The organism is Pseudomonas fragi, assembly GCF_002269505.1.
In the GTDB taxonomy this organism is placed as follows: domain Bacteria; phylum Pseudomonadota; class Gammaproteobacteria; order Pseudomonadales; family Pseudomonadaceae; genus Aquipseudomonas; species Aquipseudomonas fragi_D.
Map to the genome: position 1 here is coordinate 113,727 of NZ_NQKQ01000010.1, position 57,671 is coordinate 171,397.

Sequence of the window (57,671 nt, forward strand, 5' to 3'; positions counted from 1 at the left end):
CCAGACCACCGTCAGCCAGACCGCGCCGGTGAATTCGATTTCAGCGTATTCCTTGGTGGTGGTGTAGCCCAGGGGCAGGGTGACCAGCATGATCACGATAACCGACTGCCAGCCCCAAAAAGTGAACGCTGCGAGCTTGTCCGAGAACAGTCGCACCCCGCAGGTGCGTTGTACGGCGTAGTAACTGGCGGCAAATTGCGCGCTGCCGGCAAAGCCGAAAATCACCAGGCTGGTGTGCAGCGGTCGCAGGCGGCCGAAGGTGGTCCAGGGCAGGTCGAGGTTCATCTGCGGCCAGGCCAGTTGTGAGGCGATCCATACGCCCATGGCCATGCCGACAACGCCCCACACCACGGTCATGATGGCGAATTGGCGGACGACCTTATAGTTATAGGCCTGCCCGTTTAGTGTTGTGCTCATGCTCAAGTCTTCCACGGTTCAAAGTCCTGCCAGGCCTCGTGGTCTGGCGCAGGTTGAACTTTAGGAAGCCTGGCAAAAACAAAACAGATTCAGAAAACGAGAATTTATACGGAGCACAGTTTGTCGATGTTTCAGGTCGCTATATGCAAATCTGATCTGCTTTTTAGAGTTATTTTTGGATACTAAAACCAACTGATCTGTTATGGCCTGGCACCTGTGTATTGCGTGCTTGTTCACAATCATCGCCGGATAAACCCGGGTTGTGCGGTGATTTTTCAGGGCTTGGCTATACCTATATCTGCGCGTTCCTACGGTTGCGCCCCTACAGGAGTTGCAGAATGAAGCTTGGCTTAATGATCGGTACGTTGTGCATTGCATCAATCGGGATGGTCGGTTGTGCGAGCAAGGTCCAGCAACCGGATGAATATTCTGGTTTTTTAAAGGATTACAGCCGCCTTAAAGAGGCCAAGTCGCCATCGGGTGCTGAGGTGATGCGTTGGGTGGATCCCAAACTGAAGCCTGGTCAATACACCAGCGTTTATATCGAGCCGACGCAGTTGTACCCGGCGCCAAAACCGACAGAAAAAATCCCGCAAAGCACGCTCAATGGGATCACCCAGTACTACGATCAGGCGCTTAAACGGGAGCTGAGCAAATCATTGCCATTGGCCAGTGCCCCGGGGCCGGGCGTGATTGTGGTGCGTGCAGCCATCACTGCCGTAAGCAGCGAGACCGAGAGCCTGGCGCCGTATGAGTACATTCCGGTAGCGCTGGTAGCGGCGGCAGTGAGCACGGCGTCGGGTATCCGCGATCAGGAAACCCAACTGGCCACCGAAGCCGTGTTTATCGACGGGAAAAGCCAGGACGTAGTGGCCCAGGTAGTGCGCAAGGGCACAGGCAAGCCACTGGCAAATGCCAGCCAGGCGATGAAGGCCGATGACGTGAAAAACGTGATTGATACCTGGGCTTCGGACTTGCATCAGTCGTACTTGAAACTCAACAAATAAGCGAAACGTGGGCGAATGCCTGCGCAAATTGTAGTCGCTGCCGCAGGCTGCGAAGGGTTGCGAAGCAACCCGTTTCCCCGAAGCCTGCGCGATCCCGATCCCGATCCCGATCCCGATCCCGATCCCGATCCCGATCGCAGCCTTCGGCAGCGACTACAGAATCCTCTCCCTACTTGCCGAAGGTGACATTGATCCCGGCAAACAGGGTGAACTGCGGCAGGTCGTCACCCTTGCGTTCCACTGTCCATTGCGGTTCAACAAAGGCGTTGAGGATGTTGCTGCCGGCTTTCCAGGCCTTGCCCACGCCCAGCCCGATCGGGATGTAATGGGTGTTGTTTTTCAGGTCGTACGTCCAGGTGCCCGTGGAGCGCAAATACCAGCCCTTGGGCAGGTTGTGGATGATGAACGGCTGAAAGGTCGCGCTCTCGACATGCTGGCGGTCGCTGTCCCCGGCAAACGAACTCTGATACTGCACCAGCGCGCCCAGCAGGCCGCGTGGGGATGCGTCGATAGCAACCGCGGCGAGGCCGGCCTGCCACTTGCCGGTCCCCAGTTCGTCATGTTCGGCAGTGGGCGCAGTGATTTGCGGGCCGATCCCCAACTGCACGCCTTCGGTTTTGAGCAGGAAAATATCGAACAGATTAAGGTCGCCAATCCCCGTGCTGTAGCCGCTGTGCGGGTCAGGGCGGGTGCTGATCGGCAATGTGGCGCGCAGCAGTTGCGGCACGCCGATAAAGTCATTGGCGGCCACGGGCAACGTGCCGCGCAACAGGGCGTCGTTGGTGTGGATGTTGCTGTCGTAGACCTGCGGCGTGTAGTAGTCCTGCAGGTTGAGCCCGGGAGCCAGATTCAGCGGGTTGTTGCTCTTGTTGGCGGTCTCGGCGTTGTCCGCCAGCGCATCCGTGACGGGGTAAAGGGCGAGGGTGAGCAGAAGACCTGAGGCAAGGCGGGTGATTGGCATGACGGTCCTGTTCCTTGGGCGCTAGCTGTTCACGCTAGCAGTTGGCCCGGAGTTGGCCCGTACGCCCGCGTGGTTTCTGATGTATTTGCGCACCGGTACACAGAAAACGGGCCGCGCAGAGTTCTCCGTTCATGCCGATTGCCTGTGGCGACCAGTAGGAACAGTCATTTTGTCATGGCATACATGAGAATTTATGTTCAGGCCGTAGGTCGCCCGCCTGATTCATGTTTAACTTCGGCCTCTTCAAAAACTGTTAAGAAGGACATCGTTCATGGCTCAAGTGACGCTTAAAGGCAACCCTGTTCAAGTCAACGGCGAACTGCCTGCAGTAGGTTCCAAGGCGCCAGCGTTTTCGCTGGTTGCAGGTAATTTGTCCGACGCAACACTGGCGAGCTTTGCCGGCAAGCGCAAAGTGCTGAACATCTTCCCAAGCGTTGATACGCCAACCTGCGCTACTTCGGTACGCAAGTTCAACGCCGAAGCCAATGCGCTGCCGAACACCGTTGTACTGAACATCTCGGCTGACCTGCCATTTGCGCAGGCCCGTTTCTGTGGCGCTGAAGGCCTGGAAAACGTACAAAACCTGTCGACCCTGCGTGGCCGCGAGTTTATCGAGAACTACGGCGTGGCAATCGCCGATGGCCCGCTGGCCGGCCTGACTGCCCGTGCGGTTGTGGTACTGGACGAAAACGACAATGTGCTGCACAGCGAACTGGTCAAAGAAATCGCTGAAGAGCCTAACTACGAAGCAGCCCTGGCTGTTTTGAAGTAAGTCGAACTGCAAGCCCGAAGCGGCCCGGTACTTGAAAGTGCCGGGCCGCTTTTTTTTGCGCTCCATTCTGTTATCCCACAATTGCTGTCATCTTTTGCTCATGACCCCTCTATAACGTAAATAGCGGGTAAAGAACCTTTTCATAACGGTCTGCACTGCTTATCGTTCCACTTCCTGAAAATTCTCGCTCGCGCTAATGGTTGATCACTCCATGCAATCCTCTGTTTCCCACAAATCTCGTCGCTGGCTGGTTGCTCTGCTGGTCTTGCTGATAGTCCTTGGCCTGTGCTGGTGGCTATGGCCGTCTGCCGCAAAAAAGGCTGCGACCGATCAGCCCGCCGGGCACGCCGGTCGCTCGGGCATGATGCGCCCTGGCTTTGGTGGCTCGACCCAGCCCGTGCCGGTGCGGGTGTCGGAAGTCAAACAGGGTGATTTTCCGATTTATTACAAGGCGCTCGGTACCGTGACCGCATTGAACACCATCAATGTGCGCAGTCGCGTAGCCGGTGAGTTGGTCAAGGTCTACTTCAAGGAAGGGCAAATGGTCAAAGCTGGCGAGTTGCTGGCTGAAATCGACCCGCGCAGCTATCAAAATGCGCTGCTGCAAGCCGAAGGCACGTTGCTGCAGAATCAGGCCCAGCTGAAAAACGCCCAGGTCGATGTGCAGCGCTATCGCGGGCTCTACGCCGAGGACAGTATTGCCAAGCAGACCCTGGACACCGCCGAAGCGCTGGTCAGCCAGTATCAGGGTACGGTCAAGACCAATCAGGCTGCGGTCAATGACGCCAAACTCAACCTGGATTTTACCAAGATTCGCGCACCGATCAGTGGCCGTGTGGGCTTGCGCCAGCTGGACGTCGGCAACCTGGTAGCGGCCAACGATGCCACGGCGCTGGTGGTGATCACCCAGACCGAGCCGATAGTGGTCAGTTTCACCTTGCCCGAGAACAACCTCGCGCTGGTGCTTGAGCGTTATCGCAGTGGCGCGAAAATGCCGGTGCAGGCCTGGAACCGTGGCGATACCAAAGAGCTGGCAGTCGGTGTGTTGAGCAGCATCGACAATCAGATTGATATCACCACCGGCACCCTGAAATTCAAGGCGTTGTTCGAGAACCGCGATCAGGCGCTGTTCCCCAATCAATTCGTCAATGTTCACCTGCTGGCCGATACATTGAAAAACGTGGTGCTGGCACCGACTGCGGCGATTCAGTACGGCACCAACGGCTCGTTCGTGTATGCGATGGATGGCGACAACAAGGTCAAGATTCGCAGCATTAAAGTGGGCGCCACCGATGGCGACGTGAGCGTGATCGAAGAAGGCCTCAAGCCCGGTGATCGTGTGGTGCTCGAAGGTACCGACCGTCTGCGTGATGGTGGTGCTGTAGAGGTGGTCAACGACAGTGCCGAAGTACCGCAAACGGCTGCCGGGCAACTGCTCGATGGCGGTGCTGACACCGATACCGCGCCGGCCGCGGACACAACCAAGTCCAAGGCCCGCGAATGAACCTGTCGCGCCTGTTTATCCTGCGCCCGGTTGCAACCACGCTGTGCATGCTGGCCATCGTGTTGTCCGGGATCATCGCCTATCGCTTGCTGCCGGTATCGGCCTTGCCTCAGGTGGACTACCCGACCATCCGGGTGATGACCCTGTACCCCGGCGCCAGCCCGGATGTGATGACCAGTGCGGTGACGGCGCCGCTTGAGCGTCAGTTCGGGCAAATGCCGGGTCTGACGCAAATGGCCTCCACCAGTTCCGGCGGTGCTTCGGTGCTGACCCTGCGCTTCAACCTCGATATCAATATGGATGTCGCCGAGCAACAGGTGCAGGCCGCGATCAACGCCGCCAGCAACCTGCTGCCCAAGGATTTGCCGGCACCGCCGGTGTACAACAAGGTCAACCCGGCGGATACCCCGGTGCTGACCCTGGCCATCAGTTCCAAAACCATGCAGTTGCCCAAGCTCAATGACCTGGTCGACACGCGCATGGCGCAAAAAATCGCCCAGATCAGCGGCGTGGGTATGGTCAGCATTGCCGGCGGTCAACGCCAGGCGGTGCGGATCAAGGTCAACCCCGAAGCGCTGGCTGCCAACGGCCTGAACCTGGCGGATGTGCGCACCCTGATCGGTGCGTCCAACGTCAACCAGCCCAAGGGTAACTTCGACGGCCCGACCCGGGTGTCGATGCTGGACGCCAATGACCAGCTGAAAACCCCGCAGGAATACGCCGAGCTGATCCTTGCCTACAACAACGGTGCGCCGTTGCGGCTCAAGGACGTGGCCGAGATTGTCGACGGTGCCGAGAACGAACGCCTCGCGGCATGGGCCAACGAAAACCAGGCGGTGCTGCTCAATATCCAGCGCCAGCCCGGTGCCAACGTGATTGAAGTGGTGGACCGGATCAAGGCCCTGCTGCCGAGCATCACCGATAACCTGCCCGCCGGTATCGATGTCACGGTGCTCACCGATCGAACGCAAACCATCCGTGCCTCGGTGCGTGATGTGCAACACGAATTGCTGATCGCCATTGCCCTGGTGGTGATGGTGACCTTCCTGTTTCTGCGCCGCGCCAGCGCTACCATCATCCCGTCGATTGCCGTGCCGCTGTCGCTGGTCGGGACCTTCGGTGTGATGTACTTGGCCGGGTTCTCGATCAATAACCTGACGCTGATGGCCCTGACCATCGCCACTGGTTTTGTGGTCGATGATGCCATCGTCATGCTGGAAAACATCTCGCGCTATATCGAGGAGGGCGACAGCCCGATGCAGGCGGCGCTCAAGGGCGCCAAACAGATTGGCTTTACCCTGATCTCGCTGACCCTGTCGTTGATCGCGGTATTGATCCCGCTGCTGTTTATGGCGGATGTGGTCGGGCGACTGTTCCGTGAGTTCGCCATCACCCTGGCGGTGGCGATCCTGATCTCGCTGGTGGTCTCGCTGACCCTGACCCCGATGATGTGCGCGCGCCTGCTCAAGGCCGAACCCAAGCCTGAAGAGCAGGGGCGCTTTTACCGTGCCAGCGGCGCGTTTATCGACTGGATGATCGCCGAGTACGGGCGCATGTTGCAGTGGGTGCTCAAGCACCAGCCGCTGACCCTGCTGGTGGCCATCGGTACACTAGCCTTGACCGTGTTCCTGTATATGGTGGTGCCCAAGGGCTTTTTCCCGGTGCAGGACACCGGGGTGATCCAGGGCATTTCCGAGGCGCCGCAGTCAATTTCGTTCAGCGCCATGAGCCAGCGTCAGCAGGAGCTGGGCAAGATCATCCTGCAAGACCCGGATGTCGAGAGCCTGTCGTCTTACATCGGTGTGGACGGGGATAACCCGACGCTCAACAGCGGCCGTATGCTGATCAACCTCAAGCCCCACAGCGAGCGCAGCGACAGCGCCACCGAGGTGATTGCACGGCTGCAGCCGCAACTGGACAAGCTGTCGGGTATCCGCCTGTTTATGCAGCCGGTGCAGGACCTGACCATCGAAGACCGCGTCAGCCGTACCCAGTACCAGTTCAGCCTGTCGTCCCCGGATGCCGACCTGCTCAGTACCTGGACGCAAAAGCTGGTCACCGCGCTGTCCAATCAGCCTGAACTGGCCGATGTGGCCAGCGACCTGCAGGACAAGGGCTTGCAGGTGTACCTGGTGATCGACCGCGATGCGGCTTCACGCCTCGGCGTGTCGGTGGCCAATATCACCGATGCCTTGTATGACGCCTTCGGCCAGCGGCAGATTTCGACCATTTACACCCAGGCCAGCCAGTACCGGGTGGTCCTGCAGGCCAAGGACGGCGAGAAAATCGGCCCGCAGGCACTGGATCAGATTCACGTCAAAACCACTGACGGCGGCCAGGTGCGGCTGTCGAGCCTGGCCCGGGTCGAGGAGCGTCAGGCGCAACTGGCCATTTCCCATATCGGTCAGTTCCCTTCGGTGATGGTCTCGTTCAACCTCGCGCCCGGCGTAGCGTTGGGCGAAGCGGTCGAACTGATCGACCAGGTGCAGAAGGACATCGGCATGCCGGTGGGGGTCAAGACCGAGTTCCAGGGCGCCGCACAAGCCTTCCAGGCTTCGCTGTCGAGCACCTTGCTGCTGATTCTGGCGGCGGTGGTGACCATGTATATCGTGCTGGGCGTGCTCTACGAGAGCTATATCCACCCGATCACCATTCTCTCGACCCTGCCGTCGGCGGCGGTGGGTGCCTTGCTGGCGTTGATCCTCAGCGGCAATGACCTGGGCATGATTGCGATTATCGGCATCATCCTGCTGATCGGTATCGTCAAGAAAAACGCGATCATGATGATCGACTTCGCCCTCGACGCCGAGCGCAACCAGGGCATGGCGCCCGAGCAGGCGATCTATCAGGCGGCACTGCTGCGCTTCCGGCCCATTCTGATGACCACCCTGGCGGCGCTGTTCGGTGCGGTGCCGCTGATGCTGGCCACCGGCTCCGGTGCTGAATTGCGCCAGCCGCTGGGTCTGGTGATGGTCGGTGGTTTGCTGGTGAGTCAGGTATTGACCCTGTTTACCACGCCGGTGATCTATCTGTACTTCGATCGTTTGGGCCGTCGCTGGCGCGGCAATGCGACCCGGGCTGAGCAGGCGTCGGTATGAACCTGTCCGGCCCGTTTATCAAACGCCCGGTAGCGACCATGCTGCTGAGCCTGGCAATCATGTTGCTGGGCGGGGTGAGCTTTGGCTTGCTGCCGGTGTCGCCGTTGCCGCAAATGGATTTCCCGGTGATCGTGGTGTCGGCCAGTTTGCCCGGGGCCAGCCCCGAGGTGATGGCATCGACCGTGGCAACGCCGCTGGAGCGGGCCTTCGGTGCGATTGCCGGGGTCAATACCATGAGCAGCAATTCGAGCCAGGGCTCGACCCGAGTGATTTTGCAGTTCGATCAGGACCGCGACATCAACGGCGCGGCGCGGGAGGTGCAGGCGGCAATCAACGCCTCGCGCAACCTGCTGCCCAGCGGCATGAAAAGCATGCCGACCTACAAGAAGATCAACCCCTCGCAAGCACCGATCATGGTGCTGTCGCTGACCTCCGAGGTCTTGTCCAAGGGCCAGCTCTACGATCTGGCCTCGACCATTCTTTCGCAGAGCCTGTCCCAGGTGCCGGGTGTGGGCGAGGTGCAGATTGGCGGCAGCTCGCTGCCTGCCGTGCGTATCGAGCTGGAACCGCAACTGCTTAACCAGTACGGCGTCTCGCTGGATGACGTGCGTAACACCATTGCCAGTGCCAACGTGCGCCGGCCCAAGGGCGCTGTGTCCGACGGCGAGCGCAACTGGCAGATCCAGGCCAACGACCAGCTGGAAAAAGCCAAGGACTACGAGCCGCTGATCATCCGCTACCAGGATGGTGCGGCGCTGCGCCTGAGCCATGTGGCCAAGGTCAAGGACAGTGTTGAAGACCGTTACAACAGCGGGTTTTTCAATAACGACGCGGCGGTTTTGCTGGTGGTCAACCGCCAGGCCGGGGCCAACATCATCGAGACCGTGAACGCGATCAAGGCCCAGTTGCCGGCGCTGCAGGCAGTGCTGCCGGCCAGTGTGCAGTTGAACGTGGCCATGGACCGCTCGCCGGTGATCAAGGCCACATTGCATGAAGCGGAAATGACCCTGCTGATCGCCGTGGCGCTGGTGATTCTGGTGGTGTTCCTGTTCCTCGGCAATTTCCGTGCGTCGCTGATTCCGACGCTGGCGGTGCCTGTGTCGTTGGTGGGCACCTTCGCCATCATGTACCTCTACGGCTTCTCGCTGAACAACCTGTCGCTGATGGCGCTGATTCTGGCCACCGGATTGGTGGTGGACGATGCCATCGTAGTGCTGGAGAACATCTCGCGGCATATCGATGCCGGTGTGGCACCCATGAAAGCGGCCATGCTGGGGGCCAAGGAAGTCGGTTTTACCTTGCTGTCGATGAACGTGTCGCTGGTGGCGGTGTTCCTCTCCATCCTGTTTATGGGCGGGATTGTCGAGAGCCTGTTCCGCGAGTTTTCCATCACCCTGGCGGCCTCGATTATCGTATCGCTGGTGGTGTCCCTGACCCTCACGCCAATGCTCTGCGCACGCTGGCTCAAACCCCATGTGCCGGGCACGGAAAACGCCATGCAGCGTTGGAGCATCCGCCTTAACCAGCGCATGGTCAGCGGCTACGCGCGCAGCCTGGACTGGGTGCTGCGGCACAAGCGCCTGACATTGCTCAGCCTGCTGGTGACCATTGGCGTTAACGTGGCGCTGTATGTGGTGGTACCGAAAACCTTTATGCCGCAACAGGACACCGGGCAACTGATCGGCTTTGTGCGCGGAGACGACGGTCTGTCGTTCAGCGTGATGCAGCCGAAGATGGAAATCTTCCGCAAGGCGGTGCTGGCCGACCCTGCGGTAGAGAGCGTCGCCGGGTTTATTGGCGGTAATGGCGGCACCAACAACGCCTTTATGATCGTACGCTTGAAGCCGATCTCGGAGCGCAAGGTGTCGGCGCAAAAGGTCATCGAACGGCTGCGCGAGAGCATGCCCAAAGTGCCAGGCGGGCGCCTGATGCTGATGGCCGACCAGGACCTGCAGTTTGGTGGCGGGCGTGACCAGACCAGCTCGCAATACTCCTACATCCTGCAAAGCGGCGATCTGGGCGAGTTGCGCACCTGGTACCCGAAAGTGGTGGCTGCGTTCAAGGCGCTGCCGGAGCTGACCGCCATCGATGCCCGGGAAGGCCGCGGCGCCCAGCAGGTGACACTGGTGGTTGATCGCGACCAGGCCAAACGCCTGGGGGTGGACATGGACATGGTGACCGCCGTGCTCAACAACGCCTACAGCCAGCGGCAGATTTCCACCATCTACGACAGCCTGAACCAGTATCAGGTGGTGATGGAGGTCAACCCCAAGTACGCCCAGGACCCCGAAACCCTGAATCAGGTGCAGGTGATTACCGCCGATGGCCAGCGCATTCCGCTGTCGGCCATTGCCCACTATGAGAACAGCCTGCAAAACGACCGTGTTTCCCACGAGGGCCAGTTCGCTTCGGAGAGCATTGCGTTTGATCTGGCCCCCGGTGTCACCCTGGAGCAGGGTACGGCAGCCATTGAACGGGCGGTGGCCAAGCTCGGCCTGCCGGAAGAAGTGATCGTGAAAATGGCCGGCACGGGCGACGCCTTTTCCGCCACGCAAAAAAGCCAGCCCTTCATGATTCTCGGGGCGCTGGTGGCGGTGTACCTGGTGCTGGGGATTCTCTATGAGAGCTATATCCACCCGTTGACCATTCTCTCGACCTTGCCGTCGGCCGGGGTTGGCGCGTTGTTGAGCATTTACCTCACGGGCGGGGAGTTCAGCCTGATTTCACTGCTGGGGCTGTTCTTGCTGATTGGCGTGGTGAAGAAAAACGCGATTTTGATGATCGATCTGGCCCTGCAACTGGAACGGCATTCGGGCCTCGACCCGCAAGCGTCGATCCGCAGTGCCTGCCTGCAGCGTTTAAGGCCGATCCTGATGACCACCCTGGCAGCCATTCTCGGCGCCTTGCCACTGATGCTGAGCAGCGCCGAAGGCGCGGAAATGCGCCAGCCCCTGGGCCTGACCATCATCGGCGGGCTGATCTTCAGCCAGATCCTGACCCTTTACACCACTCCGGTGGTTTACCTCTATCTCGACCGCCTGCGCCATCGTTTCAACAAATGGCGCGGCGTGCGCACTGATGCTGCTCTGGAAACTCCGCTATGACCTCTCGTTTGTTTCTCCTTGCCCCAGCGTTGTCCGTTGCGCTGCTCAGCGCCTGTGCAATCGGCCCGGACTACCAGCGCCCGCAAACGGCGGCGCCCCTTGAGTTCAAACAGGCGGCCGGCTGGACCCAGGCCAACCCGAGCGACTCCCTGGCCCGTGGTGCCTGGTGGGAGTTGTACGGTGATCAGCAGCTCAACGGGCTGGTTGAAAAACTCAACAGCGCCAACCAGAGCGTTGCGCAGTCTGAAGCCCAGTTCCGTCAGGCCCGGGCCCTGGTGCGCAGTGCGCGTGGAGCGTTCTTGCCCAGCGCCGACCTGAGCGTGGGCAAGACCCGCTCCAGCCAGGGCACCGGCAGTTCCAACTCCAGCCTGACCAGCTCCAGCAGCGGCATTCGTGACACCTTGAATGCCCAGGTAGGGGTGAGCTGGGAAGCCGATGTGTGGGGCAAATTGCGCCGCGGCCTTGAAGCCAACGAAGCGAGTGCCGAAGCCAGCCTGGCTGATCTCGCGGCCATGCGTCTGAGCCAGCAGTCGGAGCTGGTGCAGAACTACCTGCAATTGCGAGTTATCGATGAGCAGAAGCGCTTGCTCGAAGCCACGGTCGAGGCCTATCAGCGCTCGCTGAAGATGAGCGAAAACCAGTACCGGGCGGGGATTTCCGGAAAGGATGCGGTGGCCCAGGCGCAAACCCAGTTACGCAATACCCAGGCCAGCCTGATCGATCTGATCTGGCAGCGGGCGCAATTTGAAAACGCGATAGCGGTGCTCACCGGGCAGGCGCCAGCGGGTTTCAACCTGGCGGAAATTAAAAACGTACCCAAACTGCCGCAGATCCCGGTCAGCCTGCCGTCGCAACTGCTGGAGCGGCGCCCCGACATTGCTTCGGCGGAGCGCTCAGTGATTGCGGCCAACGCCAATATCGGCGTGGCCAAGGCGGCTTACTACCCCGATTTCAGTTTGAGCCTGTCGGGTGGCTACAGCAGTAGTCAGTATCAGGACTGGATCAGCGTGCCCAACCGCTTCTGGTCGGTGGGGCCAAAAATCTCCCTGCCGTTGTTCGATGGTGGCCAGCGTTCGGCGGAAGTCGATCGTAACGAAGCTGCTTATGACCAGACCGTGGCCAAGTACCGCCAGACCGTGCTCGACGGACTGCGGGAAGTGGAAAACTACATGGTGCAGCTCAAGGTGCTGGGCGATGAGTCGGTGGTACAGGAGCAGGCTCTGGAGTCGGCCCGCGAGTCGTTGCGCCTGACCACCAACCAGTACAAGGCCGGTTTGATTGCTTACCTGGACGTGGTTTCGGTACAAACCACTGCTCTGAGTACCGAGCGCAGTGTGCTGAACCTGCTGCAAAGCCGGTTGATCGCCAGCGTGCAACTGATCGCGGCGCTGGGTGGTGGCTGGGATGGCAAGACCGAGTTGAGCGACTGACGCAGCCCCCCTCACCCCAACCCTCTTCCGGCGGGAGAGGGCTAGGGTGAGGGGCTTTTGATCCGGCTCAATACGGCCAGCTCGCCGCAATACTCTATATCCCCCGATCTGCCAGCCTCTCACGAATAAAACGTAAACCTGTCCTTGCCGCCATGCTTGGAGCCGTACAGCGCCTTGTCGGCCTTGGCCAGGGCCTGGTTGAGGGTGTCATCCTCTTCGACCCGGGCCAGGCCGATGCTGATGGTTACGGGGTGCGCGTCGGGATCTTCGCGTACCCGGCGACACAGGCTTTCCATCAGGGCTTCGACGTCTTCACGGCGTACGGCTGACAGGTAGACGGCAAACTCTTCGCCACCCAGCCGCGCGTATGCAAAATCAGTCATCACCGCCTTGATGCTGGCCGCGGTGCGCTTGAGCACTTCATCGCCAATATCATGGCCGTACTGGTCGTTGACCTTCTTGAAATTGTCGATGTCGATCATCGCCAGATAGTGGTCGCGCTCCCGGGGGATAGCTAACAGTTCATGCCCGGCCTGAAGCATGAAGGAGCGCCGGTTGGGGATCTCGGTCAGGGCATCAATGTAGGCCTGGGCCACCAGCAGTTTGGACATGGTGTAGTTGTGCAGCTTGACCCGGCGCAGCTTGAAAAAACTGTAGGTGGTCAGGCTGCACAGAAAGGTGAAGTAACACAGGATCAGCAAGCCGCGCAGGTCCATGACTGAAACATCGGTCATCAGGAAGGGGTTGAGCATGACACAGCTGATGGCGGCCACCGCCACGAACGCCCAGCGGCTGAGTGGCAGCACCGATGCGCTGTAGAGAATGCTTGAGGTGGCGAGTGCCAGCCAGATCGGCTGCGTCTCGGGGGGCAGGCCGAAAATGATCAGGCGCAAGCCGAGTGTGATGATGGCAACAAAGATCGTGTTGAGTACATCGAAGTGCCGGTAATTACCGACAAAGCCCAGAATGATGGTCAGCCCCACCATGACGCTGATAAACAGCAGGGACAAGCCGGTAAAGCCCTGGCCGCCCTTGGTGCTGACAATCAGGTTGAACAGCAACCAGATGGCAATGCTGGTGATGTAGGTCAGGCTGCAAAAATTGCGCAGTTTCTCAAAGTCATGTTGGGCAAATTCAGCTTGCAAGGCGGGCGGGGCGGCCTGTTTCGAGATCTCATTTTCAATGGTTTTGAGCATTGCGAGCCTTGATCACTGTCGGATGACGGAATCCGGGCGATCAAGCACTCAAGCAAGTCTGACGCCCGGGTTACGCAGATAACCCTAGCAGGAGTTGGCCGCTCATCGAAACCGGGCGTGCTGATCTTGGCGCGTTGTTCAGGTCAGGCATTTTGGCTGAAAGTTTCACCGATGCTGCGTCGGCGCGCGTGCTGTTCGCTGGCCCGGATCAGCTCTTCGAGATCTTCGGGGGTTACGTCGATAAATGCGTCCATTTGCTGCAATGCATGGTGCAAGTCTTCGGCGGTAATGCTCGGGTCGATCGATGCAGGCTGTGTAATGGTGGCAGGGCTCGGCTCGGCCGGCTTTTTCGGGTAACGCACGCGGGTCAGGTTGTTATAGGCCAGCGCTGCGAGCAGCATGCATACCGAGCTGAGCATTACCGGTGCCAGCATGCCCCAGCCAAGGCTGGCGCTGTCGGGGTCGGCCAGTACCACCAGCAGCGCCAGAGCCCCGGCAGGCGGGTGCAGGCAGCGCAGCAGGCACATGCACAGCAGCGCCAGGCCTACGGCCAGGCACGCACTGTCGAGGTTGCGGCCAAGAAAATGCACCACCCCCAGCGACACGACCGTGGCGCACAGATAGCCGCCAACAATCGACCAGGGTTGCGCCAGTGCACCGGAAGACACTGCAAACAGCAAAATGGCTGAAGCGCCCAATGGGCCGATCAGATGCATGGCCACGGGCAAGCCATAGAACAGGCTGCAGAACCACACACTGAACAGCGTGCCGAGGGACACACCAATGGCGGCACGGCTCCATTCAGTGGGGCGGGTGTTCGTAGCCGCAGGCAATAGGCGGCTGATCCAGCGGGTTTGCATGGTCAGGAAAATCCGGTTTTGTGGAGCGCGAAGGTAAAAAAAGGGCCTGGCGGGTTTACCGGCAAGCCCTTGAAAATGTTCCTTCATCTGGGGGAGGAACGCGTGCAGTCTGCCCCGTCGTTAACTAGTACGCAAATGCATAATAATGATGCTTAAGTGCATTTATTTTGATGTTTTGTGTGATGGAGCATTGCCCGGGCGAGCGGCCTGTTGAGCATCGACCAATACGCGCTCATGCCCCATTGCTCATTAAGCGTCGCTCGATCTGGTTGCATACGGCAGGGCCAGAGGTCTTTTCAGTTTGAGCAGGCCATCCTTATCCATGTACCCCCCTGTGATGACTTAGCACCTGGTGTGTGCATTTTCAGCCTGAGCATTGAATTTCTTGCTATAAACGCACTCCATTAGCCCCGCTGAGCACGTTTTTCGTCACTTTCCAGGTTTTGCTGGACAAATAGGTGTCTTTTCAGTTGCTGAGTCGATAACTCGGCCTTAGACTGCCGCCCCTCGTAAATTGAGTGCCGGGTGGCGCTTGAAATAGATGGCACCTAACTGGTTGGGATGAAGATCGGTCAGAACGCTCCCTAATTCGCCTTAATGCACGTATTTTTTATAGAGAAATCAATGACAAAGGATAAGTTGCTGGCCATGCCGGCGGATGACTACATGAATGCCGAGCAACATGCTTTTTTCAGCGAGCTGCTGCAGAACATGAAAGTCGAAACCCACGAGCGCATCGAGCAGAACCGCATAGCGATCGAGAGCCTGGACACTCCGGCTGATCCGGCTGACGCTGCTTCGGTTGAAGAAGAGCGCACCTGGCTGGTGAACGCCATCGACCGTGATCAGCGCATGCTGCCTCAGCTCGAGCAGGCGCTGGAACGTATCAAGGATGACAGCTTCGGCTGGTGTGATGACAGTGGCGATGCAATCGGCCTCAAGCGCCTGCTGATCAGCCCTACCACCAAGTACTGCATCGAAGCTCAAGAGCGTCACGAGCAAATCGACAAGCATCAGCGTCAAGCCTGAGGGCTTGACCTTGCCGGAGCCGTGCCCTGCGGTTCCGGTAGCTTGGGTTTCGCAGCCGTCCGCGCTGCATTCCCGGCCTCTGTTTTAACTCCCCGTAAAAATTTAATCCTGACGTTGAGCTGAGTGTCCTGGTGATGCCCCTTTAAATTTGGTACGGCGTTTCCACGCGACGCTGAAAAGAACGAGGACCAGCGTCATGAGCCACTCAAGCAATACGGGGTATGTATTGCGTGTCGGTATTTTTTTCGATGGCACGGCCAATAACCAGTTCAATCTCCTGTCCGGCCGCGAGCGCGAGGCCCGGGGCATCAAGGTCGACCCCGGCAGCAGTTATGCCGGTGTACCCACCAATATCGCCCGCCTGCATCGGCATTACCCTGTGCAAACGACGTTCAAGGATGCACAAGCGCTGACTTCACTCTACGTTGGCGGTATTGGCACAACCACAGGGGCCGTTGATACCTCCTTTCCGGGCCTGACCTATGGCCGTGGGCGCACCGGGGTGCTGGGCAAGGCCGATGAGGCTCTGGTACAACTGAGCCAATGCCTGGAGCACTTTGTACGTCTTGCTCCCGCCAATGCCCTGAGCCGTTTGCAACTGGACCTTTTTGGCTTCAGCCGCGGCGCGGCTGCAGCCCGCCACTTCGCTAACCAGGTGCATGCCACGGCCTTCGCGCAGCAGATTGCGCTGGCTTCTGACTTCCAGTGCAGCATCGAGTTTATCGGGCTGTTCGATACCGTCGCAGCGATGGGCGGGCTCCAGGATCTGGGCGATGTGGGTGATGACATCAACCCCGGGCTCAATTTGTATTTGGGGCCTGACTGTGCGCAACAGGTGGTTCAGCTGTGCGCACGGGATGAGCACCGACGCAATTTTTCCCTGACCCGCATTGCCCCGCAATGGCCGCTGGACATATCCCTGCCCGGTGCCCATGCCGATCTTGGCGGCGGTTATCCGCTCGAGATGCAAGAGCAGGTGCAGTTGACCCGCTGGCAGAGCAATCTGGTTAGCCCGTCCACGCCCATCAGGCTAACCAGTGCCTGGAAGCTGGCCCAGGCGCAGTTGCTGGAATGGCAAGCCAGGGACTTGATTGATCCGCTTGCTGCGCAAGACTCCGTGCAGGTACGCACCGAAGAGCAGATGGCCGGCAGCCGCCAGGACCCGATGAAGCGCGTGCAGGCCGCAGTCTTTATGCAGCGTCAGGTGCTTGGCCATCTTTCCCGCGTGTATTTGCGCATCATGCACTCGCTGGCCTGCAAGCAGGGTGTGCCCTTTACGGCTTTGGACAGTGTCCAGGATGCCTTGCCTGATGAGCTGTTGCCCATCGCTGCCAGGCTGGAGGGGCAGGTGCTGAAAGGCACCCTCAAGCTCACCGCTGCGCAGGAGCGTTTGTTGCGTCAGCGCTACGTTCATCAATCGGCCAATTTCAATGCCAACGTGGGCCAGGGCCTGGGGGTGCTCGACAAAGCGTTTTTCAATATTGCGCAAGAGGGTGGGCGCGCTGTGTACGGTCAAAAACCGCCGGTTTGAGCCTGCACCCAGGGGTAATTGTTACCGCTGATGCAATGCAGCTATGCAGGTCATAGCTTTTTCCAGCGACCTTAACGCTTTAATATGACCAACATCGTTAGGTAACTAACTAAATGGCGGGAGTAACCCTCATGTCCAATCGGGTTGATGTAGCCGTGATGATCGGCACGGGCGTGCCTCAAGGCTTGCGTGCCACGGGCCAAAAGGTCTGCTGGGTTGTGCTGGTCAACGGTGAGCAGCGCGGTACGGCGTTTTCTAACCGTATTGAAGCTGAAGAGTGTCGCGCTGCCTGGCTGGCGCAGCTGAGCGCCAACGCGTGCGCAATGCAGGTTCGGGCTCAGCGTGCTTGAAAGGGGGCGTCAGGATGCGTTCAGAGCGCCAGCGTCCACTGCCAGCTTCAGTTCCTGTGCCGAACCCTTGGCGGCAATTTCAGCCTGCTCGGCTGTCTTGAACCAACGGTCTTTCTCGACCTGGTGGTAAGTCACGGTTTTCAACGGTGGCTTGGCGCGCATCACAATCACGGCCTGAAACTCACCATCGACTTCTTTGGACTCGCCGCGGATAAAAAATTCGCCAATATCAAATTCCGTCACGTGTCGCTTTCCCTTCGAGGTAATGAAGCCGGACAACCCGGCGGCATGGGCCAGGCTGATTTTTTGGCCAGTATGGCAGTTGTTGACAGCCAGCGGCGCAGTTAACGACGAAAGCCCTGTAGAACCGGGCCCTAACCCAGAAATAATTGCCGATTCCCTGACTGAGTAGTGGATGTGTATACCCAACTTCGGGTATGAGCCGGTAGAATAGCGGTCCTGTCGTATTTTTAGTCTTGATGTCACATGCCACTCCTTGCCCCATCAGCCAGGAGATTTTGCTGTACCCGGTTTTTTAATAAGTGGGCTGAGGCCTTTTATCTGCTGCCTGTTATTTGTTCTGGTAGCGCCACTTCACGTTTTCGAGGGTTTTTCGTTGGCAGTCAGCAATCTGGAAATGCATGCGTTGTTTGTTCTGGGTGATTTGCGGGCACGTTTGGTCAAACTGTTCCAGTCCCGCTTTGTTTACGTTACCGAGCAGAACGCTGAAGGTATTTACATCGCTGAAATCGATACTGAATCAGCGCTGGTGGTAGATGACAAGCCGGGTCTGGGGCTTAAGGTCGGTGATCATTTTCGTGCAGCAGTCTTGCCCAGCCGCGAAGGTGGGAAGTTTGAAATCAAATTTCGCGACATCAAAATGACTATCTACGGCATCGGTGACTACGCCTATGTCAGCTCGCCCTTGGGCGAAGGCATCGTGTTCAAGGAAGGTCAGACCGTGATGCTGATCTTCGCTGCCCAGGAGCAGCTCAAGGAAGGCCTGAGCAAGACACTCAAGGCCGTTACCGCCAAAGCGGCCAAATGGCCCAAGGGCGAGTTGGCGTTCAAAGCCAGCAAAGAGTGACACGGCGCGCGCGCCCCATCCCTCAAACAGCCTAACCCTTACGGACGATGTTCAAGGCCCGGCCCCGTCTGATTATCGCGATCACTTTCAACCAGTGTGCGAGGGACCGCGAGCATGGGCGCTTTTGTCTTGTCATCGGCTGTGCAGCGCTGCGCCGAGCAATTAATGGCCCGGCGCAAAGTGTTGCTCGGCTTTTTTATGCTGGTGACCCTGGCCCTTGGTTACAGCGCCACCCATGTTCGGCTGGACCCCGGGTTCAACAAGCAGATCCCGGTGCGTCATGCCTACATGCTCAACTTCCTGGATTTCAGTCGCATTTTTACCGGTGCCAACCGCTTGCTGGTCAGCGTGCACTGGAAAGGCGAGGGGGATATCTATAACCCCGAATTCCTCGAAACCCTGCAACACGTCACCGACGATGTGTTCTATATCTCCGGGGTCAGTCGCCCCAGCGTAACGTCGCTGTTTACGCCCAACGTGCGCTATATCGAAATTACCGAAGACGGCTATGTCGGTGATCTGGTGGTGCCGCCGCAATACGCCGCCACGCCCGCCGACCTGCAACAGGTGCGCAGCAATGCCGCTCGCTCCGGGCAGATCGGCCGTTTGCTGGCCAATGACCTGAAGTCAGCGCTGGTGCGCGCCGACCTGCAGGACATCGATCCCAAAACCGGGCAACCGGTGAGTTACGTGCAAATCGCCCAGCGCCTGGAAGATATCCGCGCCAAATACAGCAGTGCCAACATCGAAATCAACATCGTCGGCTTTGCCAAGCTGGTCGGTGACGTGGTCGAAGGGCTGAACACAGTGATGGGCTTTTTTGCCATTGCCTTCCTGATTACCGGCGCGTTGCTGTGGCTGTATTCACGCTCGTTGCGCCTGACGCTGGTGGCGCTGTTTGTCGCCTTGCTGCCCGTCGTGTGGTTACTCGGCCTGTTGCCATTGCTGGGCCTGGGTATCGACCCGATGTCGATTCTGGTGCCGTTCCTGATCTTCTCCATCGGTGTGTCCCATGCCGTGCAAATGACCAACGCCTGGAAGCAGGAAGTACTGGCCGGGAGTGATTCGGTGAGTGCGGCCAAGGCGGCGTTCAGCAAGATTTTTATCCCCGGCGCGCTGGCGCTGCTGATGAACGCCCTGGGCTTCGGGGTGATCATGCTGATTGATATCCCCATCGTGCATGAGTTGGGTGTCACGGCCTGCATCGGTGTGATGCTGATGATCATCACCAACAAAATCATGCTGCCGCTGATCATCGCCCACCTGACGCTGGAGCCGCGCTTGCTGACGGCTCAGGCGCGCATTGCCAGTTCACGCCACCCGCTGTGGTGGCGGCTGTCGGCGCTGGCCACGCCCGGCCCGGCACTTTGGGTATTTGCCTTGAGCCTGTTGCTGCTGGTGGCCGGCGCGTACAAGGCCCGTGAACTGGCGACTGGTGATATCGGCTCAGGTGCGCCGGAGTTGCGCGCCGACTCACGCTATAACCAGGACAACCAGAAAATCATCAGCAATTACGCCATTGGCCTGGATGTGCTGTCGGTGTTCCTGACCATCCGCGATCGCAGTGAGGCCTGCCTGGACCCGGCCGTGATGCGGGCCGTGGAAACCTTCGATTTCAAGATGCGCGAAGTGCCCGGTGTGCAGTCGGTACAAAGCGTGGCGGGGATGAGCAAGCAAGTGATTGCCGGCAACAACGAAGGCAACCCGCGCTGGGCGGCCATCCCCGGTTCCGCCCAGGGTTTGCAGCAGGGCGCCTACGCCTATTCGCCGGACTCGGGGCTGGTCACTGATGGCTGCCAACAGATGCAGATTCTGGTGTTTCTGAGCGATCACGAAGGCGCCACCGTGGCCCATGTGCTGGCTGAGGCCAAGCGCATCATCGCCGGCATCCATGTGCCCGGTGTGGAATTCAAATTGGCGGGCGGCAATATCGGCGTCATGGCGGCCTCCAACGAAGCGGTCAAGCATGCCGAAGTGGTGATGCTGGCGGCGCTGTTCTTCTCGGTGGCGCTGTTCTGCCTGCTGACCTTTCGTTCGGTGCGCGCGGTGCTGTGCATTCTGGTGCCCTTGGCAATTGTCGCGGTGCTGTGCAATGCGCTGATGGCCCTGCTGGGCATTGGCCTCAAGGTCGCCACCCTGCCGGTAATGGCCTTGGGTGTGGGGGTAGGGGTGGACTACGGCATCTATCTGTACGAGCGCATCGAGCATGAGATGGCCGCGGGGCATGACCTGCGCGAAGCCTTCTACCGCGCCATGTGCCAGCGCGGTACGGCGGCGGTATTCACCGCGCTGACCATGTCATTGGGGGTGTGCACCTGGGTGTTTGCGCCGCTCAAGTTTCAGGCCGACATGGGTGTGCTGCTGGCCTTCATGTTTATGGTCAACGTGCTGGGGGCAATCTTCCTGCTGCCGGCACTGGCTGCGTGGTTCAACCTGGGCAAGCCGCTGGTGGGCAAACATCATCAGCCTGCACAACAACCTGTACTCGCTGCCGCAGGCTGCGATCGGACGCGCAGCGTTCGCGAAGTTTGAATCCAAAAACAACAAGGAGAACTCCATGGGACGCATCACCCACATGGGCGGCTGGCTGTCAGTCGCCCTGGCATTGCAGGGTTACAGCGCTCTGGCGCTGGCCCAGGCCCCTGCCGATCAAATCGCCCGGCTGGGCAAGGACCTGACCTGCGTCGGCGCTGAAAAGGCGGGCAATGCCGCAGGCACCATCCCTGCTTTTGGCGGCCAATGGCTGGGCGCGGCCCCGGGGATGAAATTCGAGGGCACGGGCAAACACCCGATCGACCCTTATCCCAATGAAAAGCCGCTGTTTGTGATCACCGCGCAAAACCTCAGTCAGTACGACGGGCACTTGTCCGAGGGGCAAAAAGCCCTGTTCAAACTCTACCCGCAAACATTCCGCATGCCGGTTTACCCTTCGCACCGTGACTTTCGTTTTTCTGACACGGTATGCAAGGCCACTCTGGAAAACGCCTCGGTCGCCAAGCTGGTCGATGATGGCGAAGGCGTGGTGGCCCGCACTGGCGGCGTGGCATTTCCCATTCCGCAAAACGGTATCGAGCTGCTGAAAAATGCCTCGCTGTTTACCGTGCGTGCCTGGACCGAGGAATACACCTCGGACAACGCTTATGTGCTCAAGGACGGCAATATCAACTGGGGCCGCGTGCACTCGCGCAACATGGCGCCGGGGCTGGAGCCGGGCAAGATCGGCGACACGGCGGGCAACTCGTCTTTCTACCTCAACGAAACCCTGCTGCCACAGCGCGACAAGGGTGAAATCAACACCGGTACCGAGTACTGGAACGACAAGACCGAACCGCGCCAGAGCTGGCGCTACGACCCGGGTACGCGGCGTGTGCGGCAGTCACCGGGTTACGGTTTCGACATGGCCTTCCCGGGCTCCGGCGGTTCGATCACCGTCGACGAAGTGCGCATCTTCAACGGCTCGGCCCAGCGCTACAACTGGAACATTGTCGGTAAAAAAGAGCTGTATATCCCCTACAACACAGCCCGCCTGCACGCTAATGACCTCAAGTACGCGAGCATGCTCACCCCCGGGCATATCAACCCTGACGACATGCGTTACGAGCTGCATCGCGTGTGGGTGCTTGAAGGTGTGCTCAAGCCGGGCAACCGCCATCTATATGGCAAGCGCACGCTGTATATCGACGAAGACAGCTGGTTCCCGATCATGGGCGACAACTACGACAACCGTGGTGAGTTGTGGCGCACCTCGATGGTCAATTACTTCTACGCCCCCGAAACCCAAACCTGGCAGGCCGGTGTTGGCCTTTACCACGACTTGAATGCCGGCAGTTACCTGGCCTTTAACCTGATCAACGAACAACGCAACGGCTATGTACTGAACAAGGGCGGTTTTGCTGCAGGCGACTTCGGCCCTGAAGCGGCACGCCGTGCCGGCAAGTAACGCCCTGACTCCATCCTGCTGTCTGCCACGGGCCCTGCCTGTGCGCAGGTGGCCGGGCGGGGCAAAACAACAAGAACAAGGAGCAAGGCATGTTCAAGCACTACACGCGTGTTGTCGGGACCGGTTTGTTGTCGGGGCTGAGCGGCCTGGCCCTGGCGGCGCCTACCCTCGAGCTGGGTGAAAACACCACCCTGGACTCGTCGCTGACCGTCAACTACACGGCCTCGATGCGTACCGAAAAACCGGATCACGAATACCTCAACAACATCAACTACGACGATGCGACGCGCAACTTCAAGCGCGGCTCACTGATCAACAATCGGGTCAGCGTATTTGGTGAATTGATGCTCAAGCACGACAACCTCGGTGCGGTGATGCGCGCCAGCCATTTCTATGACGAGGTCTACCACCAGCGCAACGACAACGACTCGCCGGACACGGTGAACAAGACCGGGCGCTACAACGACTTCAGCCGGGACACGCGCAAACTCAGCGGCAGCAAGGCGCGGTTGCTGGATGCTTATGTGTATGGCGATTTTACCGTCAACGATGACCAGTACCTGTCACTCAAGGCCGGGCGGCATCTGGTGGCGTGGGGCGAGAGCCTGTTCTGGCCCAACATCAGCCAGGGCCAGGCGCCGGTGGACGCGACCAAGTTCAACGTGCCCGGCACTGAGGCCAAGGATGCCTATTTGCCGGTGGGGCAGATCTCGGGTTCGTGGTCGGTCAACGAGGACCTGGCCCTGCTCGGGTTCTACCAGTACAAATGGGAAGAAACCCAACTCAACCCCGTGGGTGACTACTTTGGCAGCGACACCTTTGGCCCGGGGGCGGAATTTTTCCGGTTGGCGCCGGGCATCGTCGACAATCTGCCCAACGGCGCAGCAGTCGGCTACGGCGGTTCAGTCAAGCCGGGCGACAGCGGTGAGTGGGGCGTTGGCACGCGCTACCGGCTGACGCAAAACACCGAGATCGGCCTGTTCCACTACCGTTACCACGACCGAGTGCCGGCGCTGTTTTTCGACTTTACCGGGCAGACCCACTATTCCTCGCTGAACAAGGCGGGGGGCAGCGGCAATGGCCCGAGCTACCAGCTGGGCTACTTTGACAACATCAAACTCACGGGCGTGAGCTTTACCACCAAGGCGGGTGATTCGGTGCAGTTTGCCGGTGATCTGAGCTACCGCGACGGCGCGGCGGTGTACCTGAGCAACGGTGCCCCGGCGCGCGGGCAGGTGTGGCAGGGCAACTTGAATGCTGTGTACATGATCGGCCCGACATTTATGGCGCAGCAGACCACCTTGATGACCGAAGTGGTGCACCAGCGTATCCAGGGTGTGGATGACCTGACCATTACCGGTGGCGGGGCGGGTACGGACGGGACGTTCAACAAGTATGTGTATGACGGTCAAACCCGTGGTTCAAGCCTGCTGGGCATCGGTGCGTATTTCGATCATCCCAATGTGTTCAACGGCTGGGACTTGACCACCAAGGCGACCTGGACCCAGAACATCGACGGTAGCGCTTATTCGGGGCTGGGTCGTGCTGAAAAGCGCCTGACATTGGGCGGTGATTTCAAGTACCTGGGCAACTTCCAGATGGGGCTGACCTATGTGGCGTACCTGAGCTCGGCCGATATTGCCCAGGGACGGACAATGGCGGATCGGGATTACCTGTCGTTCAATGGCAAGTACACTTTTTGATCCATGCCCTCACCCCAACCCTCTCCCGAAGGGAGAGGGGGCTGACCGAGTTGATTCTGGATTCAACTCAATCCTGTCAGCCTGCCGAAACCCTTGAAGTTCCCCCAATCAGCTCCCTCTCCCTCCGGGAGAGGGTTGGGGTGAGGGGGCTCTTGATTGAAGGCACTTTTAACGCGCTTCCCGCGGCATCCCCAGCGCCCGCTCGGCAATGATATTGCGCTGAATCTCGCTGCTGCCGCCGTAGATAGTATCCGCCCGGGTGTACAGGAACAGTGCCTGTAAACGGGTCAGTTCATAAGGCCCTCCAGCCAGCAGTTCAGCTTCGGGGCCCAGCACGTCCATCGCCAGCTTGCCCAGCTCGACATGCCAGCTTGACCACGCCAGCTTGTAGATTGTCGCTTCGGGTCGCAGGCTGCCATCCTGTACCCCGGACAACATGCGCAACGAGTTGTAGCGCAACACCCGCAAGCCGCTCCAGGCCTGGGCAATGCGCTGGCGCAACAGGGGGTCTTGCGCCGCGCCATTGCTCTTGGCAATAAGTACCACCTCATCCAGTTCGTTCTGGAACTGCATCTGCTGGCCCAGGGTCGAAACCCCGCGCTCGAACCCCAGCAGCGCCATGGCGATTTTCCAGCCATCGCCCGGCTGACCAATCAGGTTGTCGGCACTGGTTGTGGCCTGATCGAAAAATACTTCGTTGAACTCGCACGAGCCAGTCAGTTGCCGGATCGGCTGCACCTTGATGCCACTCTGTTGCATTGGCACTAATAAAAACGACAATCCGCGGTGACCCACGCTGCCCGTTTCGGTGCGGGCCAGCACAAAACACCAGTCCGCTTCATGGGCCAGTGAAGTCCAGACCTTCTGCCCGCTGATCAGCCACTGCCCGCTGTCGCTGTCCAGACGGGCACGGGTCTTGATATTGCTCAGATCCGAGCCGGCACCCGGTTCCGAATACCCCTGGCACCAGAAATCCTGCCCGGCCAGTATCGGTGGCAAAAACCGCTGCTGCTGGTCTGACGTGCCAAACACTGCAAGCGTTGGCCCCACCAACCCTTCGCCAATATGGCCCATGCGCCCCGGACCGCCAGCGCGGGCGTACTCTTCAAAAAAGATCACCTGGCGGTTGATGCTCAAGCCCCTGCCTCCGTGCTCCTGAGCCCAGCCCGCGCCAATCCAGCCGCCCTTGGCCAGTTCCTGTTCCCAGGCTTTGCGCAAGGCCGGTGCAAAGTCTTCATCACCCGGCCCGCCGCGAAAACGCAGTGGCGCGAAATCGCCGCTCAGGTGCTGTTGCATCCACTGGGCCACCTGCTGGCGGAATTGTTCATCAGCCGCACTGAAACCAATGTTCATGACAGTTCTCCGAAGATCTGCTTGGCCAATTGCTCACGGTGAAAAGCGGGGGAGCCCAGTAGTTGCTCGCTGGCACGGGCCCGTTTGAAATACAGGTGCGGGTCATATTCCCAGGTAAACCCCACGCCGCCATGCATCTGGATCGATTCGGCAGCACAGTGAAAAAAACCTTCGCTGGCGTGAATCTTGGCCGTGGCAGCGGCTTCACCCAGTTGCTGTTGCGCAGCCGGGTCGCCATCAATATTCAGGCATTGATCGGCAATGCAGGCAGCGTAGTAACTGGCCGACCTGGCGCATTCAATTTCCAGCATCAGGTCGGCACAGCGGTGCTTGATGGCCTGGAAGCTGGCGATGCGCCGGCCAAACTGCTCACGGCCGTTGATGTAGTCCAGAGTCATGTTCAGGGACTGTTGCGCACCACCGGTTTGTTCGGCGGCCAGTCCGATACAGGCAATGCGCAGCACGTCGCGCAGCATCGGCCAGCCCTGACCGGGTTCGCTGAGCAGGTGTACATCCTGCAGTTGCACATCCGTAAGGGTCACAGTGGCAATGCGCCGGGTCTGGTCGAGTGTGGGTTGACAGTGACGGGCCAGACCGGGGGTGTCGGCGGAAATGGCAAACAACCGGATCCCCGCTTCGCCGACACTGCCCGGTGTGCGGGCAGCGATAATCAGCAAGTCGCAGTCAGCGCCATCGATGACGTGCAGGTACTGGCCGTTGAGTCGATAACCGCCCGTGCAGCTTTGTGCATACACCTGCACGGCGGTGTCATCCCAGCGTGAGGCGCTGGCGTAGGCCAGGCTGGCCGTGACTTCACCGGCGGCAATCAATGGCAGCCAGTGAGCCTTGAGGGGTTCATTGCGGCTCATCAGCAGCGCAGGCAAGGCCAGGCAACAGGTGGCGTAGAACGCCGAGGGCAGCAAGCGCCGGCCCAATTGCTCCTGCAACAGGCAGACTTCGACAAAGCCCAGCCCCAGGCCGCCATAGGCCTCGGGGATGGCCAGGGCAGGCCAGTACAGCTCGCCTGCGATACGCGCCCAGGTAACCGGGTTGTAACCCTGTTCGCTGGCCATGGCCGCACGCACTTCGGCGGAACTGGCCACCTGGGCCAAAAAGCGTTCGGCAGATGATTGAATCATTTGCTGCTCGTCAGACAGGGCAAGCTCCATGGGGCGGCTCTCATCGTGGAAATACAGGATATGCCGCAAGCATGCGAGCGCGCTGAGCGGGTGCAATCCCTGAATTGGACTAGTCCTTTTGGGCAGAGGTCAGCACCCAGCAACGCCACCCACGTTAGTCTCAACGGACGATGATTCGCCACTGCGCCGTTCCCATACTCCCCCCATGCCTTTGCCAACCCGGGAGCACCTGTGAACAGCGCAACTCATACCGCATTTCACACCAGCATCGACGCAGGCGTCGCTGAGCTGGTGATCGACCGGCCACCGGTCAATGCCCTCGACAGCCAGGAATGGCTGGACCTGGCGCATACCCTCGAAGCCCTGGGCCAGAACCCGCAAGTGCGCGTCATCGTGATCCGCTCCGAGGGGCGTGGTTTTTGTGCCGGGGTCGATATCAAGGAGCTGGACGCCCACCCCGAGCGCATCGTGACTGTCAACGCCGGCAACTACGCCACCTTCAAGGCGGTGCATCGCAACCCGGTGCCGGTGATTGTTGCGGTACATGGTTTTGTACTGGGCGGCGGGATCGGCATTACCGGCGCTGCGGACATCGTCGTCGCCTCCGATTGCGCCACGTTTGCACTGCCTGAAGTGGATCGCGGGGCGATGGGCGGCGGAGCGCACTTGCAGCGTTTGTTCCCGGTGCAAAAAGTCCGTTACCTGTTCCTGACCGGCGACAAAATCAGCGCCGTCGACGCCCAGCAGTACGGCTTTATCGAGCGCGTGGTGCCCCGCGAGCAACTGCGCGAAACCGCCCTGGAAATCGCCCGCAAGATCGCCAGTAAAAGCCCGGAGATGATCCGTATCGCCAAGGAGGCGCTCAACGGTATCGAAGACGGCAATCTGGAAGACAAATATCGCTGGGAGCAGGGTTTTACGCTGCAGGCCTACAACTGCGCGGACTCCGCTGAAACCCGTCGCGCGTTCGTTGAAAAACGCGACGCCACGTTCTGAGGAGCTGAAGATGGATCTGACTTACTCCCCCAAGCAGAAAGCTTTCCGTCAGGAGGTGCGCCAATGGCTGGCGGACAACCTGCCGGCCACCCCGCTGGCCAGTTACGACACCCGTGAAGGTTTCGAGCAGCACCGCCAGTGGGAAGCCAAGCTGTTCGAAAGCCGGCTGTCGATGGTCATGTGGCCTACCGAGCTGGGCGGGCGCGGCTGCGATTTGATCGAGTGGCTGATTTTTGAAGAAGAGTATTACGGTGCCGGCGCGCCGATGCGGATCAATCAGAACGGCCAGTTGTTGCTGGGGCCGACGCTGATGGAGTTCGGTACCGAGGCGCAGAAAAAACGTTTCCTGCCACGCATGGCGGCCAGTGCCGATATGTGGGCCCAGGGCTGGTCGGAACCCAACGCCGGTTCCGATATGGCGGCAATCACCAGCAAGGCCAGCCGTGACGGTGACAGCTACGTGCTTAACGGCCAGAAAACCTGGTCGACGCGGGCGATTTTTGCCGACTGGCTGTTCGGTCTGTTTCGCAGCGATCCCGGCTCAAGCCGTCACCACGGCCTGTCCTTTGTGATGGTGCCGCTCAACGCGCCGGGGGTCACGGTACGTCCGATCAAGGCCTTGAACGGCAAGGATGCGTTTGCCGAAGTGTTCTTCGACGACGTGCGCATACCGCTGGAAAACCGTATCGGTGACGAAGGGCAGGGCTGGCATGTAGCAATGGCCACTGCCGGTTTCGAACGCGGTTTGCTGCTGCGCTCGCCGGCGCGCTTTCAGTACACGGCGCGCAAGCTGGTGGAGCTGTATCAGGCCAACCGCGCCAGCGCGGACCGCGACCCGAGCCTGGGCGATGCGGTGTGCAAGGCCTGGATGGATGCGCAGGCGTACACCCTGTCTTCCTACCACACCGTGGGGCGTTTGAGTCAGGGCGCGCAGATTGGCGCCGAGTCGAGCACCAACAAGATTTTCTGGTCGGAGCTGGATTTGCGCATGCACGAAACCGCCATGCGCATTCTCGGCGCCAGTGGCGAACTGACCGGTAAATCGGCGGATGGTCACGACTGGCTGGAGGGCTTTCTGTTTGCCCAGGCCGGGCCCATCTACGCCGGCACCAACGAGATCCAGCGCAATATCATTGCCGAGCGCATGCTCGGTCTGCCGAAGTGAGGCCGGGCATGGACTTTACCTTTACCGAAGACCAGATCACCTTCCGCGAGGCCATCAGCCGTTTTCTGATGACCGAAGCCGCCCCCGAGATGCTCCGTGAAATCTGGGAAACCGATGTCGGCCGCTCCCCGGATCTGCGCAACAAGATTGCCGAGCAGGGCCTCACCGCGCTGTCGATCCCCGAGGCCTTTGGCGGCCTGGGCATGGACGATGTGGCCTGGGCGCTGATGACACAGGAATTGGGTTACTACGCCATTCCGGACTCGCTGGCTGACACCGCGTATGTGGCCAGCGCGCTGATTGCCGGGCTGGATGAGCGTGTTGCCCGGCGCGGCGAATGGCTGGAACGTATAGCCGATGGCAGCCTGCGGGTTGCCATCGGTCACCCGGTCAACCCGCTGGTGGCTGACGCGGCCCACGCCGACTTGCTGCTGCTGGCCCATGGCGATGAAGTCCACGCCGTGCCGCGCAGCCAGGTGGATGTGCAAAATCACGCCAGCATCGATGCCTCGCGACGCCTGGCGCAGGTCAGCTGGCAACCTGCCGCTGCCACCCTGGTGGCGCAAGGCGAGCACGGTCGTGAACTGTGGTCGCAAGCCCTCAACCGCGGCGCGCTGTCGGTGGCCGGGCAGTTGCTTGGGCTGGCCCAGCGCATGCTGGATTTGTCGGTGGACTACGCCGCGCAGCGCAAACAATTTGGCAAGCCCATCGGCAGTTTCCAGGCGGTCAAACATCACCTGGCCGACGTGGCCACGGCGCTGGAGTTCGCCAAGCCGGTGCTGTACCGCGCTGCATACGCCCTGGCCAACAACGAGCCGAATGCCGCGGTATGGGTGTCCCAGGCGCGTCTTGCCAGTTGTGAAGCCAGCTGGCTGGCGGCCCGCCACGGCATTCAGGTGCACGGCGCGATGGGTTACACCTGGGAAGTCGACCTGCAAATGTTCATGAAACGCGCCTGGGCGCTGGACAACGCCTGGGGCGACCGCGCGCTGCACAAGACCCGTGTGGCCGAGTATGTATTAAGTGGCGCGGCGCCTTTGGGCTGCGGTCACACGTTCGAGGATTGATCGATGCCTGAAGCCTATATTGTTGATGCCCTACGCAGCCCCACCGGCAAACGCAAGGGCGGGCTGGCCCACGTCCATGCCATCGACCTCGGCGCCCATGTGCTCAAGGCACTGGTGGAGCGCAACGCAATTGCGGCCGATGAATATGACGACGTGATTTTTGGCTGTGTCGACACCATCGGCTCCCAGGCCGGTGATATCGCCCGCACCAGCTGGCTGGCCGCCGGTTTGCCGCTGAACGTGCCGGGCACCACCATCGACCGCCAGTGCGGCTCATCACAACAGGCGCTGCACTTCGCCGCACAGGCGGTGATGAGTGGCACTCAGGATGTGATTGCTGTGGGTGGCGTGCAGACCATGACCCAGATTCCGATTTCCTCGGCGATGCTGGCCGGTCAGCCGCTGGGTTTTGCCGATCCGTTTTCTGGCAGCAAGGGCTGGAAAGCGCGTTTTGGCGAGCAACCGGTCAACCAGTTCTACGCCGCTCAGCGTATCGCCGACCACTGGAACATCAGCCGCCAGGACATGGAAGCCTATGCTCTGGAGAGCCATCGCCGGGCGCTGGCCGCCATGGCCGCCGGCCGTTTCGTCAACGAAATCGTGCCCTGTGAAGGGGTAAGGGACGACGAAACACCGCGCCATACCAGCCTGGCCAAAATGGCCGAACTGGAGCCGGTGTTTGCCGAGTTTGCGTCGATCACCGCTGCGGTATCCAGCCAGACCTGCGATGCCTCGGCCGCCTTGCTGGTGGTCTCCGAGGCGGCGCTCAAACGCTACAACCTCACGCCACGGGCGCGGATCCATCACCTCTCGGTGCTGGGCGACGACCCGATCTGGCACCTCAGAGCACCGATCGCAGCGACCCGCGCGGCGCTGAAAAAGGCCGGCATGCGTATGCAGGACATTGACCTGGTTGAAATCAACGAAGCCTTCGCCTCGGTGGTCATGGCCTGGGCCAAGGAGCTGGATTTCGACCCTGCCAGAACCAACGCCAATGGCGGCGCAATTGCCCTCGGCCATCCGCTGGGGGCCAGCGGCGCGCGGTTGATGACCAGCCTGCTCAACCAGCTTGAGCACAGCGGTGGCCGCTATGGCCTGCAAACCATGTGCGAAGGCGGCGGGCAAGCCAACGTGACGATTATTGAGCGCCTCTAGGAGCAACGACATGGCAATTTGTGCAGAACGTACCGTCATCATTACCGGCGCGGGCGGCGGTTTGGGCCGCGCCTATGCGCTGGCATTCGCTGAGCAGGGTGCCAATGTGGTGGTCAACGACATTCGTCGCGAAGCCGCAGAAGAGGTGGTGGCCGAAATACGCGAGGCAGGCGGACAGGCCATCGCCAATGCCGATGACATCACCACCCTCGCCACGGCGCAGCACATCGTCGACGCTGCGCTGGCGGCGTTTGGCGAAGTGCATGTGCTGGTCAACAACGCCGGGATCCTGCGCGACCGCATGTTTATCAGCCTGGGTGAAGATGACTGGGATGCGGTGATGCGCGTGCACCTGAAGGGGCATTTTTGCCTGGCCAATATTCTTGGCAAGCGCTGGCGCGACCTGGCCAAGGCGGGTAAGCCGGTGGCGGCGCGCATCATCAATACCAGTTCCGGCGCGGGCCTGCAGGGTTCGGTGGGGCAGTCCAACTACAGTGCGGCCAAAGGCGGGATTGCCGCACTGACCCTGGTCCAGGCAGCCGAGCTGGCGCGCTACGGTGTGACCGCCAATGCCCTGGCCCCAGCGGCACGTACCTCGATGACTGAAAACGCGATGCCGGACATGGTGAAAAAACCTGAAGACGGTGGCTTTGATTCATGGGCCCCGGAAAACGTCGCGCCGCTGGTGGTATGGCTGGGCAGTGAGCTGTCGGGGGAGGTTACCGGGCAGATCATCGAAAGCCAGGGCGGGAGATTGTCCCTGGGCGATGGCTGGCGCACCGGGGTGACCCGCGACAAGGGCGCGCAATGGCAGCCCGAAGAAGTGGGCGTTGCCCTGGGCCAGATTCTGGCCGAAGCACCTGCGCCGCAGCGGGTGTGGGGTAGCTGATAGCGCAGGCCCTCACCCCGACCATGGATCAGCTTTTGCCTTTAGTCCCCTCTCCCTCCGGGAGAGGGCCAGGGTGAGGGGCTTTTGATTTGCCGCATAACAAGAGAATTCAACCATGAGACAAGCCCCCCCTTATGTCCTCGGCCACCAGCTACTGGCTGGCAAGTCGATTTTGATCACGGCCGCAGCCGGCGCCGGTATCGGTTATGCCGCGGCCAAACGCTGTGCCGAAGAGGGCTGCCGCGCCCTGATGATTTCCGATATCCACCCGCGCCGCCTCGAAGAAGCCGTCGAACGGCTCAAGGCTGAAACCGGCTTGCAGGCGGTCTACGGGCAGTTGTGCAACGTTACCGTCGAAGCCGACGTGCAGGCCCTGGTCGCCGCAGCCGAAGAGGCCCTGGGCGGTGTCGATGTGCTGATCAACAACGCCGGGCTTGGCGGGCAGGTGCGCCTGACCGAAATGACGGATGAGCAGTGGTCCTCGGTGCTGGATATCACTCTGACCGGCACCATGCGCATGACCCGCGCCATGCTCCCGCACATGGAACGTCGTGGTGCCGGGGCCATCGTCAACAACGCCTCGGTACTGGGCTGGCGTGCGCAAAAGGAACAGGCCCATTACGCCGCCGCCAAGGCCGGGGTCATGGCCCTGACCCGTTGCAGCGCCCTGGAAGCTGCCGAAAGCGGTGTACGGATCAACGCCGTAGCGCCGTCGATTGCCCTGCATGACTTCCTGAAAAAAGCCGCCAGCAGCGAATTGCTCGACCAGCTCACCAGCCGCGAAGCCTTTGGCCGCGCCGCCGAAGTCTGGGAAGTGGCCAATGTCATGGTGTTTCTGGCCAGTGACTACGCCTCGTATATGGTCGGCGAAGTGCTGCCTGTCAGCTCGCAACAAGCGTGAGGCACAGAGTATGAGCACAATTTTCAGCAGCGCCGGGCAGTTGCTGGCGGCCGAGGGCCTGGATCTGGGGCGCACCGACTGGCTGTTGCTGACCCAGGAACGGATCAACCTGTTTGCCGAGGCCACCGGTGATCACCAGTGGATCCACGTCGACCCTGAGCGTGCCGCCCATGGCCCGTTTGGTGCCTGCATCGCCCACGGCTACCTGACTCTGGCTCTGGCCAACCTGTTTATGCCGCAACTGATGCAGTTCGAAAACCTGGCCATGGGCGTCAACTGTGGCACTGACCGGCTGCGCTTCCCGGCAGCGGTCAAGGTCGGTTCGCGAATCCGCGGCCATGGCCAGGTGGTGCGGGTGGAGGTGCTGGGTCAGGCCGTGCAGGCAGTGGTGCGCATGAGCGTCGAAATCGAAGGCAGCGAACGCCCCGGCTGTGTGGTGGACACCATCAGCCGCTACACCTTCAACCCTCTTGAACAGTGAGCCTTGAACATGAATTTGAATGACGTTGTGATCGTATCCACCGCCCGCACGGCCCTGACCAAATCCTTCCGTGGCTCGTTCAACGATACCGAGGCGCCAGTGCTGGGCGGCCATGTGGTGCGTGCCGTCGTCGAGCGCGCAGGTATCGAGCCGGGTTCGGTGGAAGACGTGATCATGGGCGCCGCCGCCCAGCAGGGTACCCAGAGCTACAATATCGGGCGCCTGTGTGCGTACACCGGTGGCTTGCCCGATACCGTGCCGGGCATGGCGCTCGATCGCATGTGCGCCTCGGGCCTGATGAGTATCGGCGTGGCGGCCAACGGCATTATGACCGGCGAAATGAAGATTGCCGTGGCCGGTGGCGTGGAGTCGTTGTCGCTGACCCAGAACAAGTACAAGAACACCTACCGCGCCCAGTCCGAGGCCGTGCTTGAGTGCATGCCGACGGCGTATATCCCGATGCTTGAAACCGCCGAAATCGTCTCCCGGCGCTACAACATCAGCCGCGAAGTACAGGACCAGTATGCCCTGCAGAGCCAGCAGCGCACCGCCGCGGCCCAGGCTGAAGGCCTGTTTGCCGATGAGATCGTGCCATTGGCAGCGCGCAAGCTGTGCTTTGACAAGGAAGGCAAGCCCAGCGGCCATCAAGACGTGATCGCGGACCGTGACGAGTGCAATCGTCCCTCCACCACCCTCGAAGACCTGTCGAGCCTCAAGCCGGTGTGGAAAGACGGCAAGTGGATTGAACAGGGTGAGTTCATTACGGCAGGCAACGCCTCGCAGTTTTCCGATGGTGCCGCTGCGGTCTTGCTGATGAGCCGTGCCGAAGCCAGACAACGTGGAATCGAAGCCCTGGGCGTGTATCGCGGGATTGCCGTGAGCGGCTGTGCGCCGGAAGAAATGGGCATTGGTCCGGTGTATGCGATTCCAAAGTTGCTCAAGCGTTTTGGCCTGAGCGTTGCGGACATTGACCTGTGGGAAATCAACGAAGCGTTCGCCTGCCAGGTGGTGCATTGCCGTGACTTTCTGCAGATTCCCAATGACCGTCTGAACGTCAATGGCGGGGCGATTGCCATTGGTCACCCGTTTGGCATGTCAGGTGCGCGGATGGTGGGGCACAGTCTGCTCGAGGGGCGTCGCCGTGGTGCGCGGTATGTCGTGGTTGCCATGTGCATCGGTGGCGGGATGGGGGCGGCGGGGTTGTTTGAGCTGAGCTGAAGGCAGGGGGACAGTTTCTTTGTGGGAGCGGGCTTGCCCGCGATTCAGGCAATGCGGTCAGGCAGGCATACTGCGGCGCGGCCATCGCGGGCAAGCCCGGCTTCCACAGGGAGGGCAGGGGGGTGTAGGAATTAGTCGTGTGGATAGGTGCGTTCGGGCAGGGAAGCAGTACAATTGCGCTTTTTTACCGGGCATGGACGCTGTTCGGCATCTGTTCACGAGAAGGCCCATGGTTTCCGCTAGTTACTCCCCCGCGCTGGTTCTGATTTCCTTGTGTGTCGCCATTCTGGCTTCGTACACCGCCCTTGATCTGAGTGGTCGCATCGCCACGGCGCGAGGCCGGGCCGTGTACCTGTGGATCGCCGGCGGCGCACTGGCCATGGGTTTTGGCGTGTGGTCGATGCATTTTATCGGCATGCTCGCGCTGGAGTTGCCACTGGCGCTGGGCTACGACCTGGGGCTGACCCTGTGGTCATTGCTGGTGGCCATCCTGTCGTGCGGTTTTGCCTTGTGGCTGGTCAGTCAGCCGCGGTTGCCGGCCCTGCAATTGCTGTTCGGTGCCCTGATCATGGGCGCGGGCATCAGTGCCATGCACTACAGCGGTATGGCTGCGTTGCGCATGCAACCTGGCATCGATTACGACCCGGCGTTGTTTGGCCTGTCGCTGCTGATTGCGGTGGGCGCTTCGGCTGCCGCGTTGTCGATTGCCTTTCGATTGCGCCGGCAAACCCCCTATGTGCGGCTGATGCGCGGTGGCGCTGCGGTGATCATGGGCCTGGCAATTGTCGGCATGCATTACACCGGCATGGCCGCAGCCAATTTTCCCATCGGCAGTTTTTGCGGTGCGGCCATCGACGGCTTGAGCGGTAACGGCCTGGACAACCTGGTGCTGGTATCCAGCCTGGCGGTGCTGGTAATCGCCTTGCTGACCTCGATCTTTGATGCCCGTCTCGATGCCCGTACGGCGGCCCTGGCGGACTCCCTGACCCTGGCCAACGAAGAGCTGACCCAACTGGCCCTGCACGACACTTTGACCGGGCTGCCCAACCGCATCCTGCTGGCTGACCGCATCAGTCAGGCAATGAACAAGGTGGCGGAGCAGGGCGGCTGTTTCTCGCTGATGTTTATCGACCTGGATGGTTTCAAACCGGTCAACGATGCCTTTGGTCATCACCTGGGCGACCGTTTACTGCGCGAGGTGGCCTTGCGCTTGCGCGAGCAGTTGCGCAGCCAGGACACCCTGGCGCGGATTGGCGGCGACGAATTTGTGCTGCTGGTGCGCCTGCTGGAGCCGGATGACGCGCCGCAGGTAGCTGCACGTCAGGTGGGTCTGTTGTCCAGGGCGTTTCGGGTCGATGAGCATGAGCTGTTGATCTCTGCCAGTGTCGGTATCGCGCTGTACCCCGGCAACGGCCTGACCGCCGAAGAATTGCTGATGAACGCCGACGCGGCGATGTATCACGCCAAGGGCGCGGGCAAAAACGGCTACAGCTTTTTCGACGCCTCGATGAACACCAATGCCCGTAAGCAATTGCAACTGCTGCAGGACTTGCGCCAGGCCCTGGAACTGCAGCAGTTTCGCCTGCACTACCAGCCCAAGTTCGATGCCAGCAACAGCCAGCCGGTGGGGGCCGAAGCGCTGTTGCGCTGGGAACATCCGCAGCAGGGGTTACTGCTGCCGGAAGAGTTTATCGACCTGGCGGAAAAAACCGGCCTGATCATCCCCATTGGCGAGTGGGTGCTCAATGAAGCGTGCCGCCAGATGCGCATCTGGTTTGATCAGGGCTATAGCCACTGGCGTATTGCAGTCAATCTGTCGGCGTTGCAGTTCTGTTATTCCGGGCTGGTCGACAGCGTGGTCGCGGCGCTGGAGCGCCACTGCCTGCCCGCCAACAGCCTGACTCTGGAAATCACCGAAACCACCGCCATGAGCGATGCCGATGCGAGCATGGTGGTGTTGCAGCGCTTATCGCAAATGGGTGTGGACCTGTCCATCGACGACTTTGGTACTGGTTACTCCAGCCTGATGTACCTCAAGCGCCTGCCGGCCAATGAACTGAAGATCGACCGCGGCTTTGTGCGCGACCTGGAGCATGACAGCGACGATGCGGCGATTGTCTCGGCCATTGTCGCGCTGGGCCAGGCCCTGGGTTTACGCATCGTTGCCGAAGGGGTGGAGACCGATACCCAGCAAAGCTTTCTGACCTCCCTTGGCTGTGACGCTCTGCAGGGTTTTCTGCTGGGCGAGCCCTTGCCGGCGGAACAGTTTATGGCCGATATCCACAGCGCCACACCCGTCGGGCCGGTCAACAAGACGGCGACCTGACAAAACCAGGCCTTCGCGGTTATTCTGACGGCCTGATCTGGATTGGTGTAAGGGGAACACGTATTTATGGATAAAGTCATCGTGATCACCGGCGGCAGCCGCGGCATAGGCGCTGCAACGGCCTTGCTGGCTGCCAGGCAGGGTTATCGGATCTGCATCAACTACCTGACCGATGATGCGGCGGCCCATGAGGTACTGGCGCAGGTTCGTGCCCTTGGCGCCAAGGCCATTGCCGTACGTGCCGATGTCAGCGACGAAGATGAAATCATTCGTCTGTTTCTCGAAGTCGACGAGCAGTTGGGGCCTGTCACCGCACTGGTCAACAACGCCGGCACCGTGGGGCTGAAATCGCGGGTCGACGAGTTGACCGACCTGCGCATCATGCACACCCTGAAAACCAACGTGCTGGGGCCCATCCTGTGCGCCAAGCATGCCGTGCTGCGCATGTCGCCACGCTACGGCGGGCAGGGCGGCAATATCGTCAACGTGTCGTCGGTGGCGGCCCGCCTGGGCTCGCCCGGCGAGTATGTCGATTACGCCGCCTCCAAGGGCGCGCTGGACACCTTCACCCTGGGCTTGTCCAAGGAGCTGGCGGGCGAAGGGATCCGGGTCAACGCGGTGCGTCCGGGCTATATCTTCACCGATTTTCACGCCCTGAGTGGCGACCCGGGCCGGGTCAGCAAGCTTGAACCGATTATCCCGATGGGCCGTGGCGGGCGTCCCGAAGAAGTGGCCGAAGCCATTGTGTGGCTGCTGTCGGACAAGGCGTCGTATACCACCGGCACCTTTCTCGACCTGGGCGGCGGTCGCTGATTTCGCACAATCTTTGTAGTCGCTGAGGAGCGAAGCTAGGCTGCGATCGGCTGCCTCGGTGTAACAGATTCATTGAGGCGTCAGGGTTTGCGATCGCTGCGCGACCGATCGCAGCCTCGCTTCGCTCCGCAGCGACTACAGGTATTTATGGCAGGTTTTTACGGCGCGTATTTACGGCTTGCCATTTCGCGTCACTCGACGATAATGCGACTTATTGCTATTTAAGTATGGTTATCTATCGTGTCGAGCCCTGTGGATCCCAAGAGCCTGCTGGCCAGCCTTTATCATGACAATCACGCATGGTTGCGTGGCTGGCTGTCGCGACAGGTGCGTTGCCCGCAGGATGCGGCAGACCTGACCCAGGACACATTTTTGCGTGCGTGGGATGCCCGCCAGCTTGAACGTATCCAGGAACCACGGGCTTACCTGAGTACCGTGGCCCGGCGCTTGCTGTGTTCACTGTGGCGGCGGCGCAAGCTGGAGCAATCCTATCTCGACCAGTTGGCCAGTCTGCCACTGGCCTTTGCGCCGTCCGCCGAAGACATGGCCCTGGTTCGCGAAGCCATCGAAGCCATTGACCGTGCACTGGAAGGCTTGCCTTCGCGGGTCAAGCGGGCTTTTTTGCTCAATCGCCTTGAGGGCATGCCCCAGCAGGCCATTGCCGGGCTGTTGGGCGTCTCGCTGGCGACCGTTGAGCGCGACCTGCGCCGCGCCTTTGTTCATTGCCTGTCGCAGACGGTGGAGTGCCAATGAGTACAGCCAAGGTTGATCCGATCACCCGTGCCGCCATTGACTGGATGCTGCGCCTTGAGTCCGGCCAGGCTTGTCCGTCAGAGCGACAGGTGTTCAAGGCCTGGTTGGCCGAGAACCCCGCGCATCTGGCCGCGTGGCAGCGCGTTGCCGGGGTGCTGCAAGCCCCGATGGCCGATTTGCAATCGGTTGAGCGGCGCAGTCCGGGGCAGTTGCAGGCTGCGCGTCGGGCGCTGCTGGCCAGTGCATCGCCTTCGGGTAAAAAGGCCTTGCAGGGTGGTCTGTTGCTGTTGTTGCTCGGCCTCGGTGCTGCTGGAATGGTAGACCGGGTTACACCCCTGGCGGGTTTGACGGCCGATTACCAGACGGCCACCGGCGAGCGCAAAACCATCGAACTTGCAGACGGCAGCCTGCTGACGCTAAATGCGCGCAGCGCCGTCGATGTCGAGTTCAGCAGCGGCCAGCGGCGCGTGCGTTTGCGCGCAGGCGAGCTGCAGGTGGATGTAGCCGCCGATGCCCGGCGTCCGTTCGTGGTCGCCACGGCGCAGGGCCAGGTGCAGGCCCTGGGTACGCGCTTCATGGTGCGCCAGGGGACTGACGAAAGCCTGGCCAGTGTGCAGCAGCACAGCGTGCAACTGGACACCCTGGGCGGCCTGCAACGGCGCATCGAAACCGGGCAGGCGGTGTCGTTCACCGCGACCCAGATAGACCCGCAAACCCCGACATCCCGCAGCCAGACCGACTGGCTGGCAGGGCGGGTGGAGCTGCATGACGAACCGTTGTCGGCTCTGATTGAGGCACTGCGGCCGTATCAGACCGGCATGCTGCGCATCAGTCCCGAAGCTGCTCGGGTTCGGGTGTTCGGGGTTTTCCCGCTGGGCAACACCCCGCAGACCTTGAGTGCGCTGGCGCAAACCCTGCCGATCAAAGTCACCCGCTATGGGCCGTGGCTGACCCTGATTGATGTACGCGGGTAAAAAACTACCGAATGCGAATTAATTGCAAATAGCGTGAGGGGAAACCTTTGCTCGTTGGTCAAGGTTACAACTGCCTACCTTGCAACGAGAAAGGACGCCCCATGCCGTACGCCCATCCCAAAACCTGCCTGCTGGCGCTGGCCATCACCCTGAGTATTGCTGGCTACGCGCCAAGTGCGATGGCCGAGGCCATGCCCGGCGAGCAAACTGCCGTGCGCTTTTTTGACCTGCCTGCCGCGCCCCTGGGCGTGACCTTGAGCCGCATCGCCCGCGACAGCAACCTGACCCTGTCAGTGGCGCCCGCGTTGCTGCAGGGCAAGACGTCGGCAGCGGTGAATGGCATGTACACCCCGCAACAGGCGGCCGAGCATGCCCTGGCAGGCAGCGGTCTGGGCCTGAGCGTGACTGACAGCGGCGCCCTCAGTGTTTACCCGCAGGCCGGGGCGGGGGCATTGAATCTGGGCGCGACCAACGTATCGGCACGTCTGGGGGAGGATGGTCGTGGCCACGTCGACGGCTTTGTCGCCACCCGTTCGGCGACAGCCACCAAAACCGATACGCCGATTCTGGAAGTTCCGCAAACCATCAACGTGGTCACCGCCGACCAGGTTGAGGTGCAAGGTGCCCGCGACCTGACCCAGGCGCTGCGCTACACCCCGGGGCTGAGCACCAACGGCTACACCGACCGCAACACCATTGCCGACGAAATCACCAGTCGCGGTTTTGCCCCGACCCTGCTCTACCTTGATGGCGCCTATCTGCCTTCGGCCGGTAGCCTGGGTGGCACCCCGCAAATAGACCCCTATACCCTGGAGCGCATCGAAGTGCTCAAAGGGCCGTCTTCGGTGCTTTACGGGCAAAACCAGCCGGGAGGCATGATCAATATGGTGTCCAAGCGCCCGAGCACCGAGGCCAGACATCAAATCAAGGTCGGCACCGGCAGCTTTGACCGTTACAACCTCGCCTTTGATACCACCGGCCCGCTGGACGATGCCAAAACCCTGAGCTACCGGCTGACAGGTGTCGCCAATACCGGCAGCGAACAAGTGGACTACACCGAAGACTCGCGCATGCTGCTGGCGCCAAGCTTTACCTGGGCCCCTGATGACAGCACCGAACTGACGGTGTACGCGCAATTGCAACGCGATGATGCCCTGGCCGACTATCAGGCCTTGCCCGCGGTGGGCAGCCTGTACCGCAACTCCCAGGGCAACAAGATTGATCGCGACACGTTTTTGGGCGACTCGAAATGGAACGACTACAAGCGCGACCAGTATGTGCTCGGCTATCAGTTTTCCCATGCCTTCAACGAGATCATGACTTATCGTCAGAGCCTGAGCTACATCGACGTCAATGACCGCTACAAGGGTTTCTACCTCAACCGTTTCGTCACTGCTCCGGACGGTGCCACCGACACCCATGCCAGCCGCACCAAGCTCGACTGGCGCCAGCAAAACAGTTCGTACACATTCGACAACCACCTGCAAAGCGACTTCACTACCGGGCCAGTGCAGCACACCCTGCTGGTGGGGCTGGACTACCGTGATTTCACCCGCAAGTACCAGGGCTACAACCTGTCCGGCAGCGAGGTGATTGACCTCTACAATCCCACCCACTACCGCACCGCGGGAGTGCCGACCCTGACCACAAAATGGGATAACAGGGTCAGGCAGACCGGTGTGTATGTGCAGGACCAGATCAAGCTGGACAACTTTATCCTGACCATTGGCGGTCGCCAGGATTGGGCCAAGGTCGACAACAATGACTTGCTGGCCAACTCCCACGAGATACAGAACGACAACAAGTTCACCGGGCGTGTGGGCCTGACCTACGTCACCTCGTTTGGCCTGGCGCCGTACATCAGCTACACCGAATCGTTCCTGCCGTCAGTGGGCACATCGGCGCCGGACCGTGGCGGCAAGGCATTCGAACCGATGACGGGCAAGCAATATGAAGTGGGGGTCAAATACCAACCCAATGACAGCACGTTGCTCACCGCCTCGGTGTTCGAGATCACCCAGCAAAACGTCCTGACCGGTGACCTGGAGTATCTGGAATATCAGGTTCAGGCAGGTGAGGTCAGGTCGCGGGGCATTGAAGTTGAAGGTAAGAGCAGCTTCAACAACATCGACCTGATCGCGTCGGTGTCATATCTGGACGTGTTCTACACCAAGTCCAACTACGGCAATGAAGGCAACCGCAGTGAGGCTCAATCACCGTGGGCGGCGAGTATCTGGGCAGACTACCACTTCACCGGGCAGGCCCTGGCGGGCGTGACGCTGGGCGGCGGTGCACGTTACACCGGGAAAAACTACGGCGACTCGGCCAACACCTTCAAGACCCCGTCGTTTGTGGTCTATGACGCGACGCTCAGCTATGACCTGGCAGCACTGGACCCGAGTCTCAAAGGGGTCAGCACCCGCCTCAACGTGCAAAACCTGTTCGATCGCGAGTACGTATCGTCATGCAACTACAGCTTTGGCTGTTACTACGGCCAGCAGCGCACGGCGGCGCTGGAGGTCAAGTACGATTGGTGATGTGCCTGATACAGCGGATCGCCCGAATCGCGAACAAGCCCGCTCCCACAAGGGCGGCGCAATTGCTGTGGGAGCCGGGCTTGCCCGCGATGGCCTCGCCCCGGTATGCCAGCTTTCAGCGCCGCAGCTTGAGCGCGCTGGCCAGGCTGATGGCAAGCGGTAAGCGGGGCAGCAGCGTGGCCTGGTAAGCATGGTAAAGGTCCGGCTTGCCGGGCCAGATATTTTGCGAGGGCAGGTTGTCGACCCCCAGTTCGTGATGCCAGCTGCCGTTCTGGCGGTCGATCATGTACAGGTCGATATAGTCCCAGAACTGTTGATACCAGACTTCGTATTCGTGCTCGCCGCTGCGTTGCAACAACGCCGCGGCGGCTGCCGAAGCTTCGGCCAGGGTCCAGTGCAGGCGTTCACGCACCAGTGGCTGGTGGTTCCAGTCCACGGTGTAGACGATTCCGCAGTCACCATCGACGTTCCAGCCGTACTGGCAGGCGCTGGCAAATAACCGCCGCGCGTCTTCCAGCAGCCATTCGGGCGCTGCCAGGCCGCGTTGCTTGCGGGCAGCTTCCAGGTGCAACAACAGCCGCGCCCACTCGAAGGCGTGCCCAGGCGTCTTGCCGAACGGGCGAAAGCCGTCTGCCGGGTTGTCACGGTTGTAATCGGGCAATGGCTGCCACTGGCTGTCGAAATGCTCCACGGGCAGGTAGCCGGACTGCGCTGCATGCTGGTGAATGAGCTTTTGGGCAATCGACAGGGCGCGGTCGAGCCACACATCTTCATCGAGTACGTCGGCCAGGGCCAGAAAGGCCTCGACGCCGTGCATGTTGCTGTTGGCTCCGCGATACGCCTCGCAGTCACTCCAGTCGCGGGCAAAGCTTTCCAGCAGGGTGCCTTCCAGCCCGGACCAGAAATGACCTTCAAGAATCGCCACCGCATCGCCCAGCAATTCGGCAGAACCGCCGCGCCCGGCAACTGCAGCCGAACTCGCGGCCAGGGCCACAAAAGCGTGCAGGTAGGCGTCTTTGCGGGTATTGCCGTCAAGGGCGCCGGGGCTGGCAAACCAGCCACCATGTTCGGCATCACGCAGCGGCCCGGCCAGTGCGGCCAGGCCGTGGTCGATCAGCGGCGCGCAGCCGGGCAGGCCTTGAATATGGGCCAGGGCAAAACTGTGCACCATGCGCGCCGTGGTGATGGTGTCAGCCGGGGCGTTGTCCGGGCGGCGGCCAAACCGGTCGAGCGCGGCGAAGCCGGATGGCACGCGGGCGGCCTTGGCGAAATCCACCAGCGTCTGGCCCTGATCGCGCAGCCACTGTTGATGGGTAGGCGATGTCAGCCAGCTTTCGTTGGCCCGGGTAAGGTCGGTCATGTGCCACCTGTGTTGTTTTTATGGGTGATTCAACGCTCGCAGACTAAGGGATCGGGCACAAAGCTGAAAGCTTTCATCGGGGGCCAACCGACTTATATTTCTGGCTCCCGGGGCTGCGACCAGTCGCTGTCCTGCCTGACGATTTCGCGCAGCAACGCGATGCCTTGTTGCAAGGCTGCGCAGTCACGTTCGCGGGAGTACACCAGGTAGGTGGGGTAGCTGAATTCCGGGGCCTTGGGCACCCGTTCCAGGGCGCCGCTGTCCAGGTAACTCTTGACCACGCGGGTGCGGAAATAGCCGCTGCCACCGTTGTCCAGGATGTAATGCAAGGCCACCGGGCCCAGGTTGAAGCTGATGGCAGCCCGTGCCTTGTCGGGCAGGGCGGCGTCATGCTGGCGGCGAAAGCCCTCACCCCATTCGACGTAGACATAAGGTTCGGGCTGTTCGGGGCGGCGGATCTGGATCAGTTTTTCTTCGAGCAACTGTTCCACCTGCACACCCGGCCAGTAGGCGGGCTGATAGACCAGCGCGGCATCCATCAGGCCCATCTCGACCTGGCGCAGCAACTGTTCGGCATCACTGATCTGGATGCGCAGGGCATGGCTGGTGAGGTGCTGGCGCAGGGCTTTGGCCCAGTTGAGGATCAGCGGGTTGCACAGGCTGACTTCGCCGCCTATATGCAGCAACTGATGCAAACCTTCGGGGCGTGGCAAGTCGCGGCGGGCGGCTTCCCAGGTTTGCAGCAATTGGTTGGCGTACACCACAAAGGCTTCGCCTTCGGGGGTGAGTCTGGCGCCGGCGCGGTTGCGGATGAACAGCGTGACGCCAAGCAGGCTTTCGAGTTTGTGCACCCGGGCGGTCACGGCTGTCTGGGTGACGTGCAGCTTCTCGGCTGCACTCACAAAGCTGCCGTAGCGGACGATTTCAAGGAAGGTGCGGGCCAGGTCGAGGTCCATAAACGCGCCAGTGTGCAAGGGGCGTTCAGTGTACCCCCAAACCTGTGTGGGAGCCCGCTATCCAATGGGTCAGAAGCTGTACTTTGAGGTCAGCATCAGGCTGCGTGGCTCACCGTAGTACGTGGTGTTGAAGTTGCCCAGGCCCGACAGGTACTTTTTGTCGAACACGTTGTTGGCGTTGAGGTTGAAGGTCAGGTGTTCGTTGTACTCATAGCGGGTCATCAAGTTAACCAGAGCGTAGCTGTGCTGCTCGATGATGTCGTAGTCGCCCTTGGCATCGTTGTAGATCTTGCCGTAGAACGGGCTCTGCCAGTTCACGCCACCGCCCACGGTGACCTTGTTCAGCACCCCCGGCAGGCGGTAAGTGGTGAACACCCGCGCCACATCTTCGGGCTTGGTGGTTTCCAGCGGGTAGCCGTACACCCGTTCGCCATCGTCGGCGCGGGTACGGGCGTAGGTGTAGCCGGCCATCAGGTTCCAGTCCGGCATCAGCTCACCGGCCAGCTCCAGCTCGATGCCGTTGGTGGTGGCACCATCCAGGGATTCAAAGATGCCCAGGTTGGTCTCTGCGTTGGTGCCAATCTGGATGGGTACGTTTTTCTGTTCGGTGCGAAACACCGCTGCACTGGCATTTAGACGGCCGCCAAAGTATTCAGCCTTTACCCCGAGTTCGTAGCTGTTGCCTTCGGTGGGCGCCAGCGTGGTGCCCGAGCTGCTGCGCTCGATAAGGGGTTTGTAGATCGAGGTGTAACTGCCGTAGACCGAGTAGGTATCGTTGATGTCATACACCACCCCGGCGTAGGGCGTGACCTTGCCGTGTTGCTTGGACGTGGTCTTGTTGTCCTGGAACGAGCTGGATTGCTGGTAGTAGGTGTAGGTGCTGTTGTACTGGAAGTCGCTCAGGCGACTGCCGAGGATGATCGACCAGTCATCTGCCGGCTTGAAGCGTGCAGCGATATAGGCGCTGTTTTGGTTCTGGTTGGTTTCGTACTTGCCGTTTTTCGGGAAGTCCGGCTGCGGGTATTTACCGTTCCAGTCGAAAATGCTGCCCGGGACCAGGCTGAACTGGGTGCCGTCAAAGGTGGCACCGGTCTGGCGCGACGATTGTGACGTGGCGCCCACCACCAGCTCATGTTCTCGGCCGAACAGGCTGAAGGGGCCGCTGGCATTGATGTCGAAGGTGTTTTGTACGCGATGGCCTTCCCACTTGCCCCAGTAGAAGAACATACCGTCACCCGTAACCGGGTCAGGCTGACCGCCGCTGGCCGAGGCGAGCAGGGTGTCGTGGTCGTTGGTCTGCTGGGTGAGGGTGCCTTTGACCTTCCAGTCATTGGCAAAGCGGTGTTCCAGGGAGGCGAAGGTGGACTGGATCTGCACGTCACGCCGGCTCCAGTCGGTGGCCGGGTTGAACGAACGGCTGAAGTCGGTCTTGGTGTAGTTCGAATAGTAGTAGGGGTTGCCGGTCCAGGACGCGCCGCGCGGCTTGATGTTCTGGTAGTCCATGCCGAACGTAAACAGGGTGTCGGGGGTGAGGTCTGCCTGGATAATGCCGTAGAACACGTCGTTTTTCTTCGAGGCGTGATCGCGATACGAGTCGGCATCCTGATACACCGCCACCAGGCGCCCGCGCACGCTGCCGTCTTCATTCAACGGCCCGGAAATATCGCCTTCGGTGCGGTAGTTGTCCCACGAACCCGCGCTGGCGGTTACCGAGGCCTTAAAGTCGCGGGTCGGCTTTTTGCGGATCAGGTTAACCGTGGCCGAGGGCTCGCCGGAGCCCGAGAGCAGGCCGGTGGCACCCTTGACGATATCGACCCGGTCATAGAGGGCCATGTCGACCTTGGTCGCGCCCTCATCGAACACTCCGTCATACAGGGTATTGACACCGTCGTACTGGAAGTTGGTGATGGCATAGCCGCGGGCCGAGTATTCCATGCGCTCGCTGTCGTAGGCCTGGGTGGACACCCCAGGTGCATTGCGCAGCACATCGCCAATGCTCTGCGCGGCCTGATCGTCCATCAGTTGGCGGGTCACTACGGTGACGGTCTGCGGAGTTTCGCGAATCGACAGGGGCAGTTTGGTCGAGCTGTTGCTGGCGCCAGTGGTATAGGAATGGGTGTCTTCGGTGGTTAGCAAGTCGCCCTGGCCCTGGCCTGTCACGGTGGTTGCGCCCAGCTCCAGGCCCTTGCCTTGCGGGGCGCTCAGGATCACCGTGTCACCGCTAAGCTGATACGAAATGCCGCTGCCTTGCAGCAGGGACTCCAGTGCTTTGACCGGCTCCAGTGAACCGCTCACTGAACGCGACTTGATGCCTTGCACCTGATCCGGGCTGTAGAGGATTTGCAGGTTGGCTTGCTTGCCCAGTTCATTTAGCGCGCTGGCCAGGGCTTGCGACGGAATGTTCAAGGCCACCGGCGCCGCCTGGGCAAACGATGTGCCCAGTAAAACCGAGGCCACAAAGGCGCTGGACAACAAGGTGTGGCGTACGGTACGGCGCTGGGTAGCGATCGAAAGAGGGGTCCGGCTCAAGTTGGGTCGTTGCATCGCGTGCCTAGGCTCCGAGTAGGAAAAGTCTTTTTTGTTAATGGGAATAGTTATTAGACGCAGCGCGATTGAGAAACCAGAAACAAGTTTCTGAAATAGTTGGTTTAAGTTTTTGACGGGGCCTGATCTGCTTGGGGTGTGAGGTTATTGTTCTGTTGGTGGAACGATCAGTACTGGAATAGCTATCTAGTATTACGGGTAGATCGAATCTATGCTGGGTTCCATGATTTACAGGAGGTGCAACATGAAAAAAATTCTGGGTGTTTACACAGCTCCCCGTCCCCATTGGGTCGGCGATGGCTTTCCGGTTCGCACGTTGTTTTCCTATGACAGCATGGGCAAACACATCAGCCCGTTCCTGCTGCTGGACTACGCCGGGCCAGCCGAGTTCTCTCCGACCACAGAGCGTCGTGGCGTAGGGCAGCACCCGCACCGTGGTTTTGAAACCGTGACCATCGTCTATAAAGGCGAAGTTGAGCACCGTGACTCCACCGGCAATGGCGGGGTGATCGGGCCGGGTGATGTGCAGTGGATGACCGCGGCGTCGGGGATCCTCCATGAGGAGTTCCACTCCGAGGCGTTTGCCCGCAGTGGTGGTCCGCTGGAAATGGTGCAGCTATGGGTCAACTTGCCTGCAAAGGACAAAATGGCCGCGCCGGGTTATCAGGGCATTGTCGACAGGGATATCCCTGACCTGGCGCTCAAGGACGATGCCGGCCGGTTGCGCCTGATTGCCGGTGAATTCGACGGCCAGCGCGGCCCGGCGCGCACCTTTACCGACATCGACGTGTGGGATATCCGTCTGCACGCAGGCAAGTCGGCCACCTTCGATCTGCATCAAGGGCGCAACACGGCGCTGGTGGTGTTGCACGGTGCGGTGACGGTCAATGACCAGGACGTTGTACGTGAAGGCCAGCTGGCGCTGTTCGAGCGTGAGGGTTCGCAGATCCGCCTGCAGGCCACCGACGATGCGGTGCTGCTTATCTTGAGCGGTGAACCGATCGATGAGCCCATCGTCGGGCATGGCCCGTTTGTGATGAACACCGATGCCGAGATCCATCAGGCGTTTGTGGACTTCCAGTCGGGCAAGTTCGGCCGCATGCCGGCGTAACGACGCCGTCTGTGGGAGCCGGGCTTGCCCGCGATGGCCTCGCCGCGGTTTGCCTGCCTGACCGCGGCGCCTCAATCGCGAGCAAGCCCGCTCCCACCAGCGAGTGCATTATCAAACCCGCTCGAAGATCACCGCTATGCCCTGGCCACCGCCAATGCACATGGTTGCCAGGGCGTAGCGCCCTTTGATCCGGTGCAGCTCATGGATGGCCTTGGTTGCGATGATTGCGCCCGTTGCGCCCACCGGGTGGCCCAAGGCGATGCCCGAACCGTTGGGGTTGACCCTGGCCGGGTCCATGTCCAGTTCCTGCATCACGGCACACGCCTGGGCGGCGAAGGCAATGTTGGCTTCGATCACGTCCATGTCGCCGATCTTCAATCCTGCCCGCTTCAACGCCAGCCGCGTCGCCGGTATCGGCCCCAAACCCATCAACTCTGGCTCTACCCCCGCATGGGCGTAGGCCACCAACCGCGCCATCGGCGCAAGATTGCCCGCCTGTACCGCCGCACCAGTGGCCAGCAGCAGCGCCGCTGCGCCATCATTGAGCCCCGATGCATTGCCCGCGGTCACGCTGCCGTCTTTCTTGAAGGCCGGTTTCATCTGCGCCAGTTGCTCCAGGGTGGTGGCACGCGGGTGCTCATCTTGCTGGAACAACACACTGCCTTTGCGACTGCGCACTTCGACTGCGCCGATCTGGCTGTCGAAGTAGCCCCCTGCGATGGCCCGGGCGGCACGCTGCTGGTCTTCAAACGCCAGTGCATCCTGGGTCTGGCGGCTGATGTTGTTGCGCTGCGCAATGTTCTCGGCGGTGATGCCCATATGTATGCCGTGGAACGGGTCGTGCAAGATACCCAGCATGTAGTCGAGCATCGGCGTATCACCCATGCGTGCGCCCCAGCGGGCGGCGGGCATCAGGTACGGGCCGCGGCTCATGGCTTCGGCCCCGGCACCAATGGCGAACTCGGCGTCGCCGAGCATCAGGGTATGGGCCGCTGAAATGATCGCCTGCAAACCGGAGCCGCACAGGCGGTTGACGTTGTAGGCCGGAGTTTCCTTGGGGATCCCGGCATTGATCGCGGCGACACGCGCCAGGTAGGCATCCTGGGGTTCGGTCGGGATCACATTGCCCATCACCACATGGCCGATGCGCTGCGGGTCGACCTGGCTGCTGTGCAGTGCGGCTTTTACCGCGGTGCTGGCCAGCTCGGCCAGGGGCACGTCCTTGAGTGCACCACCAAAGGTACCGATGGCCGTGCGCCGGGCGCCGAGGATAAAAATTTCAGGAGTGTGCATGGCGGGTCCTTGTTGTTTTATTGGGCCAAATGCGCGGGATTATTTCACCGTCTGTGGCGCTCGGGAGTCGTCCGTTTGAGGGGCGAAGGTATCGACCTGGGCGTCCAGCAGGGTCATAAAGGCATGGGCCGCATTGGACAAGGTGCGTTCGGTATGCAGGATATACCCCAGCTGGCGGGTCAGCTGGATACCGGGCAGTGCAATCGATGCCACTTGCTCATCCAGCATGGTGCGTGGCAACACGCTCCAGGCCAGGCCGATGGACACCATCATCTTGATGGTTTCCAGATAGTTGGTGCTCATGGCGATGTTGGGCGTCAGGCCCTGGGCTTCAAACAGGCGATGGACAATATGGTGGGTAAAGGTATTGCCACCGGGGAACACGGCCGGATGGCGCGCAATATCGGCCATGCTCACGGCCTTTTGCCGGGTCAGGCTGTGCTCCGGGGCCACCACGAAATCCAGCGGGTCATCCCATACAGGTACCGCGCGAATCAGCGAATGGGGTTCCGGCGCAAGGGTGATCACTGCCAGTTCGGCACGCCCATGCAGAATTTCGTCGTAGGCCACTTCTGAATCGAGAAACTGGATATCCAGCGCCACCTTGGGGTAAGTGCGAGTGAATTCGCGCAGTAAAGGCGGCAGGCGGTGCAGGCCGATGTGATGGCTGGTGGCCAGAGTCAGGCGCCCGCTGACTTCGCCATTGAGGTTGTTGAGTGCCCGGCGCGTGTCATCCAGCACGTTGAGAATCTGATAGGCCCGTGGCAGTAATGCCCGTCCCGCCTCGGTCAGGCTGACCTCGCGGCCCAGTCGGTCGAACAGCCTGAGCTTGAGTTGCTGCTCGATACTGGCGATGCGTTTGCTGATGGCGGGCTGGGTCAGGAACAACCGTTCGGCCGCCCCGGAAAAGCTGCCGGTTTCAGCAATGGCAATAAATGCATTGAGATTCGCGAGATCCATCTATTCGAATTCCTATTGGTTATCCAAAGCATGAAAATTATGAATTTGAGTTATTCACTGTAACGCCATAGGATCGACCTCACAAGCCAAGTGGTTATTGGCACAGAAAAGTAGCTGATGAGGAAACCGTCTGATGGCCGGCAAAACGCTCTACGACAAGCTCTGGGATTCGCATTTGGTCAAGCAGCGCGACGATGGCTCGGCGCTGATCTACATCGACCGTCACATCATTCACGAAGTGACCTCGCCGCAAGCCTTTGAAGGTCTGCGCCTGGCCGGGCGCAAGCCTTGGCGCATCGATGCCAATATCGCGACCCCGGACCACAACGTACCGACCACGCCGGAGCGCAAGGGCGGGATCGAAGCGATTGCTGACGAAGTTTCCCGTTTGCAGGTCCAGACCCTCGACGACAACTGTGACGAATACGGCATTACCGAATTCAAGATGAACGATGTGCGTCAGGGTATCGTTCACGTCATCGGCCCGGAGCAGGGCGCCACCTTGCCGGGCATGACCGTGGTCTGCGGCGACTCGCACACCTCGACTCACGGCGCTTTCGGTGCATTGGCCCACGGCATCGGCACCTCCGAGGTCGAACATGTGCTCGCCACCCAGTGCCTCGTCGCCAAGAAAATGAAGAACATGCTGGTCTCGGTTGAAGGGCAATTGCCGTTCGGCGTGACCGCCAAGGACATCGTGCTGGCTGTAATCGGCAAGATCGGTACTGCCGGCGGCAATGGTCACGCCATCGAATTTGCCGGCAGCGCGATTCGCGACCTGTCGGTTGAAGGCCGCATGACCATCTGCAACATGTCCATCGAAGCCGGTGCCCGTGTGGGCCTGGTGGCAGCGGACCAGAAAACCGTCGACTACGTGAAGGGCCGTCCGTTTTCCCCGAAAGGCGCTGAATGGGACCTGGCGGTAGAAGCCTGGAAAGACCTGGTTTCCGATGCCGATGCCAAATTTGACACCGTGGTTGAACTCGACGCCGCGCAAATCAAGCCACAGGTCAGCTGGGGCACTTCGCCCGAGATGGTCCTGGCCGTTGATCAAAACGTGCCGGACCCGGCGCAGGAAGCCGATCTGGTCAAGCGTGGCTCGATTGAACGCGCCTTGAAGTACATGGGTTTGACCGCCAATCAGGCGATCACCGATATCCAGCTCGATCGCGTGTTTATTGGCTCGTGCACCAACTCGCGGATCGAAGACTTGCGCGCTGCGGCAGTGATTGCCAAGGGGCGCAAGGTGGCGTCCACGATCAAGCAGGCCATTGTGGTACCGGGTTCGGGGCTGGTTAAAGCCCAGGCCGAAGCGGAAGGCCTGGACAAGATTTTCCTGGAAGCCGGTTTTGAATGGCGCGAGCCGGGTTGCTCGATGTGTCTGGCGATGAACCCGGACCGCCTGGAGTCTGGCGAGCACTGCGCCTCGACCTCCAACCGCAACTTCGAAGGCCGTCAGGGCGCCGGTGGCCGTACTCATTTGGTGAGCCCGGCCATGGCCGCCGCCGCTGCGGTGAATGGTCGCTTTATCGATGTCCGTGAATTGATCCAGGGGAGCGCAGCATGAAAGCCTTTACTCAGCACACTGGTCTGGTTGCGCCGTTGGACCGTGCCAACGTCGATACCGACCAGATCATTCCAAAGCAGTTTTTGAAGTCGATCAAGCGCACCGGTTTTGGCCCGAACCTGTTTGATGAATGGCGCTATCTGGATGTGGGGCAGCCTTACCAGGACAACTCCAGGCGCCCGCTGAACAAGAATTTCGTACTCAATGCCGAGCGTTACCAGGGCGCCAGTGTATTGCTGGCCCGGGAAAACTTCGGTTGCGGCTCCAGCCGTGAGCACGCGCCGTGGGCACTGGAAGAGTACGGCTTTCGCAGCATCATCGCGCCAAGCTATGCCGACATCTTCTTCAATAACAGCTTCAAGAACGGCCTGTTGCCGATCATCTTGAGCGACGCTGAAGTGGATGAGTTGTTTGCTCAGGTTGAAGCCGAGCCGGGTTATCAGCTCAAGATCGACCTTGAGGCGCAAACCGTGACCCGCCCGGATGGCAAGGTATTGAGTTTCGAGATTGATGCGTTCCGCAAGCATTGCCTGCTCAATGGCCTGGACGATATCGGCCTGACCTTGCAGGACGGCGATGCGATTGCAGCGTTCGAAAGCAAGCACCGTGCAAGCCAGCCGTGGTTGTTTCGCGACGCATAACACGTCTTGTAGTCGCTGCCGCAGGCTGCGAAGGGTTGCGTAGCAACCCGTTTTCTGGAATCTCCGCGACCCCTATCGCAGCCTGCGGCAGCGACTACAGACTCAACAAGGACATCGACATGACCAGCACCGCCCGGCACAACCAGGTTGTAGAAAAACAGTTTGGTGAACAGGCAGCGGCCTATCTGAGCAGTGCCGTGCATGCCCAAGGCACCGAGTTCGGCCTGCTCAAGGCCGAGCTGGCGGGCAAATCGCAGGCGCGGGTACTGGATCTGGGCTGTGGTGCGGGCCATGTAAGCTTTCACGTGGCTGCACTGGTCAAGGACGTGGTGGCCTACGACCTGTCGCAACAAATGCTCGATGTGGTCAGTGCTGCCGCAACCGCTCGTGAACTGGGCAATATCAGCACCGTTTGCGGCGCTGCAGAGCGTTTGCCGTTTGCCGATGGCGAATTCGACTATGTGCTCAGCCGTTACTCAGCGCACCACTGGAGTGACCTGGGCGTGGCCCTGCGCGAAGTGCGCCGGGTACTCAAGCCTGGCGGCGTGGCGGCATTTATCGATGTGATTTCACCCGGCAGCCCGTTGTTCGACACCTATCTGCAAAGTGTCGAGGTGCTGCGTGACACCAGCCATGTGCGCGATTATTCAACCGCCGAGTGGCTGCGTCAGGTCAGTGAAGCCGGTTTGCATACTCGCAGCACACAGCGTCAGCGTTTGCGTTTAGAGTTCAGCTCCTGGATCGAGCGCATGCGTACGCCACAGGTCATGAGTGCGGCCATCCGCCAGTTGCAGCAATCGATGGGCGCCGAAGTACGCGATTATTTTGAAATTGAAGCCGATGGTTCGTTCAGCACCGATGTGCTGGTGCTGTGGGCCGAGAAGTAACCTGAAAATTTCCGGGTGCGCCTGCGGGGGCATCAACAGACAAGAAAGAGGAACCCATGAGCAAGCAGATTCTGATTCTCCCAGGCGACGGTATCGGTCCGGAAATCATGGCCGAAGCGGTCAAGGTGCTGGAGCTGGCCAGTGACAAGTTCAACCTGGGCTTTGAGCTGATCCACGACCTGATCGGCGGCGCAGCCATCGACCAGCACGGCGTACCGCTGGCCGACGAGACTCTGGAGCGTGCCCGTGCTGCCGACGCGGTATTGCTGGGCGCCGTGGGTGGCCCCAAGTGGGACAAGATCGAGCGTGATATCCGCCCTGAACGCGGCCTGCTGAAGATCCGTGCGCAACTGGGCCTGTTCGGCAATCTGCGCCCGGCGATCCTGTATCCGCAACTGGCCGATGCATCGAGCCTCAAGCCTGAAATCGTTTCCGGGCTGGATATCCTCATCGTTCGCGAATTGACCGGCGGTATCTACTTCGGCGCTCCGCGTGGCACCCGTGAGCTGGAAAACGGCGAGCGTCAGGCCTATGACACCCTGCCTTACAGCGAAAGCGAAATCCGCCGTATCGCCCGCGTCGGTTTCGACATGGCCCGTGTGCGTGGCAAAAAACTGTGCTCGGTGGACAAGGCCAACGTACTGGCTTCCAGCCAGCTGTGGCGTGAAGTGGTCGAGCAGGTGGCCAAGGATTACCCTGACGTCGAACTGAGCCATATGTATGTCGACAACGCCGCGATGCAACTGGTGCGGGCACCCAAGCAATTTGACGTGATTGTCACCGAAAACATGTTTGGTGACATTCTGTCCGACCAGGCTTCGATGCTCACCGGCTCTATCGGCATGCTGCCGTCGGCGTCCCTGGACACCCACAACAAGGGCATGTACGAGCCTTGCCACGGTTCGGCGCCGGACATCGCGGGGCAGGGCATTGCCAACCCGCTGGCGACCATTCTGTCGGTGTCGATGATGCTGCGTTACAGCTTCAATCAGACCGTTGCTGCCGATGCCATCGAGCAGGCTGTCAGCCTGGTTCTGGACCAGGGCTTGCGTACCGGTGATATCTGGTCGACGGGTTGCACCCGGGTCGGAACACAGGAAATGGGCAATGCAGTAGTCGCGGCGCTGCAGAATCTGTAATCTCTCGGGCCCGTTACTTCCTGTTGGTGGAAGTAACGACCCCACTTTTTGTTAAAGGTGTAGTTGCGATGAAACGTGTAGGTCTGGTCGGTTGGCGCGGTATGGTTGGTTCCGTGCTCATGCAGCGGATGCTGGAAGAGCAGGATTTCGATCTGATCGAGCCGGTGTTTTTCACGACTTCCAATGTCGGTGGACAAGGTCCGTCCGTGGGCAAGGATATTGCTCCGCTCAAGGATGCTTACAACATTGAAGAGCTGAAAACCCTCGATGTAATCCTGACCTGCCAGGGCGGCGACTACACCAGCGAGGTATTCCCCAAGCTGCGTGAGGCGGGCTGGCAAGGTTACTGGATCGATGCGGCGTCGACCCTGCGCATGCAGGATGATGCGGTCATTATTCTGGACCCGGTCAACCGCAAGGTCATTGACCATCAGCTGGATGCCGGTACCAAGAACTATATTGGCGGCAACTGCACTGTCAGCCTGATGCTGATGGGCCTGGGTGGCCTGTTTGAAGCCGGTCTGGTGGAGTGGATGAGTGCCATGACCTACCAGGCGGCCTCGGGCGCCGGTGCGCAGAACATGCGTGAGCTGATCAAGCAAATGGGCGCCACCCATGCTGCAGTCGCCGATCAACTGGCAGACCCGGCTAGCGCGATCCTGGATATCGACCGCCGTGTGGCCGAGGCCATGCGCAGCGATGCCTACCCGACCGAAAACTTCGGAGTGCCACTGGCCGGCAGCCTGATCCCGTGGATCGACAAAGAGCTGCCAAACGGTCAGAGCCGTGAAGAATGGAAGGCGCAGGCAGAAACCAACAAGATCCTGGGTCGTTTCAAAAACCCGGTTCCAGTGGATGGCATCTGCGTGCGTATCGGTGCGATGCGTTGCCACAGTCAGGCTTTGACCATCAAGCTGAACAAGGATGTGCCGATTGCTGATATCGAAGCCCTGATCAGCCAGCACAACCCGTGGGTCAAGCTGGTGCCGAATCAGCGTGAAGCGAGCATCCAGGAACTGAGCCCGACCAGGGTCACAGGTACCCTGAATGTACCGGTTGGCCGTCTGCGCAAGCTGAACATGGGTTCGCAGTTCCTTGGTGCGTTCACCGTGGGTGACCAGTTGCTATGGGGTGCGGCCGAGCCGTTGCGCCGCATGCTGCGGATTTTGCTGGAGCGCTGATTCGCGCTTTGCATGCCCGGGCCCGCGTCTCGCAAGAGACGCGGGCTTTTTGTTGGGCAACCATCAAATCGGCCGGCTGCGTTGCCTGTAGCGGTTGTGCCCGGTACAGTGCCGCTCCCCACGTTTCGCCTGAGGTAGACACATGAACCAGTCCTTTGATATCGCCGTCGTTGGCGCCACCGGCACTGTCGGCGAAACCATCGTACAAATGCTTGAAGAGCGTAATTTTCCGGTAGGCACGTTGCACCTGCTGGCCAGCAGTGAATCCGACGGACACTCAGTGCCTTTTCGCGGTAAAAACGTCAGGGTGCGTGATGTCGATGCCTTCGATTTCAGCAGCGTACAGCTGGCCTTCTTCGCTGCAGGCCCTGGCGTTACCTTGAGTTTTGCTGCCAAGGCCAGTGCCGCCGGCTGCATGGTGGTCGATTTGTCCGGCGCCTTGCCGTCTGCGCAGGCGCCGCAGGTGGTACCTGAAGCCAACGCGCAGGTGCTGGCAACGTTGAAAAAACCACTTCAGGTCAGCAGCCCGAGCCCTTCGGCCACCGCTCTGGCCGTAGTCCTGGCGCCTTTGCTCAAGGTGCTGGAAATTCAGCGGGTCAATGTGACGGCTTGCATGGCAGTTTCCGCTCAAGGCCGTGAAGCGGTCTCGGAGCTGGCACGCCAAACCACCGCGCTGCTGAACCTGCATCCGCTGGAAACCAGCTTCTTTGATCGTCAAATGGCCTTCAACGTCCTGGCCCAGGTCGGCACTCCTGATGAACAGGGCCATGTGCCTATTGAAAAACGTTTGGTCAATGAGCTGCGCGAAGTTCTGGCTATGCCTACGCTGAAGGTATCGGCCAGCAGTGTGCAAGTGCCGGTATTTTTTGGTGACAGCTTCAGCGTGTCCCTGCAACTGGCCGGACCGGTGGATCTGGATGAGGTCAATGCCGCCCTTGAGGCAGGCGAGGGTATCGAGCTGGTGGAAGCCGGTGACTACCCGACCGCTGTTGGCGATGCTGTAGGCCAGGATGTGGTGTATGTCGGGCGAGTGCGTCACGGTGTGGACGACACGACTGAACTTAATCTGTGGCTGACGTCAGATAACGTACGCAAGGGTGGCGCATTGAACGCCGTGCAGTTGGCTGAGTTGTTGATAAAAGACCCGCTGTAAAAGATACTTGGCTGCTTACAGGTCTCGTGGGACGAGGTCTGTACCAATAAGGAAGAGGCTATGGTTCAGGTTCGCAAATTGGTGTTGGCAATCGCTGCCGCTTCGGCACTGTCATCCGGTATGGCGCAGGCGCTTGAGCTCGGGGAACTGACGCTCAAGTCGAAGCAGAACCAGCCGCTGCTGGCAGAAATCGAGCTGCTCGATGTCAAGGACCTGACTGCCGCGCAAGTGGTGCCAAGCCTGGCCCCCGAGCAAGAGTTCAGCAAGGCCGGGGTGCCGCGCCCGGCATTCCTGGATGACCTGCGCTTTACCCCGATCATCAACGCCGATGGCAAGAGCGTATTGCGCGTCACCTCCAGCCAGCCGCTGTCCGAACCTTTTGTGAATTTCCTTGTGCAGGTGATGTGGCCCAATGGCCGCTTGATGCGCGACTACAGCGTGTTGCTCGATCCGGCGCAGTTCTCACCGCAGGCTGCTGCGGCGGCAGCAACTTCTGCATCTGCCGAGCCTGTGCAGTACACCACCACATCCCGTGACACACTGTGGGAGATTGCCGCCAAGGCGCGCAACGGCGGCTCGGTGCAGCAGACCATGCTGGCAATTCAAGCCCTGAACCCCGATGCGTTTATCAACGGCAATATCAACCGTCTTAAAACCGGCCAGGTGCTGCGCCTGCCGGATGCTTCGCAGAGCGTGCAGTTGCCTCAGGCAAGGGCGATCAACGAAGTGGCGTCGCAAAACGCCGACTGGCGTAATGGTCGGCGCACCGTGCCGCTGGCCCAGCAACTCGATGCAACCGGTCGCAAAACCGTGCCGGCCCCTGCTGCCAAGGCTGTGCACCAGGATGCCCTGAGCCTGGTTTCCGCTCAGGCAGGCAAGGGCGCTGCCGGGGATGCGAAAAAACTGGCTGACCAGCTGGCGATGAGTCAGGAAGGTCTGGACAGCAGCCGTCGTGAAAATGCCGAGCTGCAAGACCGGATGAAAGACCTGCAAAGCCAGTTGGACAAGCTGCAGCGTTTGATTGAATTGAAGAACGATCAGTTGGCCAGGCTGGAGGCTGGCAAAGAAGCGCCTGTCGATCCGGCAGCTGCGCTGCCTGTTGTCCAGGCCGCTGACGCGCCTG

The 57,671-nt window shown here is 60.4% G+C and carries 46 protein-coding genes (2 of these 46 cut by a window edge); 34 read left to right on the plus strand and 12 right to left on the minus strand.

What is annotated here, in order from left to right; genetic code table 11:
- Positions 1–417, minus strand: partial view of a cytochrome-c oxidase, cbb3-type subunit I gene (gene ccoN / locus CJU81_RS11360; protein ID WP_095036673.1) — the start only. It extends 1,011 nt beyond the left edge of the window; only the first 417 of its 1,428 coding nucleotides appear in the window; the start codon lies at positions 415–417; the stop codon falls past the left edge of the window.
- 338 nt (positions 418–755) lie between these two features.
- On the opposite strand from ccoN, the gene CJU81_RS11365 reads away from it, so the two are divergent.
- The gene (locus CJU81_RS11365; protein ID WP_095028279.1) at positions 756–1,424 is read left to right on the plus strand and encodes a DUF3313 domain-containing protein; all 669 of its coding nucleotides are present in this window, start codon (positions 756–758) and stop codon (positions 1,422–1,424) included.
- Between the two features lie 169 nt (positions 1,425–1,593).
- Here CJU81_RS11365 and CJU81_RS11370 read toward each other — a convergent pair whose 3' ends face one another.
- On the minus strand, positions 1,594–2,385 hold the full coding sequence (locus CJU81_RS11370) for a hypothetical protein (protein WP_095036674.1): 792 nt from the start codon (positions 2,383–2,385) through the stop codon (positions 1,594–1,596).
- 271 nt (positions 2,386–2,656) lie between these two features.
- Here CJU81_RS11370 and tpx point away from each other — a divergent pair, with 271 nt between their 5' ends.
- The 5 genes from tpx to CJU81_RS11395 all read left to right on the plus strand — a co-directional run bounded on the left by tpx (position 2,657) and on the right by CJU81_RS11395 (position 12,293).
- Positions 2,657–3,157 carry a thiol peroxidase gene (gene tpx / locus CJU81_RS11375; protein WP_095028281.1) on the plus strand — a complete coding sequence of 167 codons (501 nt, stop codon included), beginning with the start codon at positions 2,657–2,659 and terminating at the stop codon, positions 3,155–3,157.
- Positions 3,158–3,353: 196 nt separating this feature from the next.
- Positions 3,354–4,661 (plus strand): MdtA/MuxA family multidrug efflux RND transporter periplasmic adaptor subunit, encoded by a 1,308-nt coding sequence (locus tag CJU81_RS11380; protein ID WP_095036675.1) that lies wholly within the window; start codon positions 3,354–3,356, stop codon positions 4,659–4,661.
- Positions 4,658–7,759 carry an MdtB/MuxB family multidrug efflux RND transporter permease subunit gene (locus tag CJU81_RS11385; RefSeq protein ID WP_095036676.1) on the plus strand — a complete coding sequence of 1,034 codons (3,102 nt, stop codon included), beginning with the start codon at positions 4,658–4,660 and terminating at the stop codon, positions 7,757–7,759. Before CJU81_RS11380 ends, CJU81_RS11385 begins: the two co-directional genes overlap by 4 nt.
- A complete protein-coding gene (locus tag CJU81_RS11390) occupies positions 7,756–10,863 on the plus strand; it encodes an efflux RND transporter permease subunit (RefSeq protein ID WP_095036677.1) in 3,108 nt (1,035 codons plus the stop codon). Before CJU81_RS11385 ends, CJU81_RS11390 begins: the two co-directional genes overlap by 4 nt.
- A complete protein-coding gene (locus CJU81_RS11395) occupies positions 10,860–12,293 on the plus strand; it encodes an efflux transporter outer membrane subunit (RefSeq protein WP_095036678.1) in 1,434 nt (477 codons plus the stop codon). The genes CJU81_RS11390 and CJU81_RS11395 overlap by 4 nt, the downstream gene beginning before the upstream one ends.
- Before the next feature lie 119 nt (positions 12,294–12,412).
- Here CJU81_RS11395 and CJU81_RS11400 read toward each other — a convergent pair whose 3' ends face one another.
- Both CJU81_RS11400 and CJU81_RS11405 read right to left on the minus strand, forming a co-directional pair.
- Entirely contained in the window at positions 12,413–13,489 is a 1,077-nt protein-coding gene (locus tag CJU81_RS11400) for a GGDEF domain-containing protein (protein ID WP_095036679.1), read from the minus strand.
- A 143-nt stretch (positions 13,490–13,632) separates the two neighbouring features.
- Positions 13,633–14,349, minus strand: coding sequence for an HPP family protein (locus CJU81_RS11405; RefSeq protein WP_095036680.1), 717 nt, complete (start codon positions 14,347–14,349; stop codon positions 13,633–13,635).
- Between the two features lie 624 nt (positions 14,350–14,973).
- Between CJU81_RS11405 and CJU81_RS11410 the strand changes: the two genes are divergently transcribed.
- The 3 genes from CJU81_RS11410 to CJU81_RS11420 all read left to right on the plus strand — a co-directional run bounded on the left by CJU81_RS11410 (position 14,974) and on the right by CJU81_RS11420 (position 17,259).
- Positions 14,974–15,378 (plus strand): TraR/DksA family transcriptional regulator, encoded by a 405-nt coding sequence (locus tag CJU81_RS11410; RefSeq protein ID WP_016780464.1) that lies wholly within the window; start codon positions 14,974–14,976, stop codon positions 15,376–15,378.
- A 196-nt stretch (positions 15,379–15,574) separates the two neighbouring features.
- On the plus strand, positions 15,575–16,909 hold the full coding sequence (locus tag CJU81_RS11415; RefSeq protein ID WP_095036681.1) for a phospholipase effector Tle1 domain-containing protein: 1,335 nt from the start codon (positions 15,575–15,577) through the stop codon (positions 16,907–16,909).
- 131 nt (positions 16,910–17,040) lie between these two features.
- Positions 17,041–17,259: a hypothetical protein gene (locus tag CJU81_RS11420; RefSeq protein ID WP_095036682.1), complete on the plus strand. Its 219-nt coding sequence runs from the start codon at positions 17,041–17,043 to the stop codon at positions 17,257–17,259.
- Between the two features lie 9 nt (positions 17,260–17,268).
- Here the strand turns inward: CJU81_RS11420 and CJU81_RS11425 are convergent, their stop codons facing one another.
- A complete protein-coding gene (locus CJU81_RS11425) occupies positions 17,269–17,502 on the minus strand; it encodes a hypothetical protein (protein ID WP_095028290.1) in 234 nt (77 codons plus the stop codon).
- 373 nt (positions 17,503–17,875) lie between these two features.
- Here CJU81_RS11425 and CJU81_RS11430 point away from each other — a divergent pair, with 373 nt between their 5' ends.
- The 4 genes from CJU81_RS11430 (at position 17,876) to CJU81_RS11445 (ending at position 23,989) form a co-directional block, all read left to right on the plus strand.
- Positions 17,876–18,346, plus strand: coding sequence for a hypothetical protein (locus CJU81_RS11430; RefSeq protein ID WP_095002401.1), 471 nt, complete (start codon positions 17,876–17,878; stop codon positions 18,344–18,346).
- Positions 18,347–18,460: 114 nt separating this feature from the next.
- A complete protein-coding gene (locus tag CJU81_RS11435; RefSeq protein WP_095036683.1) occupies positions 18,461–20,878 on the plus strand; it encodes an efflux RND transporter permease subunit in 2,418 nt (805 codons plus the stop codon).
- Between the two features lie 25 nt (positions 20,879–20,903).
- The gene (locus CJU81_RS11440) at positions 20,904–22,286 is read left to right on the plus strand and encodes a DUF1329 domain-containing protein (protein ID WP_095036684.1); all 1,383 of its coding nucleotides are present in this window, start codon (positions 20,904–20,906) and stop codon (positions 22,284–22,286) included.
- Between the two features lie 89 nt (positions 22,287–22,375).
- Positions 22,376–23,989 carry a DUF1302 domain-containing protein gene (locus CJU81_RS11445; RefSeq protein WP_095036685.1) on the plus strand — a complete coding sequence of 538 codons (1,614 nt, stop codon included), beginning with the start codon at positions 22,376–22,378 and terminating at the stop codon, positions 23,987–23,989.
- Between the two features lie 168 nt (positions 23,990–24,157).
- Here the strand turns inward: CJU81_RS11445 and CJU81_RS11450 are convergent, their stop codons facing one another.
- Positions 24,158–25,342, minus strand: a complete 1,185-nt coding sequence (locus CJU81_RS11450; RefSeq protein ID WP_095036686.1) for an acyl-CoA dehydrogenase family protein — start codon at positions 25,340–25,342, stop codon at positions 24,158–24,160.
- The gene (locus CJU81_RS11455; RefSeq protein WP_095036687.1) at positions 25,339–26,511 is read right to left on the minus strand and encodes an acyl-CoA dehydrogenase family protein; all 1,173 of its coding nucleotides are present in this window, start codon (positions 26,509–26,511) and stop codon (positions 25,339–25,341) included. The genes CJU81_RS11450 and CJU81_RS11455 overlap by 4 nt, the downstream gene beginning before the upstream one ends.
- A 201-nt stretch (positions 26,512–26,712) precedes the next feature.
- On the opposite strand from CJU81_RS11455, the gene CJU81_RS11460 reads away from it, so the two are divergent.
- From CJU81_RS11460 to CJU81_RS11520, 13 genes are all read left to right on the plus strand, one after another.
- Positions 26,713–27,477 (plus strand): enoyl-CoA hydratase family protein, encoded by a 765-nt coding sequence (locus tag CJU81_RS11460; RefSeq protein WP_016780479.1) that lies wholly within the window; start codon positions 26,713–26,715, stop codon positions 27,475–27,477.
- Between the two features lie 10 nt (positions 27,478–27,487).
- On the plus strand, positions 27,488–28,642 hold the full coding sequence (locus CJU81_RS11465; RefSeq protein ID WP_095036688.1) for an acyl-CoA dehydrogenase family protein: 1,155 nt from the start codon (positions 27,488–27,490) through the stop codon (positions 28,640–28,642).
- Positions 28,643–28,650: 8 nt separating this feature from the next.
- Complete coding sequence (locus tag CJU81_RS11470) at positions 28,651–29,709, plus strand: acyl-CoA dehydrogenase family protein (RefSeq protein WP_095036689.1); 1,059 nt, start codon at positions 28,651–28,653, stop codon at positions 29,707–29,709.
- A gap of 3 nt (positions 29,710–29,712) precedes the next feature.
- Positions 29,713–30,864, plus strand: coding sequence for an acetyl-CoA C-acetyltransferase (locus CJU81_RS11475; RefSeq protein WP_095036690.1), 1,152 nt, complete (start codon positions 29,713–29,715; stop codon positions 30,862–30,864).
- A 10-nt stretch (positions 30,865–30,874) separates the two neighbouring features.
- A complete protein-coding gene (locus tag CJU81_RS11480; protein ID WP_095036691.1) occupies positions 30,875–31,753 on the plus strand; it encodes an SDR family oxidoreductase in 879 nt (292 codons plus the stop codon).
- 115 nt (positions 31,754–31,868) lie between these two features.
- Positions 31,869–32,654, plus strand: a complete 786-nt coding sequence (locus CJU81_RS11485) for an SDR family oxidoreductase (protein WP_095036692.1) — start codon at positions 31,869–31,871, stop codon at positions 32,652–32,654.
- Between the two features lie 10 nt (positions 32,655–32,664).
- Positions 32,665–33,135 (plus strand): MaoC family dehydratase, encoded by a 471-nt coding sequence (locus CJU81_RS11490; protein WP_095036693.1) that lies wholly within the window; start codon positions 32,665–32,667, stop codon positions 33,133–33,135.
- 9 nt (positions 33,136–33,144) lie between these two features.
- Positions 33,145–34,353, plus strand: a complete 1,209-nt coding sequence (locus CJU81_RS11495) for an acetyl-CoA C-acyltransferase (protein ID WP_095036694.1) — start codon at positions 33,145–33,147, stop codon at positions 34,351–34,353.
- A 229-nt stretch (positions 34,354–34,582) separates the two neighbouring features.
- On the plus strand, positions 34,583–36,679 hold the full coding sequence (locus CJU81_RS11500) for a putative bifunctional diguanylate cyclase/phosphodiesterase (RefSeq protein WP_095036695.1): 2,097 nt from the start codon (positions 34,583–34,585) through the stop codon (positions 36,677–36,679).
- Between the two features lie 66 nt (positions 36,680–36,745).
- The gene (locus CJU81_RS11505; protein WP_095028309.1) at positions 36,746–37,492 is read left to right on the plus strand and encodes an SDR family oxidoreductase; all 747 of its coding nucleotides are present in this window, start codon (positions 36,746–36,748) and stop codon (positions 37,490–37,492) included.
- Positions 37,493–37,744: 252 nt separating this feature from the next.
- Positions 37,745–38,245, plus strand: coding sequence for a sigma-70 family RNA polymerase sigma factor (locus CJU81_RS11510; protein ID WP_095036727.1), 501 nt, complete (start codon positions 37,745–37,747; stop codon positions 38,243–38,245).
- Positions 38,242–39,219, plus strand: a complete 978-nt coding sequence (locus tag CJU81_RS11515) for a FecR family protein (protein WP_095036696.1) — start codon at positions 38,242–38,244, stop codon at positions 39,217–39,219. Before CJU81_RS11510 ends, CJU81_RS11515 begins: the two co-directional genes overlap by 4 nt.
- Before the next feature lie 101 nt (positions 39,220–39,320).
- A complete protein-coding gene (locus CJU81_RS11520) occupies positions 39,321–41,756 on the plus strand; it encodes a TonB-dependent siderophore receptor (protein WP_095036697.1) in 2,436 nt (811 codons plus the stop codon).
- Between the two features lie 115 nt (positions 41,757–41,871).
- Here the strand turns inward: CJU81_RS11520 and CJU81_RS11525 are convergent, their stop codons facing one another.
- The 3 genes from CJU81_RS11525 to CJU81_RS11535 all read right to left on the minus strand — a co-directional run bounded on the left by CJU81_RS11525 (position 41,872) and on the right by CJU81_RS11535 (position 46,616).
- A complete protein-coding gene (locus CJU81_RS11525) occupies positions 41,872–43,116 on the minus strand; it encodes a D-mannose isomerase (protein WP_095036698.1) in 1,245 nt (414 codons plus the stop codon).
- A 92-nt stretch (positions 43,117–43,208) separates the two neighbouring features.
- Positions 43,209–44,072: a LysR family transcriptional regulator gene (locus tag CJU81_RS11530; protein ID WP_095036699.1), complete on the minus strand. Its 864-nt coding sequence runs from the start codon at positions 44,070–44,072 to the stop codon at positions 43,209–43,211.
- A gap of 69 nt (positions 44,073–44,141) precedes the next feature.
- A complete protein-coding gene (locus CJU81_RS11535; RefSeq protein ID WP_095036700.1) occupies positions 44,142–46,616 on the minus strand; it encodes a TonB-dependent siderophore receptor in 2,475 nt (824 codons plus the stop codon).
- A gap of 244 nt (positions 46,617–46,860) precedes the next feature.
- Here CJU81_RS11535 and CJU81_RS11540 point away from each other — a divergent pair, with 244 nt between their 5' ends.
- Positions 46,861–47,727, plus strand: a complete 867-nt coding sequence (locus CJU81_RS11540) for a pirin family protein (RefSeq protein WP_095036701.1) — start codon at positions 46,861–46,863, stop codon at positions 47,725–47,727.
- A 111-nt stretch (positions 47,728–47,838) separates the two neighbouring features.
- Here the strand turns inward: CJU81_RS11540 and CJU81_RS11545 are convergent, their stop codons facing one another.
- Together CJU81_RS11545 and CJU81_RS11550 are read right to left on the minus strand one after the other, a co-directional pair.
- The gene (locus CJU81_RS11545) at positions 47,839–49,020 is read right to left on the minus strand and encodes an acetyl-CoA C-acyltransferase family protein (RefSeq protein ID WP_095036702.1); all 1,182 of its coding nucleotides are present in this window, start codon (positions 49,018–49,020) and stop codon (positions 47,839–47,841) included.
- Between the two features lie 39 nt (positions 49,021–49,059).
- Positions 49,060–49,980, minus strand: coding sequence for a LysR family transcriptional regulator (locus CJU81_RS11550; RefSeq protein WP_095036703.1), 921 nt, complete (start codon positions 49,978–49,980; stop codon positions 49,060–49,062).
- A 133-nt stretch (positions 49,981–50,113) separates the two neighbouring features.
- On the opposite strand from CJU81_RS11550, the gene leuC reads away from it, so the two are divergent.
- The 7 genes from leuC to CJU81_RS11585 form a co-directional block, all read left to right on the plus strand.
- Positions 50,114–51,547: a 3-isopropylmalate dehydratase large subunit gene (leuC, locus tag CJU81_RS11555; protein ID WP_095036704.1), complete on the plus strand. Its 1,434-nt coding sequence runs from the start codon at positions 50,114–50,116 to the stop codon at positions 51,545–51,547.
- On the plus strand, positions 51,544–52,188 hold the full coding sequence (leuD, locus tag CJU81_RS11560) for a 3-isopropylmalate dehydratase small subunit (RefSeq protein ID WP_095036705.1): 645 nt from the start codon (positions 51,544–51,546) through the stop codon (positions 52,186–52,188). The genes leuC and leuD overlap by 4 nt, the downstream gene beginning before the upstream one ends.
- Positions 52,189–52,307: 119 nt before the next feature.
- The gene (locus CJU81_RS11565; RefSeq protein ID WP_095036706.1) at positions 52,308–53,075 is read left to right on the plus strand and encodes a class I SAM-dependent methyltransferase; all 768 of its coding nucleotides are present in this window, start codon (positions 52,308–52,310) and stop codon (positions 53,073–53,075) included.
- 56 nt (positions 53,076–53,131) lie between these two features.
- Positions 53,132–54,214, plus strand: a complete 1,083-nt coding sequence (gene leuB, locus CJU81_RS11570; protein ID WP_095036707.1) for a 3-isopropylmalate dehydrogenase — start codon at positions 53,132–53,134, stop codon at positions 54,212–54,214.
- A gap of 68 nt (positions 54,215–54,282) precedes the next feature.
- Positions 54,283–55,395, plus strand: coding sequence for an aspartate-semialdehyde dehydrogenase (gene asd, locus CJU81_RS11575; protein WP_095036708.1), 1,113 nt, complete (start codon positions 54,283–54,285; stop codon positions 55,393–55,395).
- Between the two features lie 142 nt (positions 55,396–55,537).
- Complete coding sequence (locus CJU81_RS11580; protein WP_095036709.1) at positions 55,538–56,548, plus strand: aspartate-semialdehyde dehydrogenase; 1,011 nt, start codon at positions 55,538–55,540, stop codon at positions 56,546–56,548.
- 60 nt (positions 56,549–56,608) lie between these two features.
- On the plus strand, positions 56,609–57,671 hold the beginning of the coding sequence (locus tag CJU81_RS11585; protein WP_095036710.1) for a FimV/HubP family polar landmark protein. Its footprint extends 1,310 nt past the window's final position; 1,063 of the gene's 2,373 nt are visible here — the first part of the coding sequence; the start codon lies at positions 56,609–56,611; the stop codon falls past the right edge of the window.

What these genes read in the sequence shown, in the direction of transcription:
- CJU81_RS11580 (WP_095036709.1), top strand. Translation starts at nt 55,538, where the DNA reads ATGAACCAGTCCTTTGATATCGCCGTCGTTGGCGCCACCGGCACTGTC.
- CJU81_RS11445 (WP_095036685.1), top strand. Translation starts at nt 22,376, where the DNA reads ATGTTCAAGCACTACACGCGTGTTGTCGGGACCGGTTTGTTGTCGGGG.
- CJU81_RS11535 (WP_095036700.1), bottom strand. Translation starts at nt 46,616, where the DNA reads ATGCAACGACCCAACTTGAGCCGGACCCCTCTTTCGATCGCTACCCAG.
- CJU81_RS11545 (WP_095036702.1), bottom strand. Translation starts at nt 49,020, where the DNA reads ATGCACACTCCTGAAATTTTTATCCTCGGCGCCCGGCGCACGGCCATC.
- CJU81_RS11415 (WP_095036681.1), top strand. Translation starts at nt 15,575, where the DNA reads ATGAGCCACTCAAGCAATACGGGGTATGTATTGCGTGTCGGTATTTTT.
- CJU81_RS11465 (WP_095036688.1), top strand. Translation starts at nt 27,488, where the DNA reads ATGGATCTGACTTACTCCCCCAAGCAGAAAGCTTTCCGTCAGGAGGTG.
- leuC (WP_095036704.1), top strand. Translation starts at nt 50,114, where the DNA reads ATGGCCGGCAAAACGCTCTACGACAAGCTCTGGGATTCGCATTTGGTC.
- CJU81_RS11475 (WP_095036690.1), top strand. Translation starts at nt 29,713, where the DNA reads ATGCCTGAAGCCTATATTGTTGATGCCCTACGCAGCCCCACCGGCAAA.
- CJU81_RS11530 (WP_095036699.1), bottom strand. Translation starts at nt 44,072, where the DNA reads ATGGACCTCGACCTGGCCCGCACCTTCCTTGAAATCGTCCGCTACGGC.
- CJU81_RS11400 (WP_095036679.1), bottom strand. Translation starts at nt 13,489, where the DNA reads ATGCTCAAAACCATTGAAAATGAGATCTCGAAACAGGCCGCCCCGCCC.
- CJU81_RS11540 (WP_095036701.1), top strand. Translation starts at nt 46,861, where the DNA reads ATGAAAAAAATTCTGGGTGTTTACACAGCTCCCCGTCCCCATTGGGTC.
- CJU81_RS11365 (WP_095028279.1), top strand. Translation starts at nt 756, where the DNA reads ATGAAGCTTGGCTTAATGATCGGTACGTTGTGCATTGCATCAATCGGG.
- tpx (WP_095028281.1), top strand. Translation starts at nt 2,657, where the DNA reads ATGGCTCAAGTGACGCTTAAAGGCAACCCTGTTCAAGTCAACGGCGAA.
- CJU81_RS11450 (WP_095036686.1), bottom strand. Translation starts at nt 25,342, where the DNA reads ATGAACATTGGTTTCAGTGCGGCTGATGAACAATTCCGCCAGCAGGTG.
- leuD (WP_095036705.1), top strand. Translation starts at nt 51,544, where the DNA reads ATGAAAGCCTTTACTCAGCACACTGGTCTGGTTGCGCCGTTGGACCGT.
- CJU81_RS11385 (WP_095036676.1), top strand. Translation starts at nt 4,658, where the DNA reads ATGAACCTGTCGCGCCTGTTTATCCTGCGCCCGGTTGCAACCACGCTG.
- CJU81_RS11525 (WP_095036698.1), bottom strand. Translation starts at nt 43,116, where the DNA reads ATGACCGACCTTACCCGGGCCAACGAAAGCTGGCTGACATCGCCTACC.
- CJU81_RS11485 (WP_095036692.1), top strand. Translation starts at nt 31,869, where the DNA reads ATGAGACAAGCCCCCCCTTATGTCCTCGGCCACCAGCTACTGGCTGGC.
- CJU81_RS11440 (WP_095036684.1), top strand. Translation starts at nt 20,904, where the DNA reads ATGGGACGCATCACCCACATGGGCGGCTGGCTGTCAGTCGCCCTGGCA.
- CJU81_RS11405 (WP_095036680.1), bottom strand. Translation starts at nt 14,349, where the DNA reads ATGCAAACCCGCTGGATCAGCCGCCTATTGCCTGCGGCTACGAACACC.
- asd (WP_095036708.1), top strand. Translation starts at nt 54,283, where the DNA reads ATGAAACGTGTAGGTCTGGTCGGTTGGCGCGGTATGGTTGGTTCCGTG.
- CJU81_RS11390 (WP_095036677.1), top strand. Translation starts at nt 7,756, where the DNA reads ATGAACCTGTCCGGCCCGTTTATCAAACGCCCGGTAGCGACCATGCTG.
- CJU81_RS11410 (WP_016780464.1), top strand. Translation starts at nt 14,974, where the DNA reads ATGACAAAGGATAAGTTGCTGGCCATGCCGGCGGATGACTACATGAAT.
- CJU81_RS11505 (WP_095028309.1), top strand. Translation starts at nt 36,746, where the DNA reads ATGGATAAAGTCATCGTGATCACCGGCGGCAGCCGCGGCATAGGCGCT.
- CJU81_RS11500 (WP_095036695.1), top strand. Translation starts at nt 34,583, where the DNA reads ATGGTTTCCGCTAGTTACTCCCCCGCGCTGGTTCTGATTTCCTTGTGT.
- CJU81_RS11435 (WP_095036683.1), top strand. Translation starts at nt 18,461, where the DNA reads ATGGGCGCTTTTGTCTTGTCATCGGCTGTGCAGCGCTGCGCCGAGCAA.
- CJU81_RS11395 (WP_095036678.1), top strand. Translation starts at nt 10,860, where the DNA reads ATGACCTCTCGTTTGTTTCTCCTTGCCCCAGCGTTGTCCGTTGCGCTG.
- CJU81_RS11480 (WP_095036691.1), top strand. Translation starts at nt 30,875, where the DNA reads ATGGCAATTTGTGCAGAACGTACCGTCATCATTACCGGCGCGGGCGGC.
- CJU81_RS11515 (WP_095036696.1), top strand. Translation starts at nt 38,242, where the DNA reads ATGAGTACAGCCAAGGTTGATCCGATCACCCGTGCCGCCATTGACTGG.
- CJU81_RS11550 (WP_095036703.1), bottom strand. Translation starts at nt 49,980, where the DNA reads ATGGATCTCGCGAATCTCAATGCATTTATTGCCATTGCTGAAACCGGC.
- CJU81_RS11490 (WP_095036693.1), top strand. Translation starts at nt 32,665, where the DNA reads ATGAGCACAATTTTCAGCAGCGCCGGGCAGTTGCTGGCGGCCGAGGGC.
- CJU81_RS11495 (WP_095036694.1), top strand. Translation starts at nt 33,145, where the DNA reads ATGAATTTGAATGACGTTGTGATCGTATCCACCGCCCGCACGGCCCTG.
- CJU81_RS11370 (WP_095036674.1), bottom strand. Translation starts at nt 2,385, where the DNA reads ATGCCAATCACCCGCCTTGCCTCAGGTCTTCTGCTCACCCTCGCCCTT.
- leuB (WP_095036707.1), top strand. Translation starts at nt 53,132, where the DNA reads ATGAGCAAGCAGATTCTGATTCTCCCAGGCGACGGTATCGGTCCGGAA.
- CJU81_RS11420 (WP_095036682.1), top strand. Translation starts at nt 17,041, where the DNA reads ATGTCCAATCGGGTTGATGTAGCCGTGATGATCGGCACGGGCGTGCCT.
- CJU81_RS11380 (WP_095036675.1), top strand. Translation starts at nt 3,354, where the DNA reads ATGGTTGATCACTCCATGCAATCCTCTGTTTCCCACAAATCTCGTCGC.
- CJU81_RS11470 (WP_095036689.1), top strand. Translation starts at nt 28,651, where the DNA reads ATGGACTTTACCTTTACCGAAGACCAGATCACCTTCCGCGAGGCCATC.
- CJU81_RS11520 (WP_095036697.1), top strand. Translation starts at nt 39,321, where the DNA reads ATGCCGTACGCCCATCCCAAAACCTGCCTGCTGGCGCTGGCCATCACC.
- CJU81_RS11455 (WP_095036687.1), bottom strand. Translation starts at nt 26,511, where the DNA reads ATGGAGCTTGCCCTGTCTGACGAGCAGCAAATGATTCAATCATCTGCC.
- CJU81_RS11565 (WP_095036706.1), top strand. Translation starts at nt 52,308, where the DNA reads ATGACCAGCACCGCCCGGCACAACCAGGTTGTAGAAAAACAGTTTGGT.